General features: G+C 73.5%; 42 protein-coding genes (2 of these 42 only partly in view). 28 read left to right on the plus strand and 14 right to left on the minus strand.

The genetic code is table 11. The annotated features are described in order from the left end of the window. The 3 genes from IE94_RS0101680 to IE94_RS0101690 all read left to right on the plus strand — a co-directional run. Positions 1-202 carry the 3' portion of a sigma-70 family RNA polymerase sigma factor gene (locus tag IE94_RS0101680; protein WP_030145523.1) on the plus strand. The gene continues 386 nt to the left of window position 1, outside the view, so the window shows 202 of its 588 coding nt (coding positions 387-588); its start codon lies off the left edge, out of view; its stop codon occupies positions 200-202. Between the two features lie 148 nt (positions 203-350). Further along, positions 351-1856, plus strand: coding sequence for an IMP dehydrogenase (guaB, locus tag IE94_RS0101685; protein ID WP_030145524.1), 1506 nt, complete (start codon positions 351-353; stop codon positions 1854-1856). A 124-nt stretch (positions 1857-1980) separates the two neighbouring features. Beyond that, entirely contained in the window at positions 1981-3105 is a 1125-nt protein-coding gene (locus IE94_RS0101690) for a GuaB3 family IMP dehydrogenase-related protein (RefSeq protein WP_030145525.1), read from the plus strand. Positions 3106-3507: 402 nt separating this feature from the next. On the opposite strand, the gene IE94_RS0101695 is transcribed toward IE94_RS0101690, so the two are convergent. Further along, entirely contained in the window at positions 3508-4716 is a 1209-nt protein-coding gene (locus tag IE94_RS0101695) for a nucleotide sugar dehydrogenase (protein WP_030145526.1), read from the minus strand. Between the two features lie 302 nt (positions 4717-5018). Between IE94_RS0101695 and IE94_RS0101700 the strand changes: the two genes are divergently transcribed. The 8 genes from IE94_RS0101700 to IE94_RS0101735 all read left to right on the plus strand — a co-directional run bounded on the left by IE94_RS0101700 (position 5019) and on the right by IE94_RS0101735 (position 20857). Further along, positions 5019-6725, plus strand: coding sequence for a glycerol-3-phosphate dehydrogenase/oxidase (locus tag IE94_RS0101700; protein WP_030145527.1), 1707 nt, complete (start codon positions 5019-5021; stop codon positions 6723-6725). Positions 6726-6825: 100 nt separating this feature from the next. After that, positions 6826-8925 carry a serine/threonine-protein kinase gene (locus IE94_RS0101705; RefSeq protein WP_030145528.1) on the plus strand — a complete coding sequence of 700 codons (2100 nt, stop codon included), beginning with the start codon at positions 6826-6828 and terminating at the stop codon, positions 8923-8925. Positions 8926-9098: 173 nt separating this feature from the next. Then, positions 9099-12098 (plus strand): protein kinase, encoded by a 3000-nt coding sequence (locus IE94_RS0101710; protein ID WP_030145529.1) that lies wholly within the window; start codon positions 9099-9101, stop codon positions 12096-12098. Between the two features lie 145 nt (positions 12099-12243). Continuing rightward, the gene (locus IE94_RS0101715) at positions 12244-14085 is read left to right on the plus strand and encodes a serine/threonine-protein kinase (protein WP_030145530.1); all 1842 of its coding nucleotides are present in this window, start codon (positions 12244-12246) and stop codon (positions 14083-14085) included. Positions 14086-14178: 93 nt separating this feature from the next. Next, the gene (locus IE94_RS0101720; protein WP_037921620.1) at positions 14179-15330 is read left to right on the plus strand and encodes a serine/threonine-protein kinase; all 1152 of its coding nucleotides are present in this window, start codon (positions 14179-14181) and stop codon (positions 15328-15330) included. Positions 15331-15422: 92 nt separating this feature from the next. Then, a complete protein-coding gene (locus IE94_RS0101725) occupies positions 15423-17213 on the plus strand; it encodes a serine/threonine-protein kinase (protein WP_030145532.1) in 1791 nt (596 codons plus the stop codon). Between the two features lie 162 nt (positions 17214-17375). Beyond that, positions 17376-18989 carry a succinic semialdehyde dehydrogenase gene (locus IE94_RS0101730; protein ID WP_030145533.1) on the plus strand — a complete coding sequence of 538 codons (1614 nt, stop codon included), beginning with the start codon at positions 17376-17378 and terminating at the stop codon, positions 18987-18989. A gap of 38 nt (positions 18990-19027) precedes the next feature. Continuing rightward, on the plus strand, positions 19028-20857 hold the full coding sequence (locus IE94_RS0101735; protein WP_030145534.1) for a GMC oxidoreductase: 1830 nt from the start codon (positions 19028-19030) through the stop codon (positions 20855-20857). A gap of 86 nt (positions 20858-20943) precedes the next feature. On the opposite strand, the gene IE94_RS40815 is transcribed toward IE94_RS0101735, so the two are convergent. Continuing rightward, positions 20944-21603, minus strand: coding sequence for an LAETG motif-containing sortase-dependent surface protein (locus IE94_RS40815; protein WP_037921444.1), 660 nt, complete (start codon positions 21601-21603; stop codon positions 20944-20946). On the opposite strand from IE94_RS40815, the gene IE94_RS40820 reads away from it, so the two are divergent. Then, entirely contained in the window at positions 21590-21988 is a 399-nt protein-coding gene (locus IE94_RS40820) for a hypothetical protein (protein ID WP_245235147.1), read from the plus strand. The two genes, IE94_RS40815 and IE94_RS40820, sit on opposite strands and share 14 nt — an antisense overlap. Before the next feature lie 340 nt (positions 21989-22328). On the opposite strand, the gene IE94_RS0101745 is transcribed toward IE94_RS40820, so the two are convergent. Beyond that, complete coding sequence (locus IE94_RS0101745; RefSeq protein ID WP_030145536.1) at positions 22329-22616, minus strand: chorismate mutase; 288 nt, start codon at positions 22614-22616, stop codon at positions 22329-22331. A 357-nt stretch (positions 22617-22973) separates the two neighbouring features. Here IE94_RS0101745 and guaA point away from each other — a divergent pair, with 357 nt between their 5' ends. Then, on the plus strand, positions 22974-24554 hold the full coding sequence (gene guaA, locus IE94_RS0101750; protein WP_030145537.1) for a glutamine-hydrolyzing GMP synthase: 1581 nt from the start codon (positions 22974-22976) through the stop codon (positions 24552-24554). A 24-nt stretch (positions 24555-24578) separates the two neighbouring features. Here guaA and IE94_RS0101755 read toward each other — a convergent pair whose 3' ends face one another. Further along, a complete protein-coding gene (locus tag IE94_RS0101755) occupies positions 24579-25064 on the minus strand; it encodes a pyridoxamine 5'-phosphate oxidase family protein (RefSeq protein ID WP_030145538.1) in 486 nt (161 codons plus the stop codon). 127 nt (positions 25065-25191) lie between these two features. Here IE94_RS0101755 and IE94_RS0101760 point away from each other — a divergent pair, with 127 nt between their 5' ends. From IE94_RS0101760 to IE94_RS0101770, 3 genes are all read left to right on the plus strand, one after another. Next, complete coding sequence (locus tag IE94_RS0101760; protein ID WP_030145539.1) at positions 25192-25995, plus strand: class II aldolase/adducin family protein; 804 nt, start codon at positions 25192-25194, stop codon at positions 25993-25995. 172 nt (positions 25996-26167) lie between these two features. Beyond that, on the plus strand, positions 26168-27463 hold the full coding sequence (locus IE94_RS0101765; protein WP_030145540.1) for a hypothetical protein: 1296 nt from the start codon (positions 26168-26170) through the stop codon (positions 27461-27463). Positions 27464-27603: 140 nt separating this feature from the next. Then, positions 27604-28131: a DoxX family membrane protein gene (locus IE94_RS0101770; RefSeq protein ID WP_425337947.1), complete on the plus strand. Its 528-nt coding sequence runs from the start codon at positions 27604-27606 to the stop codon at positions 28129-28131. Positions 28132-28164: 33 nt separating this feature from the next. On the opposite strand, the gene IE94_RS0101775 is transcribed toward IE94_RS0101770, so the two are convergent. Then, positions 28165-28398 (minus strand): hypothetical protein, encoded by a 234-nt coding sequence (locus tag IE94_RS0101775; RefSeq protein ID WP_030145542.1) that lies wholly within the window; start codon positions 28396-28398, stop codon positions 28165-28167. After that, on the minus strand, positions 28385-29767 hold the full coding sequence (locus IE94_RS0101780) for a PspC domain-containing protein (protein WP_030145543.1): 1383 nt from the start codon (positions 29765-29767) through the stop codon (positions 28385-28387). The genes IE94_RS0101775 and IE94_RS0101780 overlap by 14 nt, the downstream gene beginning before the upstream one ends. A gap of 180 nt (positions 29768-29947) precedes the next feature. Here IE94_RS0101780 and IE94_RS0101785 point away from each other — a divergent pair, with 180 nt between their 5' ends. Together IE94_RS0101785 and IE94_RS0101790 are read left to right on the plus strand one after the other, a co-directional pair. Further along, positions 29948-31240, plus strand: coding sequence for an ATP-binding protein (locus IE94_RS0101785; protein WP_030145544.1), 1293 nt, complete (start codon positions 29948-29950; stop codon positions 31238-31240). Then, positions 31237-31983 carry a LuxR C-terminal-related transcriptional regulator gene (locus IE94_RS0101790; RefSeq protein WP_030145545.1) on the plus strand — a complete coding sequence of 249 codons (747 nt, stop codon included), beginning with the start codon at positions 31237-31239 and terminating at the stop codon, positions 31981-31983. Before IE94_RS0101785 ends, IE94_RS0101790 begins: the two co-directional genes overlap by 4 nt. A 21-nt stretch (positions 31984-32004) precedes the next feature. Here IE94_RS0101790 and IE94_RS0101795 read toward each other — a convergent pair whose 3' ends face one another. Beyond that, on the minus strand, positions 32005-33045 hold the full coding sequence (locus IE94_RS0101795) for a C40 family peptidase (protein WP_030145546.1): 1041 nt from the start codon (positions 33043-33045) through the stop codon (positions 32005-32007). A gap of 358 nt (positions 33046-33403) precedes the next feature. On the opposite strand from IE94_RS0101795, the gene IE94_RS0101800 reads away from it, so the two are divergent. After that, complete coding sequence (locus IE94_RS0101800) at positions 33404-33757, plus strand: hypothetical protein (RefSeq protein ID WP_030145547.1); 354 nt, start codon at positions 33404-33406, stop codon at positions 33755-33757. Here IE94_RS0101800 and IE94_RS0101805 read toward each other — a convergent pair. Then, positions 33735-34748: a tellurite resistance/C4-dicarboxylate transporter family protein gene (locus IE94_RS0101805; protein ID WP_030145548.1), complete on the minus strand. Its 1014-nt coding sequence runs from the start codon at positions 34746-34748 to the stop codon at positions 33735-33737. The two genes, IE94_RS0101800 and IE94_RS0101805, sit on opposite strands and share 23 nt — an antisense overlap. 27 nt (positions 34749-34775) lie before the next feature. Beyond that, entirely contained in the window at positions 34776-35978 is a 1203-nt protein-coding gene (locus IE94_RS0101810) for a C40 family peptidase (RefSeq protein WP_030145549.1), read from the minus strand. Between the two features lie 468 nt (positions 35979-36446). Between IE94_RS0101810 and pcrA the strand changes: the two genes are divergently transcribed. Further along, entirely contained in the window at positions 36447-38963 is a 2517-nt protein-coding gene (gene pcrA / locus IE94_RS0101815) for a DNA helicase PcrA (RefSeq protein ID WP_030145550.1), read from the plus strand. A gap of 93 nt (positions 38964-39056) precedes the next feature. Here the strand turns inward: pcrA and IE94_RS0101820 are convergent, their stop codons facing one another. Then, positions 39057-40715 (minus strand): M23 family metallopeptidase, encoded by a 1659-nt coding sequence (locus IE94_RS0101820; RefSeq protein WP_030145551.1) that lies wholly within the window; start codon positions 40713-40715, stop codon positions 39057-39059. A 196-nt stretch (positions 40716-40911) separates the two neighbouring features. Further along, on the minus strand, positions 40912-41898 hold the full coding sequence (locus IE94_RS0101825; protein ID WP_030145552.1) for an esterase/lipase family protein: 987 nt from the start codon (positions 41896-41898) through the stop codon (positions 40912-40914). Between the two features lie 449 nt (positions 41899-42347). On the opposite strand from IE94_RS0101825, the gene icmB reads away from it, so the two are divergent. Then, on the plus strand, positions 42348-42764 hold the full coding sequence (gene icmB, locus IE94_RS0101830) for a coenzyme B12-dependent isobutyryl CoA mutase small subunit (RefSeq protein WP_003974171.1): 417 nt from the start codon (positions 42348-42350) through the stop codon (positions 42762-42764). Positions 42765-43330: 566 nt separating this feature from the next. Here icmB and IE94_RS0101835 read toward each other — a convergent pair. Continuing rightward, positions 43331-45196: a DUF5691 domain-containing protein gene (locus tag IE94_RS0101835; RefSeq protein ID WP_425337948.1), complete on the minus strand. Its 1866-nt coding sequence runs from the start codon at positions 45194-45196 to the stop codon at positions 43331-43333. 47 nt (positions 45197-45243) lie between these two features. Further along, the gene (locus IE94_RS0101840) at positions 45244-46323 is read right to left on the minus strand and encodes a hypothetical protein (protein WP_245235149.1); all 1080 of its coding nucleotides are present in this window, start codon (positions 46321-46323) and stop codon (positions 45244-45246) included. A 212-nt stretch (positions 46324-46535) separates the two neighbouring features. On the opposite strand from IE94_RS0101840, the gene IE94_RS0101845 reads away from it, so the two are divergent. From IE94_RS0101845 to sucD, 6 genes are all read left to right on the plus strand, one after another. Further along, positions 46536-47657, plus strand: coding sequence for an ATP-binding protein (locus IE94_RS0101845; protein ID WP_030145555.1), 1122 nt, complete (start codon positions 46536-46538; stop codon positions 47655-47657). Between the two features lie 144 nt (positions 47658-47801). Beyond that, complete coding sequence (locus tag IE94_RS0101850; protein WP_030145556.1) at positions 47802-50246, plus strand: DUF5682 family protein; 2445 nt, start codon at positions 47802-47804, stop codon at positions 50244-50246. An 80-nt stretch (positions 50247-50326) separates the two neighbouring features. Continuing rightward, positions 50327-51535, plus strand: coding sequence for a VWA domain-containing protein (locus IE94_RS0101855; RefSeq protein ID WP_425337950.1), 1209 nt, complete (start codon positions 50327-50329; stop codon positions 51533-51535). 170 nt (positions 51536-51705) lie between these two features. Further along, positions 51706-52707 carry a hypothetical protein gene (locus tag IE94_RS0101860; protein ID WP_030145558.1) on the plus strand — a complete coding sequence of 334 codons (1002 nt, stop codon included), beginning with the start codon at positions 51706-51708 and terminating at the stop codon, positions 52705-52707. 895 nt (positions 52708-53602) lie between these two features. Next, positions 53603-54787 (plus strand): ADP-forming succinate--CoA ligase subunit beta, encoded by a 1185-nt coding sequence (gene sucC, locus IE94_RS0101865; RefSeq protein ID WP_030145559.1) that lies wholly within the window; start codon positions 53603-53605, stop codon positions 54785-54787. A 28-nt stretch (positions 54788-54815) separates the two neighbouring features. Then, positions 54816-55700 (plus strand): succinate--CoA ligase subunit alpha, encoded by an 885-nt coding sequence (sucD, locus tag IE94_RS0101870; RefSeq protein ID WP_030145560.1) that lies wholly within the window; start codon positions 54816-54818, stop codon positions 55698-55700. Positions 55701-55799: 99 nt separating this feature from the next. Here sucD and IE94_RS0101875 read toward each other — a convergent pair whose 3' ends face one another. After that, on the minus strand, positions 55800-56966 hold the full coding sequence (locus IE94_RS0101875) for a helix-turn-helix domain-containing protein (RefSeq protein ID WP_030145561.1): 1167 nt from the start codon (positions 56964-56966) through the stop codon (positions 55800-55802). 96 nt (positions 56967-57062) lie between these two features. Between IE94_RS0101875 and IE94_RS0101880 the strand changes: the two genes are divergently transcribed. Beyond that, positions 57063-57671, plus strand: partial view of a cell division protein PerM gene (locus tag IE94_RS0101880; protein WP_030145562.1) — the 5' portion only. Its footprint extends 1044 nt past the window's final position; 609 of the gene's 1653 nt are visible here — the first part of the coding sequence; its start codon is at positions 57063-57065; its stop codon lies off the right edge, out of view.

Here is a 57671-nt window from a genome sequence, read left to right on the forward strand (position 1 = left end):
GGCGCTGCTCAACAGCGACGCCGCCTGGGCCAAGAAACTGCTGGCCAACCTGCCGGAGAACCAGCGCGAGCTGCTCCTGCTGCGCATCGCGGTCGGGCTCACTGCCGAGGAGACCGGACAGATGTTGGGAATGTCACCAGGGGCGGTCCGGGTCGCCCAGCACCGGGCGCTGAGCCGGCTGCGGGCGCTGGCGGAGCAGTAGTCCGGGCGGTTCGCGCGGTCCTCCGCGCGGCGACCCGGCTCGTACGAAAGCACGAAGGCCGCCCGCTTCCTTGATCGTGGAATGACCCACGTCCACTTCCCGTTAGCATGGACATCCGCACCGATCAAGGCCATTTGGGGAAGGTGTCATGACTGCCAACGTCGACGGAGTGCCCGAGAAATTCGCGACACTCGGGCTGACCTACGACGACGTGCTGCTGCTGCCGGGCGCCTCCGCGGTGCTCCCGAACGCGGTCGACACCTCGTCCCGCATCTCCCGCAACGTGCGGGTCAACATCCCGCTGCTCTCCGCGGCCATGGACAAGGTGACCGAGTCCCGGATGGCCATCGCCATGGCCCGCCAGGGCGGCGTCGGCGTCCTGCACCGCAACCTGTCCATCGAGGACCAGGCCAACCAGGTCGACCTGGTGAAGCGCTCCGAGTCGGGCATGGTGGCCCACCCCATCACCATCCACCCGGACGCCACCCTCGGCGAGGCCGACGCCCTGTGCGCCAAGTTCCGCATCAGCGGCGTCCCGGTCACCGACGGCGCGGGCAAGCTGCTCGGCATCGTCACCAACCGCGACATGGCCTTCGAGACCGACCGCACCCGGCAGGTGCGCGAGGTCATGACGCCGATGCCGCTGGTCACTGGCCAGGTCGGCATCTCGGGCGTGGACGCCATGGAACTGCTGCGCCGCCACAAGATCGAGAAGCTTCCGCTGGTCGACGGCGACGGCGTCCTCAAGGGCCTGATCACGGTCAAGGACTTCGTCAAGGCCGAGCAGTACCCGCACGCCGCCAAGGACGCGGAGGGCCGCCTGCTCGTCGGTGCCGCCGTGGGCGCGAGCCCCGAGGCGCTCGACCGCGCCCAGGCCCTGGCCGAGGCCGGGGTGGACTTCCTCGTCGTCGACACCTCGCACGGCCACAACAGCAACGCGCTGAGCTGGATGTCGAAGATCAAGTCGAGCGTCGGCGTCGACGTGGTCGGCGGCAACGTCGCCACCCGCGACGGCGCCCAGGCCCTGATCGACGCGGGCGTCGACGGCATCAAGGTGGGTGTCGGCCCCGGCTCCATCTGCACCACCCGCGTGGTCGCCGGTATCGGCGTCCCCCAGGTCACCGCCATCTACGAGGCCTCCCTCGCCGCCCGCGCCGCCGGGGTGCCGCTGATCGGCGACGGCGGCCTGCAGTACTCCGGCGACATCGGCAAGGCGCTGGCCGCCGGGGCCGACACGGTGATGCTGGGCAGCCTCCTCGCGGGCTGCGAGGAGTCGCCGGGCGAGCTGCAGTTCATCAACGGCAAGCAGTTCAAGTCCTACCGCGGCATGGGCTCGCTGGGCGCCATGCAGTCCCGCGGCCAGGGCCGGTCGTACTCGAAGGACCGGTACTTCCAGGCCGAGGTCGCCTCCGACGACAAGCTCGTGCCCGAGGGCATCGAGGGCCAGGTGCCCTACCGGGGTCCGCTCGCCAACGTCCTGCACCAGCTCGTCGGCGGTCTGCGTCAGACCATGGGCTACGTGGGCGCCGCCACCATCGAGGAGATGGAGTCCAAGGGCCGCTTCGTCCGGATCACCTCCGCGGGCCTCAAGGAGAGCCACCCGCACGACATCCAGATGACGGTCGAGGCGCCGAACTACAGCCGCAGCAAGTAAGCCAAGCAGGCAGCAGCCTCCCGAGGGCGGCTCCGGACCATCCGGGGCCGCCCTCTGCGGTGCCCCGGCGAGCCCGTCGGGGATACTGGAAGGCGCTGCAACGCATCAGGGAAAGGCCACAGACGTGACTGAGATCGAGATCGGGCGCGGCAAGCGCGGCCGCCGGGCGTACGCCTTCGACGACATCGCCGTCGTCCCCAGCCGCCGTACGCGGGACCCGAAGGAGGTCTCGATCGCCTGGCAGATCGACGCCTACCGCTTCGAGCTGCCGTTCCTGGCCGCTCCCATGGACTCGGTCGTCTCCCCGGCCACCGCCATCCGCATCGGCGAGCTGGGCGGCCTCGGCGTCCTCAACCTGGAAGGGCTCTGGACCCGGCACGAGGACCCCGAGCCGCTGCTCGACGAGATCGCGGAGCTGGACACCGACAACGCGACCCGCCGCCTCCAAGAGATCTACGCCGCTCCCATCAAGGAGGAGCTGATCGGGCAGCGCATCAAGGAGGTGCGCGACTCGGGTGTGGTCACCGCCGCCGCGCTCTCCCCGCAGCGCACCGCCCAGTTCTCCAAGGCCGTCGTGGACGCGGGTGTCGACATCTTCGTCATCCGCGGCACCACCGTCTCCGCGGAGCACGTCTCCGGCTCGCACGAGCCGCTGAACCTGAAGCAGTTCATCTACGAACTCGACGTCCCGGTGATCGTCGGCGGTTGCGCCACCTACACCGCCGCCCTGCACCTGATGCGCACCGGCGCCGCGGGCGTCCTCGTCGGCTTCGGCGGCGGCGCCGCCCACACCACGCGCAACGTGCTGGGCATCCAGGTGCCCATGGCCACCGCGGTCGCGGACGTGGCGGCGGCCCGCCGGGACTACATGGACGAGTCCGGCGGCCGGTACGTCCACGTCATCGCCGACGGCGGCGTCGGCTGGTCCGGCGACCTGCCCAAGGCGATCGCCTGCGGCGCCGACTCGGTGATGATGGGCTCCCCGCTGGCCCGCGCGACCGACGCGCCGGGCAAGGGCAACCACTGGGGCATGGAGGCCGTCAACGAGGAGCTGCCGCGCGGCAAGAAGGTCGACCTCGGCACGGTCGGCACCATCGAGGAGATCCTCACCGGCCCGTCCCGCACCCCGGACGGCTCGATGAACTTCTTCGGCGCCCTGCGCCGCGCCATGGCCACCACCGGCTACAGCGAGCTGAAGGAGTTCCAGCGCGTCGAGGTCACGGTCGCGGACTCGCAGCACCGGCGGTAGTCGCCACGGCATGTGAAGGGGCCGGTCACCTGAGGGGTGACCGGCCTCTTTCGCGTGCTCGGGGGCTCTTGAGGGGGCGTGTGACGCGGCGCGGGGGCGTGCGGTGGTGTTCCGGGATATGGGCGGCATCGTGGAAGGGGGCGCGCCATGGGCCGTCACTGCAAGCCCACCCGCTGGGACCGGATCCGTCTGCGGATGGTGAAGTTCCGGAGGAGGTGGATCCTGCGGATTTACGGGAAGTGAGCGGCCACCCCTAGGAGAAATAGGGGTGGACACTCCGTTCACTTCTTTGGAGCCTGCCGCAGGCCCACTGCGGTGGGCTCCACCTGCTCCCCACCGTACCGGCGCAGCCGCCCTCTCACCACCAGCTCTGTGGCACGGCCACCCCCGTGCGCCCCCGTCTCACAACCGGTGCGCCGCCCCCGTGGGTGTGGCGCCCCGCGTGTCCAGGAGGAGCTGGGCCTTGACCGACAGGCCCTGGAGGTCGTACGTGCGGTGCTGTTGGAGGAGGATCGTGAGGTCGGCGTCGGCGGCGGCCTCGTAGAGGGAGTCGGCGCGCGGGACGGGGCGGTCGGCGACGTTCCAGGACGGGATGTGCGGGTCGTGGTAGCTCACGGCGGCGCCCATGGACATCAGACGGGTCGCGATCTCCTCGGCCGGGGTGGCCTGCTGGTCGGCGAGGTCGGCCTTGTAGGTGACGCCGAGGAGGAGGACCCGGGCGCCGCGCGCGGACTTGCCGTTCTCGTTGAGGAGGGCGGCGGCGCGCTGGACGACGTAGCGGGGCATCTGGGCGTTGACCTGCTGGGCCAGCTCGACCATGCGCAGGCTGTGCGGGGCCCGGCCGGTCAGGTCCTGGGCGACGGAGTGGCCGCCGACGCCGGGGCCCGGGCGGAAGGCCTGGAAGCCGAAGGGCTTGGTCTCCGCGCAGCGCAGGACGTCCCACAGGTCGACGCCGAGGTCGTCGCAGAGGACGGCCATCTCGTTGACCAGGGCGATGTTCACGTGGCGGAAGTTGGTCTCCAGAAGCTGGACCGTCTCCGCCTCCCGCGGCCCCCGCGCGCGGACCACCTTGTCGGTGAGGCGGCTGTAGAACGCGGCGGCCGACTCGGTGCAGGCGGGGGTGAGGCCGCCGATGACCTTCGGCGTGTTGGCCGGGGTGAAGTCGCGGTTGCCGGGGTCGGCGCGGCTGGGGGAGTAGGCGAGGTGGAAGTCGCGGCCGGCGCGCAGTCCGGAGCCCTGCTCCAGGAGCGGGCGCAGGAACTCCTCCGTCGTCCCGGGCTGCACGGGCGACTCCAGGATGACGGTGGTGTGCGGGCGCATGTGGGCGGCGAGGGTGCGGGCCGCGGCCTCCACCTGGGTGAGGTCCAGGCCGCCGTCCGCGCCCGGCGGGGTGGGCGCGCAGATGACGGCGGTGCGGACCCGGCCCAGCTCGGCCGGTCCGGTCGGGGTGCGGAAGCCCGTGGCGAGCATCCGGCGCACCTCGGCGGGCGTGAGCGGGTCGGCCTCGGGGCCGGTGCGGTAGCCGAGGGTGGGGATGCCGGCGGCGACGGCGGCCTGGGCCAGCGGCAGGCCGTACGGGCCGAGTCCGATGACGGCGAGATCTGCGGGCATGGCGTGGGCCGTCCTTCCCAGTAGCCGAAGCGGGACAGGTGCGCAAGCCCGGTGGACAGGACGGGCGAGCACAACGTCAGACTAGGAGTAAATATGACCGATTTGCGGTATTGATCTGCGGAGTTTCGGCGAGTGTCGACGGGGCGGCGCGGGCCGGCGCGGGCCCGTGGGCAAGTTGTCCACAGGTGGGGGCCCGCGGCTGCCGATGTCGGGCAGGTCGGTCAGAATCCGGGCATGGTGGGTACCAGGAACCGGGCTCGCCCGACGGGTGCGGCCGGCGCGACCGACAGCGGGAGGCAGCAGTGAGGACAGCGACCCTTGGGCCGGCGCAGCGCGCCGAGTCGCTCGCGGCCATGGCCGAGCGCGAGCTCGACGTACTGGTGGTGGGCGCCGGCGTGGTCGGTGCGGGCACCGCACTCGACGCCGTGACGCGCGGCCTGTCCGTCGGCCTGGTCGAGGCCCGGGACTGGGCCTCGGGCACCTCCAGCAGGTCCAGCAAGCTGATCCACGGCGGCCTGCGCTATCTGGAGATGCTCGACTTCGTGCTCGTGCGGGAGGCGCTGAAGGAGCGCGGACTGCTGCTCGAACGGCTCGCGCCGCACCTGGTGAAGCCCGTGCCGTTCCTGTACCCGCTCCAGCACAAGGGGTGGGAGCGGCTGTACGCGGGCTCGGGCGTCGCGCTGTACGACGCCATGTCCATGGCCCGCGGTCACGGCCGGGGCCTGCCGCTGCACCGGCACCTGACCCGCCGTCACGCGCTGCGCGTGGCGCCCGCCCTGAAGAAGGACGCGCTGGTCGGCGCGTTGCAGTACTACGACGCCCAGATGGACGACGCCCGCTTCGTGGCCACCCTGGTGCGCACCGCCGCGGCCTACGGCGCCAAGGTCGCCAACCGGACCCGGGTCACCTCCTTCCTGCGCGAGGGGGAACGGGTGGTCGGCGCGCGGGTGCGGGACGTCGAGGCGGGCGGCGAGTACGAGGTCCGCGCCAAACAGGTGGTGAACGCGACCGGGGTGTGGACCGACGACACCCAGGCGATGGTGGGCGAGCGCGGCCAGTTCCACGTCCGGGCCTCCAAGGGCATCCACCTGGTCGTGCCCAAGGACCGCATCCACTCCAGCACCGGTCTGATCCTGCGCACCGAGAAGTCCGTGCTGTTCGTCATCCCCTGGGGCCGGCACTGGATCATCGGCACCACCGACACCGACTGGGACCTGGACAAGGCCCACCCGGCCGCGTCCAGCGCCGACATCGACTACCTGCTGGAACACGTCAACTCCGTGCTGTCGGTGCCGCTCACGCGTGACGACGTCGAGGGGGTGTACGCCGGTCTGCGCCCGCTGCTGGCCGGCGAGTCGGACGCCACCAGCAAGCTGTCGCGCGAGCACACCGTCGCCCACCCGGTGCCCGGCCTGGTGGTCGTGGCGGGCGGCAAGTACACGACGTACCGGGTGATGGCCAAGGACGCCGTGGACGAGGCGGTGCACGGGCTCGACCTGCGGGTCGCCGACTGCGTCACCGAGGAGACCCCGCTGCTCGGTGCCGAGGGCTACCACGCGCTGTGGAACGCGCGGGCCAGGATCGCCGCGCGCACCGGACTGCACGTCGTACGCGTCGAGCACCTGCTCAACCGGTACGGCGCGTTGACGGAGGAACTGCTCGAACTCGTCGCCGCCGACCCCTCCCTGGGCGAGCCGCTCACCGGCGCCGACGACTACCTGCGCGCCGAAGTCGTCTACGCCGCCTCGCACGAGGGCGCGCGGCACCTGGACGACGTACTGACCCGGCGCACCCGCATCTCCATCGAGACCTTCGACCGCGGGACACGCTGCGCCCGCGAGGCCGCCGAGCTGATGGCGCCCGTGCTGGGCTGGGACGAGGGCCAGGTCGAGCGGGAGATCGAGCACTACGAGAAGCGGGTCGAGGCCGAGCGGGAGTCCCAGCGCCAGCCGGACGACCTGACGGCCGACGCGGCCCGGCTGGGGGCGCCGGACATCGCGGCGAGGTGAGCAGGGCGGGCGGGAGCCCCGCGGGCACCCTGGGGCGTGGAGCACTTGTCGGGTGAGGGACAATGAAGGCTCTGTCAGGGCGGGTTGCATGAGGGGACGCATGTCGGAGGCGGAGCGGGCGGGGACATCCCGTACGGACAAGAGCGCACGTCTCCTCGCCGGGCGGTACCGGCTGGGAGACGTGCTCGGCCGCGGCGGCATGGGGACGGTGTGGCGCGCCGAGGACGAGACCCTCGGACGCACGGTCGCCGTCAAGGAGCTGCGGTTCCCGGGGAACATCGACGAGGAGGAGAAGCGGCGACTGATCACGCGCACACTGCGCGAGGCCAAGGCGATCGCGCGGATCCGCAACAACAGCGCCGTCACGGTGTACGACGTGGTCGAGGAGGACGACCGGCCGTGGATCGTGATGGAACTCGTCGAGGGCAAGTCGCTCGCCGAGGCCATCCGTGAGGACGGCCTGCTGGAGCCCAGGCGCGCCGCCGAGGTCGGCCTCGCCGTCCTGGACGTGCTGCGCTCCGCGCACCGCGAGGGCATCCTGCACCGCGACGTGAAGCCGTCGAACGTACTGATCGCCGAGGACGGCCGGGTCGTACTCACCGACTTCGGCATCGCCCAGGTCGAGGGCGACCCCTCCATCACCTCCACCGGCATGCTCGTCGGCGCCCCCTCCTACATCTCCCCCGAGCGCGCCCGCGGCCACAAGCCCGGCCCGGCCGCCGACCTGTGGTCGCTGGGCGGGCTCCTGTACGCGGCCGTCGAGGGCACCCCGCCCTACGACCGGGGCTCGGCGATCGCGACGCTCACCGCGGTGATGACGGAGAACCTGGAGGAGCCGAAGAACGCGGGCCCGCTCCGCGACGTCATCTACGGGCTGCTCACCAAGGACCCCGCCCAGCGGCTCGACGACGCGGGCGCCCGCGCGATGCTCAACAAGGTCATCCACGCCCCGGTGCAGGGCGGCGGGACCGAACCGGTCGACGCCACCAAGGTGGTGCCGCTGCCCCCGCAGCCGGAGGGCCGCAGGCGTCGCGGCGGTGCCCAGGGAGCAGGCGGCAGGCTGGGCGAGGAGGCCGGGGAGAAGCTTCGCGGAGCGCTGCGTTCCGTGCGCAAGGCGGCCGTCGGGGCCGGTGCGGCAGGAGCCGGGGCGGCCTCGCGGACCAAGCCGGGCGACGACGGCCCGACGGCGGCCACGACCGGGGGCGCCACCGCCGCCCACGGATCCGCCGGTACGGTCCCCGCCCCGCCGGCGCCGAGGGCCGGATCGGCATCAGGACCGGGCGCGGGTACGCGTCCCGGCGCCGTCGGCGGTGGCCCCGCCGGGGCGGCCGGGCCGGGTGCCGGTGCGCCGAACGCGGCCGGTGGCGCGCGGAGTTCCGGCTGGCCGGTCGTCCCGCCGCCGGACCTGCCCGCCCGGCCCGTGCCCCGGGCACCGCTCACCGACGTGGTGCCGCGGCGGACGCTGATCATCATCGCGGTGGTCGTGGCGCTGGCCGTGCTCGGCACCGTACTGGCGCTCACGCTCGGCGGTGGCGACGACGACAAGGGCGCCGAGGGCGGCAGCGGCGGCAAGCCCGTGGCCTCCGCCGGTGCGAGCGGCGACACCGAGCGGGACGGGCAGAGCGGCACCGGCACCGACGGGTCCGCCGCCGATCCGGCGACGAGCGGGGACGCGACCGGCGCCCCGGACGCCGGGGCGAGCGCGTCCGGCGAGACCGACGGCGAGTCGGACGACGCGTCGGACGAGGCCGAGGCGTCCGAGGACGAGGACGTGGCCACCACCCACCAGGGCGGCCAGGGCTACCGCATCGGACTGCCCGACGGCTGGAAGTTCACCACCACGGGCTCCGCCGGCGACCGGTTCACCGGGCCCCGCGGGCAGAAGCTGCTGGTCGCCTGGACCTCCACGCCCAAGGGCGACCCCGTCGCGGACTGGAAGAACCAGGAGCGGTACATGGTCCGCTCGAACTACCAGAAGATCCGCATAGAGAAGGTGGGCTACCGGGGCTGGAACGCGGCCGACTGGGAGTTCACCTACACCGAGGGCGGCACCAAGTACCGCACGGTGGACCGGGGATTCGTCGTCAACGACCACCAGGGCTACGCGCTCATGTACACCGCGAAGGCCGCCGACTGGGGCGACGACCTGCGCCGGGACACCTGGCGGACCCTGGCGAAGACCTTCGAACCCAAGGCCTGAGCGGAGGGGGACGGGACCCGGGGCGCCGGGTCCCGGGTTTGACCCGGCCGATATCTGGCATCAGCTCATTGCGGGTTGCCTCCGGCACGTATCGTGAGTGGTTGCGGACCGTACGCAGCCGGAACGGTCCGCCGGACGAACGGAATTGACCGACGGCTGCCGGGGGTGGCGACGTGGACGACTACGCGGGACGGGTGCTCGCCGACCGCTACCGCCTGCCCATGCCGCCGTCCGAGGAGTACGAACTCACCGAGACCCGGGCCTTCGACACCTACAGCGGGCAGGAAGTCCTGGTGCGCCAGGTCCCGTTGCCGGAGGTCGTCGAGGCCGAGGTGCTCGACGCGGACGGCCTGCCCGACGGGTTCACTGCCCGGGACGGCGGTGCGCGGCAACCCGGCAGGAGGTCACCGGTCGCGGGCGGCGGCCCCAGGCGGCCGGCCGATCCGGTGGTGCGGCGTGCCGTCGAGGCCGCGCAGGCCGCGGCGGCGGTGCCCGACCATCCGCGTCTGGACCAGGTCTTCGACGTCTTCGCCGAGGGCGGTTCGCTGTGGATCGTCAGCGAGTTGGTGGCCGCGAGGCCGCTGGCCGCGCTGCTCGCCGAGCAGACCCTGACGCCGTACCGGGCGGCCGAGGTGGCCTCCGACGTCCTGCTGGCCCTGCGGGTGCTGCACTCGTACGGCTGGGTGCACCGCAACATCACCGCGCGGACCGTGCTCGTCTGCGACGACGGGCGGGTCATGCTGACCGGCCTGGCGGTCGGGGCGGCGGAGGAGGCGCTGTGCGGGTACGACCCGGTGCCCCCGCCGCGCGACGAGGAGCCGGGCCCCGCCGTCGACCCGAACGGAACCTTCGGTCCCGGTGGCGGCGCCCCCCGGACCGGTGTCTTCGGCCCCGGTGGCGCCGACCCCGAGGCCGCCCGGCGGGCCGCCATCGAGGCGCGCGGGGTCGGCGGGCTTCCGGTGCCCGGGGCCCCGGGACCGGGCGGAGCCCCCGCCGGGCTCGTGCCCGCGCCGCTCGACGCCGCCGGCGAGGCCCGTGCCGCGCGGGCCGGTGCGATCGCCGCCTACCGCGCGGGGGCCAGGGCCGCCGCCCGCGTCCAGGAGGCCCAGAACGGCCGCGTGGCCCTTCCGGGGGCCCGCCCCGCGCCCGACGCCGCCCCGGGAGCCGCCGGCGCGGCGGGCGGACGCCCGGGTTTCGCCGCCGGTCCCGGCTCCCCGTACGACGACGCCGACGGCCCGGGCCGCTCCGCGCACGGCAACGGACCCGAGGGGCCCGGTGGGGTGAGGCCCGCTCACGGTGCGGAGGCGGGCCTGCCGGAGCAGGGTGCCGGGCCCCGGCCGGGGAGCGGGCGGTCGGGTTTCGCCGCCGGTCCCGGCCGGGACGTGTACCCCGTCGGCCCCGGTGCCGGGTTCGACCCGAGGGGTGAGGCGGCGGGCCGCGCCGCAGGACCGGGGCGGGCTCCGGGACCCGGTGACCCCGATGCCGCCTCCCGCGCCCCCCAGGGCGACGAGGGGGTCGGTGCCCCCGCCTCGTCCGGTGCCGCCGTCCCGCCGGGGCAGATCGCCGACCCCTACGGCGTGCGCACCACCTCCTGGCACGGCGCCACGCCCCCCGCCCCCGGCGACCCGGCGTCACCCACGGCCCCCCGTACCGGCGACCCGGCGTTTCCCTTCCCCCGCCCGGCCGGCGGACCGGCGCCCGGGCGGGCCCTGCCCGCCGCACGGCAGGAGGGCCCGGAGGGTCCCGGCGCCGCATGGCGGGAGACCGGCCCCGGCACAGTCGCCGGACGGCGGGAGGCCGCCCCAGAGGCTGCCGCCGGGCCGTGGGAGGCCGCCTCCGGGGCCGCGGCGCCGGAGGGCCGGGCCGGGTCCGGCACCGGCTGGGACGAACCGGTCGCCCGGGGACCCGCGCCCCGCGGTCCGGCCACCGCGCTCGCCGCCGAGCGGGCCCGGCAGACGCGGATGGCCGTGGTCGGGCCGGTGACCGAGCGCTGGGCGCCGGAGCAGGCCGGTCCGGTGCACGAGAACTGGCAGCTGGCCGCGCCCATCGGCCCCGCCACCGACCTGTGGGCCCTGGGCGCGCTGCTCTTCCGCGCCGTACAGGGGCACGCGCCCTACCCCGAGGAGTCGACCGCCGAGCTGGTGCAGATCGTGTGCGCGGAGCCGCCGGCCTTCGCCGAGGAGTGCGGACCGCTGCGGCCGGTCGTGGAGTCGCTGCTGCGTCAGGACCCCACCGAGCGCATCGAGTTCGAGGAGCTGAGCGGCTGGCTGCGTTCCCTCGTGCGGTCCGCGCCCGAGCCGGAGGCGGGCCTGCACGTCATCTCGGCGCCGCCCGTCGAGACCGGCCGGCTGCCGATCGTGCGCCGCCGCGGCGAACTGGTGCGCAGGCGGCGGGCCGGTCTGCCCGCGTACCACGGACGGCACAAGCGGGGCAGGCCGGAGGCCGAACGCTCACCGCGCAGCCTCGGCCGGACCCTGCTCCTGCTGATACTGCTGGCGATGGCGGGCGCCGTCGCGTACGCCATGTTCTTCATGCCGAAGAGCGACACCAACGGCACGGGCCCCGCCGACCGGACCGGCGCCGCCGGCGGGGCGAGCCAGGCACCGCCCGCGAAGTCACCGGACGTCAGCAGCGAGCCCCGGCCGGACCAGACCTCCCCGAAGCCCGACCCCGGCACCTCGCGGACGGCGGGCGGCGCCACCGAGACGCAGTCCGACGTCGCCGACGGATTCACCCTGCGCAAGGACCCGGAGGGCTTCCGCGTCGCCGTCGCCGACGGCTGGGCCCGCACGCCCCGCAACGGCAGCGGCCAGGTCGTCTACGCCAAGGGCGACTTCGAGCTGATCGTCGTGCCGGGCCGCGACCGCGCCTCCGAGTTCGGCGACGACCCCATGGTCTACCAGCGCGATGGCGAACCCGAGTTGGCCTCCTACCGCGCCTCCAGCTGGGCCACCTCCAGCGGTCTGAAGACCATCGAGGTCGGCGGACGGACCATGGCGGAGGGGCAGTTCACCTGGACCGCCGCCGACGGGGGCGAGCTGTACGTGCGCAACGTCGCCGTCCTGATCGACGGGCGCTACCACGTGGTGCAGGCCCGCGGCCCGGAGGCGGAGCGTGACGAGGTGACCCGGCTGTTCGAACAGGCCTCGGCGACCTACCAGTACACCCGCTGACGGCAGTTCGGCCCGATGGTTGCCTCCCGTCACGGAAAGCGACAACCGTCACAGAGCGGTTTCCATACCGCCCCACCCGTTCCCCGGACGGGAGCCGGTCCCTAGTGTGGCCCTGACAAGACCATTGCGGGGCAACGTGAATCAGATGCAGGGCCGGCTCGTCGCGGGACGCTACCGGCTCGGGGAAGCCATCGGCAGCGGCGGCATGGGCCGGGTGTGGCGCGCACACGACGAGGTGCTGCACCGGGCCGTCGCCATCAAGGAGTTGACCGCCGCGCTCTACGTCTCCGAGAGCGACCAGGCCATCCTCCTGGCGCGCACGCGGGGCGAGGCGCGCGCGGCGGCGCGGATCAACCACTCGGCCGTCGTCACCGTGCACGACGTACTCGAACACGACGGCCGGCCGTGGATCGTCATGGAGTTGGTGGAAGGCCGCTCGCTGGCCGACGCCGTCAAGGGCGAGGAGCGGGTCGACCCGCGGGAGGCGGCCCGGATCGGCCTGTGGGTGCTGCGTGCCCTGTGCGCCGCCCACGCCGCCGGGGTCCTGCACCGCGACGTCAAACCGGGCAACGTCCTGCTCGCCGACGACGGCCGGGTGCTGCTCACCGACTTCGGCATCGCGCAGATCGAGGGCGACTCCACCATCACCCGGACCGGAGAGGTCGTCGGCTCCGTCGACTACCTCGCGCCCGAGCGCGTCCGCGGCCACGACCCCGGCCCGTCCTCCGACCTGTGGGCGCTCGGCGCGACGCTGTACACGGCGGTGGAGGGCAGGTCGCCGTTCCGCCGCACCTCCCCGCTCACCACCATGCAGGCGGTCGTCGAGGAGGAGGCCACCGAGCCCCGGTACGCCGGTGCGCTCGCGCCGGTCATCAACGCCCTGCTGCGCAAGGACCCGGCCGAGCGTCCCGACGCGACCCAGGCCGAGCACCTGCTCGCCCAGGCGGCCGAGGGCCGACGCCCGGACGCCGCCCAGGCCTACGTGCCGACCACCCGGTACGCGGGGCCCCCGCCGGGGGCGGGCGACACGGCCCACCAGCCGGTACCGGGGGCACCGGGGGTGCCCGGGCCGCCGGGAGGGCCGGGGATGCCGGGCGCTCCGGTGCGCGCGGGCGGGACCGGCGCCACGCCGTACCCGCCGGCGACCGGCCCGATGACCGGCCCGATGACCGGCCCGATGACCGGCCCGATGACCGGCCTGGCGACCGGCCCGGCGACCGGACCCACGGCGGTGGGCCCCGCACCGGCCGGGCACACCGCGCCGGGTCACCCGCAGGCCACCGCTCCGGGCGGCGCCGCTCCCGGACGCGCCCGGCGGGTCCGTATGCGCACGCTCGCCCTGGTCGTCGCCGTCGCCGCGCTCATCGGCGCGGGCACCGCCGTGCTGCTGCAACAGCGCGACGAGGGCGGCTCGTCGGCCGGCCCTGACCCCACCACCGGGCCGACCGCCTCCGCCCCCGCCTCCCCCTCCGCGTCCGCCACGACCGGCAAGGACCCCGGCGGCTCCGTCCCGGCCGGCTGGACACGCCGTGACGACCCGCTGGGTTTCAGCCTCTACCTGCCCGAGGACTGGCAGCGGACGGACTTCGACGGCGACAGCGGCGAACTGCGGCAGATCGACTACACCCCCGACGGCGGCAACCACGTCCTGCGCATCTCCGTCGACAGCGCGCCCGACTACAACGACCCGTACGCGCACCAGCAGGACCTGGACGCGCAACTGCTCCAGCGGCTCGTCGACTACCAGCGCGTCAAGATCGAACGCGTGGGCTACCGCGACCGCGACAGCGCCCGGTGGGAGTACACCTGGACCGCGCTGGCGAAGGACACCGGGTTCCCCGGCCCGCGCCGCGCCGTGTCGCAGATGTACATGTCCCGCGACGGCGCCGAGTACGCCCTCAACATGACGGGTCCGGCGAGCGACTGGGCGGCCACGGAACGGCGGTTCAAGGCGGTGCTCCAGGGCTGGCAGGAGAGGACCGGCTGAGCCGCGCCCTGGGCGCCACGCCGCTCGCCCGTCCGTCGGTTGTCGGCCACCCGTGTGACAGCGGCCCGGAGGGGGCGCGTCCGGTGGGGCATGATGGGACGCATGGTGACCGAGGGGGCGGGCGGGCGTGTCATCGCGGGCCGTTACCGGCTCCATGAGCGGCTCGGCCGCGGCGGCATGGGCATCGTGTGGCGGGCCACCGACCAACTCCTCGCCCGCGAAGTGGCCGTGAAGGCGCTGCCCCTCGACGAGAGCCTCTCCGCGGCCGAGGCCCGGCGGCGTCGCGAACGCATCTTGCGCGAGGCCCGCGCGGTCGCGCAGTTGCGGCACCCGCACGTCATCGTCGTGCACGACGTGGTCGAGGACGACGCCCGCGCCTACATGGTCATGGAACTGGTCGACGGCGGTTCTCTCGCCGACCGCGTCCTCAGCCACGGGCCCGTCGACGCCGCCGAGGCCGCCCGTATCGGCATCGCCCTGCTCGACGCCCTGGACACGGCGCACGCGGCGGGGATCCTGCACCGGGACGTGAAACCGTCGAACGTGCTGATCGCCGAGGACGGCCGGGTCGTCCTCACCGACTTCGGGGTGGCGCAGGTCGCGGGCGCCACCACGCTCACCGAGAGCGGGTCCTTCGTCGGTTCCCCCGAGTACACCGCTCCGGAGCGGATGTCCGGTGCCGGGACCGGGCCCGAGTCCGACCTGTGGTCGCTGGGGGTGCTGCTGTGCGCGGTCCTCAGCGGCGCGTCTCCCTTCCACCGCGACTCGCTGGGCGGCGTCCTGCACGCCGTGGTCACCGAGGAGATCCGACCGCCCGCGCAGGCCGCACCGCTCCTCCCGGTCGTACGGGGCCTGCTGGAGCGCGACCCCCGACGGCGGCTGGACGCGGCCTCGGCGCAGCGGATGCTGCGGGCCTTCCTCAGTACGGGCCGTACGCCCGCGACGGCGGCCCAGGCCGCGACCGGCGGGTCCCCGCGCGCGCGGCGGAGCCCGAGGCGGAGCGCGCTCCTGGCGGTGCTGCTGGTCGTCGCGGCGGCGGGCGCGGGCGTCTCGGCCGCCGCGCTGTTCGCCGACGAAGGCGACGACGGGGGCGGTACGCCGACGAGTTCGGTGCCCGCCACGCCGACGCCCACCCCGGCGCCGCCGAGGACGACGGCGCCGACGCCCACCCCGGCGCCGCCGACGACGACGGAGCCGGCGGAGCCCGCGTCCCCCACCGCGTCCGGTTCGGGCACCGGTACCTGAACGGGAGACAAGGGGCAGCCCGCGTCACAGGTCTGTGACCGGCGCGCACCGGCGGTGGAAAGGGGCGCACCCGGCGCGGTATGGATGGACCCATGAGCAGCGACGGGGGGCCCCGCAACGGGGCGGACGAGCCGACCAGTTTTGACCTGCAACCACCGGGCCCGCCCGTCGCCGTGCCGCATCCCGGCAATCCTTACGCGGCACCCACGCAGGCCGTACCCACGCAGGCCGTACCCACGCAGGCCGTACCCACGCAGGCCGTACCCACGCAGGCCGTACCACCGCGGTCGCAGCCTCCGGCCTCCGCGCCTGCGTCGACCTCGCCTGCGTCGACCTCGTCTCCGTCGTCCACCCCCTCGGCCTCCGCGCCCGAGCCGGGCGCCGGGCGGCTCATCGCCGGCCGCTACCGGCTGATCGCCAGACTCGGGCACGGCGGCATGGGCACGGTGTGGCGCGCCAAGGACGAGACCGTCGACCGCGAGGTCGCCGTCAAGGAACCCCGCGTCCCCGACCACCTTCCCGAACGCGAACGGGCCAACGCCTTCGAACGGATGCGCCGTGAGGCGCGCGCCGCCGCCCGGCTCGACCACCCCGCCGTGGTCGACGTGCACGACGTGGCGGTCGTGGACGAGCAGCCGTGGATCGTGATGGAACTCGTGCACGGGCGCTCGCTCGGCGACGCCCTCCAGGAGGGCACACTGAGCGCGCGCGAGGCCGCCCGGATCGGCCTGGAGGTGCTCGGCGCGCTGGAGGCCGCACACGCCGCGGGTGTCCTGCACCGGGACGTGAAGCCGGACAACGTCCTGCTCGGCCGGCACGACCGGGTCGTCCTCACCGACTTCGGCATCGCCCGGATCGAGGGCGAGACCAGCCTGACCGACACCGGCGGCTTCGTCGGCTCGCCCGAGTACGTCGCCCCGGAGCGGGTGCTGGGCCGGCGCCCCGGCCCGGCGAGCGACCTGTGGTCGCTCGGCGTGGTGCTGTACGCGGCGACGGAGGGCGTCTCGCCGTTCCGCCGCAGCAACACCCCCGCCACACTGCAGTCGGTGCTCAACGCCACGCCCGCACCGCCCGCCTCCGCACCGGGCCCGCTGGCCGAGGCGATCACGGGGCTGCTGGACAAGGACCCCGCGCGCCGCCCGGACGCCGCCCGGGTCCGCGCCCTGCTGGACGCCGCCGCGAACCCGCCCGCGCCCACCCGGGTGGTCCGGCTCGACGGGCCCGAGGGGGCGGGCGGGCCGGCGCCCGCGTCCCGCTGGAGCGTCCGGCTGGGCCGCAACGCGTGGATCACCCTCGGCGCGGTGCTCGTCGCGGCGGCGGTCGCGTCGTACCTCGTGGTCGCCGAGCCCTTCGCGGGCCCCCTGCCCCAGGGCTGGAAGCAGCACGACCTCGCCGGGAAGACGGGCATGAGCGTCGGTGTGCCCGCCGAGTTCGTGCAGGCGAAGCACCCGGACGACTGGGACGGCACCAACGAGACGTTCGCCGACCCGAGCGGCGCGGTCACCGTCTCGGTGGACCGGGACATCAAGGCCGACGACAAGACCGACGAGATCCCGGACACCGCAGGCGCCAACGCCTGGGCGGACTGGGAGATGCTCAAGGACGGCGAGTACTCCTGGAACTTCGCCGCCGATCCCGCGCCCGCGGGCGAGCCGAGCGAGACCGAGTACAAGGGCGGGAAGGCCGCCGAGAACACCATCGCGTACACGACCGCGGACACGCAGAACCCCCGCGCGCGCGAATTCCACATCCTGTACTACCGGGCCGGCAACGGCGACCTGTGCAAGGTGTCGATCGACTACCCGCGCGAGGGCTACTTCGCCGACGAGGGCCGGGAGATCGCCCGCACCGTGATCGCCAACTGGGAGGTGGCCGGCCCCTGAGCCGGGAAAAGGAGGGACCGCGTCCCGACCTCCCGCACAACGCCCTGATCAGCGGGTTTGTTGCCAGCGATCACTGGCGGCATGTGAGCACTCGGTGAATCACCGTGAATCCCCATTACCGACGGGTACACAAAGCCCGCGCGGCGTCATACCCTGCGGCTCATGACGGACGCGCAGGCCACGGAACTCACCGGCACGAACCCCCTCGCCCCCACCCCGGAGGGCGCCCGCACCGCTGCCGACGTGGTCACGCCCGAGCTGGTCGCCCAGCTCACCAAGGGCGTGGCCGGGTCCGGCCGCACCGCCAACCACACCCCGTTCACCGGCGAGAAGCTGGCCGACCTGCCCGAGTCGACGCCCGAGGACGTGGCCGGCGCCTTCGAGCGGGCCCGCGCCGCCCAGGCCGTGTGGGCGCGGACCCCCGTACGGCAGCGCGCGGCGGTCCTGCTCCGCTTCCACGACCTGGTCCTGGAACGCCAGGCCGAGGTCCTCGACCTCATCCAGCTGGAGACCGGCAAGGCTCGCCTGCACGCCCACGAGGAGGTCCAGGCCGTCGCCGTCGCCGCCCGGCACTACGGCCGCAAGGCCCCCGCGTACCTGCGGCCCAAGCGGCACACCGGCGCCGTACCGACCCTGACGAAGGTCACCGAGCTGCGCCACCCGCGCGGTGTCGTCGGCCAGATCGCCCCCTGGAACTACCCGCTGGAGCTCTCGGTCGGCGACGCGCTCCCCGCCTTCGCCGCGGGCAACGCCGTCGTCATGAAGCCCGACACCGAGACCTGTCTGACCGCCCTGTGGGCCCGCGACCTGCTCATCGAGGCCGGTCTGCCCGCCGAGGTCTTCCAGGTCGTCCTCGGCGAGGGCCCCGTGGTCGGCCCCGAGGTCGTCAAGCACGCCGACTACGTCTCCTTCACCGGTTCCACCCGCACCGGCCGCGAGGTCGCCCGGGGCGCCGCGGCCCGCCTGGTCGGCGTCTCCCTGGAACTCGGCGGCAAGAACGCCATGCTGGTCCTCCAGGACGCCGACATCGAGAAGGCCGCGGCGGGCGCCGTACGCGCCTGCTTCTCCTCGGCCGGCCAGCTGTGCATCTCCATCGAGCGGCTCTACGTCCACGAGTCGGTCGCCGACGCCTTCCTGGAGCGCTTCGCCGCCCGCACCCGGGCCATGCGGCTCGGCACCTCCCTGTCCTACGGCGCCGACATGGGCTCGCTGGTGGGGGAGCGGCAGCTGGAGACCGTGCGCGCGCACGTGGCGGACGCCGTGGAGCGGGGCGCGAAACTCGTCGCGGGCGGCGTCGCCCGACCGGACATCGGCCCGTACTTCTACGAGCCGACGATCCTCGACGGCGTCGTGGCCCCCATGACCGTGTGCACCGAGGAGACCTTCGGCCCGGTCGTCTCCGTCTACCGCTTCACGACCGAGGACGAGGCCGTCGAACAGGCCAACTCCACGCCGTACGGCCTGAACTCCTCGGTCTGGACGAAGGACGCCCGGCGCGGCCGCGACGTCGCCGCCCGGCTGCGCACCGGCACCGTCAACATCAACGAGGGGTACGCGCCCGCCTACGGCAGCGTCCAGTCCCCGATGGGCGGCATGAAGGACTCCGGCCTCGGCCGCCGGCACGGCTCCGAGGGCATCCTCAAGTACACCGAGGCCCAGACCGTCGCCCACCAGCGCCTGCTGCCGATGGCGCCCTCGCTCGGCATGGACGACGAGAAGTACGCGGCGTTCATGAGCCGGAGCCTGCGGCTGATGAAGGCGTTCCGCTTGCGCTGATCCACCCCACCACCGCCCGTTCTCAACGAGGAGAGCACGTGTCGCAGGAGAACTCTGTCCAGACCCGGGACGAGAACGGGTACGACTACGACGTCCTCGTCGTGGGATCCGGCTTCGGCGGCTCCGTCTCCGCCCTCCGCCTCACCGAGAAGGGCTACCGCGTAGGCGTCCTGGAGGCCGGCCGCCGCTTCACCCGGGAGTCGCTGCCGAAGAACTCCTGGGACCTGAAGAACTACCTGTGGGCGCCCCGGCTCGGCATGTTCGGCATCCAGCGCATCCATCTGCTCGGGAATGTCATGGTCCTGGCAGGAGCCGGGGTCGGCGGCGGCTCCCTCAACTACGCCAACACCCTCTACGTGCCGCCGAAGCCCTTCTTCGACGACCCCCAGTGGCGCGGCATCACCGACTGGCACGAGGAACTGTCCCCGTACTACGACCAGGCCAAGCGCATGCTCGGCGTGCGTCTCAACCCGACGATGACCCCCTCCGACGTGCACCTGAAGGCGGCCGCCGAGCGGATGGGCTGCGGCGACACCTTCCACATGGCGCCGGTCGGCGTCTTCTTCGGCGACGGCGAGGACGCCGACGGCAAGGCGAAGGCGGGGCCGGGCGAGCGGGTGCCCGACCCGTACTTCGGCGGCGCGGGCCCCGACCGCAGGGCCTGCAACGAGTGCGGCGAGTGCATGACCGGCTGCCGGCACGGCGCGAAGAACACCCTCAACGAGAACTACCTGTACCTCGCCGAGAAGGCCGGCGCCGTCGTGCACCCGATGACCACGGCCGTCTCCGTCACGGACGACTCGCGCGGCGGATTCGCGGTCGCCACGCTCCCCACCGACCGCAAGAAGCGCGGGAGGAGCAGCGCGGGCCGCACCTTCACCGCCCGCCGCGTGGTCATAGCCGCCGGCACCTACGGCACCCAGACCCTGCTGCACCGCATGAAGGCGAGCGGCCAGCTCCCCCACCTGTCCGACCGGCTCGGCGAGCTGACCCGCACCAACTCCGAGGCACTGGTCGGCGCCCAGACCGACGACCGGCGCTACCGCAGCGCCACCGGCGAGGCGCGGGCCGACTTCACCCGCGGCGTCGCCATCACGTCCTCCATCCACCCGGACCCCAGCACCCACATCGAGCCGGTGCGCTACGGCAAGGGCTCCAACTCCATGGGCGGCCTGTCCATCCTCCAGGTCCCCTACGCCGGGCGGACCGCCTCGGGCACCTCCCGCGTCCTGGGCTTCCTGGGGCACGCCGCCAAGCACCCGCTGCTGGTGCTGCGTTCCCTGTCCAACCGCAAGTGGTCCGAGCGGACCATCATCGGCCTGGTCATGCAGTCCCTGGACAACTCCCTGACCACGCACCTGAAACCGACCGGCGTCGGCAAGGGCCTGCTCACCGCGCGCCAGGGCCACGGCGCGCCCAACCCCAAGCAGATCGAGGCCGCGACCGAGGGCGCCCGCGCACTCGCCGCCGAGATCAACGGCTTCGCCGGCTCCAACGTCGGGGAGTTGATGGGCACCCCGCTCACCGCCCACTTCCTCGGCGGCTGCCCGATCGGCGCCACCCGCGAAAGCGGGGTCATCGACCCGTACCACCGCCTCTACGGCCACCCCGGCATCTCGGTCGTGGACGGCGCCGCCGTCTCGGCCAACCTCGGTGTCAATCCGTCCCTGACCATCACGGCGCAGGCCGAGCGCGCGATGTCGTACTGGCCGAACAAGGGCGAGAGCGACCCGCGCCCCGCGCAGGGCACCCCCTACCGGCGCGTGGCCGCCGTGGCGCCCCGGTCGCCGGCCGTCCCGGAGAAGGCCTTCGGCGCGCTGCGCCTGCCGTTCCTCGACCTGCCGACGGTGCCGCCGAAGAAGGACTAGAGAACCGAAAAGGTGAGCGGGACCCGCACCCCCCTCCGAGTGCGGGTCCCGCTCACCCAGCCTGTGTCACGCGGCTCTTGCGAGCGTCAGGCGCCCGAACCGGCCCTGCGCCGCCGCACCGCGAACACCGCGCCGCCGCCCACGACCACGGCGAGCCCGCCGACGAGGCCGATCATCGGCAGCGCCGAGCTGCTGCCGGTCGCGGCGAGGCTCCCGGTCACCTCCGGGGTGTCGGCGCCCGGCTTCTCGGCGGCGACGGGCGCCTTGCCGCCCTCCTGCGGCTCGGTGCCCTCGGTGTCGGTGCCGGGTGCCACGATCCGGAACTGGTAGGCGACGTCGCCGAAGCCGGTGCACTCGCCGTCCGCGTCGCCGTAGATCGTCGCGCCGAGCGTGAAGCCCGCGCCGACCGGCGCACCGGCCCGTACGTCGATCCGCATCGGGATGTCGACCTCGTAGTCGGGCGCCAGCTCCTCGGTGTAGCCGACGTAGCCGACCGCGTAGCCGAATTCGTCGAGGTCCTCCCAGGACTTGTCCTGGGCGTTCCAGGCCTGGAGGGCGACCTTCCCGCTTTCGAACAGCTCCTCGCCGTCGCGGTCGGCGGAGGCGCCGGCCAGGTACTCGAGGTTCTGCAGCGTGGAGCCGGAGTTGTTCGCCACGTTCAGCGAGAACTCGTGCCAGCCGCTGCCCGCCGCGATCTCGCCGGGCAGGCCCTCGATGCCGACGTCGACCTTGGTGTCCTCGCACACGGACGGCTCCGGGTCCGGGGCCCCGGTCTCCTCCGGCGCGGAGGTGCTCGGCGACGGGGACGCGGGGGCGGACGTGGTCGGCTGCGAGGCGCCGGGGGCGGGGGTGCCCTCGCCCGTCGTGCTCGGGGAGACCGGGGAGACCGGGGAAGCCGGGGAGGACGGGGAGGCGGAGGAACTCGAGGCCGGGCTCGTCGAGTCGCTCGGGGCGGGCGAGGTCACGCTCGTCGACTCACCCTGGGACGGTGAGCTGTCCGAGGAGGCGGACGGGGACGGGGACGTACTGCCGGTCGCGGAGGCGGCCGGGGCCGCGAGCAGGGCGACGGGGGAGATCACTGCCGTGGCGGCGGCTGCGGCCAGGGCGCGACGAAGCTTCATGCCCGTTTGATCACTGGAACCTGTGAATGGTTGTCTCCGTATTCACAGAATCCTTATGTGTCCTAAGTCACTACCCGTTCCGTCGGCCGGCCCCGGGCGTCCCCGGAGCCGGTCCCTTGGGTGACCGGGCTGCTGTCCCCTGCCGTCCGGTCACTTCCTGGAGCGAGGTCCCACGACGCACGGCATGATCCGTACGCCTCATCGCTCCAGCGAGCCACGCGTGGTTCTTTCGGGCCCGCCCCTGGCTGACACGGACACCGGGACCAACGAAGCCGCTCGCGAACCGGTCACGCTCCGTACGGGTGAGAAGGGGCCCGAACTCAGATGCGACCCCGGCCACGCCGCGTACCTCAGACGCGACCGCGGCACAGCTCCAGCATCGTCATCGCCAGCGCCGTGCCCGGCTTGCCCAGCGCCTGCCGGTAGTGGTCGAGCACCTCCATCTCCCGGGAGAGGTTCACCCGCCGGCCGCCGGAGGTGATCCGCGCCTCCTGGATGACCGCGGAGACGGCCATCCGTTCCTGGATCAGCCCGATGATCCGGTCGTCCAGGGCGTCGATGCGCTCCCGGGCGCCGGTGATCACGTCGGCGGCCTCGGGGGTGTGGGCGCCGGTCTTGTCTGCTGCGGTGACGGTCATGCGGGTGTCTCCTCGCCGGAAGGGGGGCGGCACCGGGACCGGCACGGTCCGCGAACGCCAGGCGCCCCGGACCTTGTCGGCCCGGGGCGCCTGGGAAGTCGCTTGTCAGTTGCTCAAGCAGCACGACCATGGCAGCCGGTGGGCCGGTTGCCATAGGTAAACAGGAACGCCTGGTGCTTGAGCATGGGCCCCAGTATGCCCCGGCGACGGTCGGTGTCCAAGCCGGTTCGCATGGTGAGACGCGGGACGGGGCCGGGGGAGGGGCGAGGGCGGCGGCCGACGGCGGGGCCGGGCCACCTGCCCAGCTCGGTAGAATCGGGAGTACAAGCCCCCCGCCCGACCGCCGGAAGGCACCCCGTGTCATCAGCGACTCCCGCTGCCGCCGCCCCCGACACCGTCCTGGTCGTCGACTTCGGCGCGCAGTACGCCCAGCTCATCGCCCGTCGTGTCCGCGAGGCGCGGGTCTACAGCGAGATCGTGCCGAGCTCCATGCCGGTCGAGGAGATTCTCGCCAAGAACCCGGCGGCCATCATCCTCTCGGGCGGACCCTCCTCGGTGTACGAGCCGGGCGCCCCGACCCTCGACCGCGCCCTGTTCGAGGCCGGCGTCCCCGTCTTCGGCATGTGCTACGGCTTCCAGCTGATGGCGCAGACCCTCGGCGGCACCGTCGACAACTCCGGCGCCCGTGAGTACGGCCGCACCGACCTCGTGGTCTCCAAGCCGTCCTCCACCCTCTTCGAGGGAACCCCGGCCGAGCAGGCCGTGTGGATGTCGCACGGCGACGCCTGCTCCGCCGCCCCCGAGGGCTTCACCGTCACCGGCTCCACGGACGTCGTCCCGGTCGCCGCCTTCGAGAACGACGAGAAGAAGCTCTACGGCGTCCAATACCACCCCGAGGTCATGCACTCCACGCACGGGCAGCAGGTGCTGGAGCACTTCCTGTACCGGGGCGCCGGCCTGAGCCCCGACTGGACCACGGGCAACGTGATCGAGGAGCAGGTCGCCGCCATCCGCGAGCAGGTCGGCGACAAGCGCGCCATCTGCGGCCTGTCCGGCGGCGTGGACTCCGCGGTCGCCGCCGCCCTCGTCCAGAAGGCCATCGGCTCCCAGCTGACCTGCGTCTACGTCGACCACGGCCTGATGCGCAAGGGCGAGACCGAGCAGGTCGAGAAGGACTTCGTCGCCGCGACCGGCGTGCAGCTGAAGGTCGTGGACGCCGAGGAGCGGTTCCTCAAGGCGCTCGCCGGGGTGTCCGACCCCGAGGAGAAGCGGAAGATCATCGGCCGCGAGTTCATCCGGGTCTTCGAGCAGGCGCAGCTGGAGATCATGCGGGAGGCCGGCCCCGAGGTCGCCTTCCTCGTGCAGGGCACGCTCTACCCGGACGTCGTCGAGTCCGGCGGCGGCACAGGCACCGCCAACATCAAGTCCCACCACAACGTGGGCGGGCTCCCCGACGACATCGAGTTCGAGCTGGTCGAGCCGCTGCGCCAGCTGTTCAAGGACGAGGTCCGGATGGTCGGCCAGGAGCTGGGCCTGCCGGAGGAGATCGTCCAGCGCCAGCCCTTCCCCGGCCCCGGCCTCGGCATCCGCATCGTCGGCGAGGTCACCAAGGAGCGGCTCGACCTGCTGCGCGAGGCCGACGCCATCGCCCGCGAGGAGCTGACCGCGGCCGGCCTCGACCGCGACATCTGGCAGTGCCCCGTGGTGCTGCTCGCGGACGTCCGCTCCGTCGGCGTCCAGGGCGACGGCCGCACCTACGGCCACCCGGTCGTCCTGCGGCCGGTCTCCTCCGAGGACGCCATGACCGCCGACTGGTCCCGGCTGCCGTACGACGTGCTCGCCAGGATCTCGACCCGGATCACCAACGAGGTCAAGGACGTCAACCGCGTGGTCCTCGACGTGACGTCGAAGCCGCCGGGCACCATCGAGTGGGAGTGACCCCGGAGCCCCACAGGGCGCTCCCTACGTGCGCCTGACCGTGCGCACGGGGCGACCGGGCTGCCAGATCTCGACGACGAGGTACGTGTCGTCCTCGACGCGGGTCCGCACGACCTCCGTCAGCTCGGTACGGAAGAGGTGGAACGGCTCCGGCGGTTCCACCTCTTCCACGTACCCGGCCCTGGTCGCGGGATCCTCGACCTCGACCGCCCGACCGGCGATCCGCACGTCCCCGCCGCCCATGCCGGTGCCGTCCCCCGGATTCGCCTGGAGCGCGAAGCGGGGATCGCGGCGCAGGTCGAGCGCCTTCGCCGAGCGCGGCATCATGCCGAGCCACAGCTCGCCGCCCAGGAAACGCACCTCCAGGCCGGTGGTGCGGGGCGGGCCGTCCTTGCGCAGGGTGGCGAGGACATGGTGCGGGTACGCGCCGAAGCGCGCCTCGACGGTGTCGGCCAGGGCGGGTTCGGCGGCGGCGAAACCGGCCCAGTTCACAGCGGTGCCCGAAGTCATACGCCGAGTGTGAACGCGAAAACCGACACCCTCTGTCGCGTATTGGCCCCGGAATCTGTCCTCCCGGCCGCACCGCCGGTAACTTCCGGCCCGTAAGGCACATCCGGCGCCGAAGGACAGAGAACACATGCACGGGACGCCCGGGGCCGCCGAGCCCCCGCCGCTGCCCACCGACCGGCTGCGGTTCGCCATGCCGCCCAGGCACGACTCGGTCGAGGACGAACGCCGGCACCGCAAGGAACGGCTCGCCGGCGCGCTGCGCCTCTTCGGGCGGCACGGCTTCGAGGACGGGGTCTCCGGGCACATCACCGCCCGCGACCCCGAGTACACCGACTGCTTCTGGGTCAACCCGTTCGGCGTGCCCTTCGCCCACATCACGGTGAGCGACCTGGTGCTGGCCAACTCCGAGGGCCAGGTGGTGGAGGGCGGCCACCACGTGAACCAGGCCGCCTTCACCGTGCACTCCCAGGTCCACGCGGCCCGCCCGGACGCCGTCGCGGTCGCCCACTGCCACTCGGTGCACGGGCGCGCGCTGTCGGCCCTCGGCGAGCTGCTCGAACCGATCACGCAGGAGAGCTGCGCCTTCTACGAGGACCACGCCCTGTACGACTCCTACTCCGGCGTCGCCGTCGACGCCGAGGAGGGGCGGCGCATCGCGGAGGTGCTCGGCTCCGGCAAGGCGCTCGTGCTGCGCAACCACGGGCTGCTGACGGTCGGCGACTCGGTGGACGCGGCGGCCTGGTGGTTCCTGTCCCTGGAGCGGTCCTGCCAGGTGCAGCTGCTGGCGAAGGCGGCGGGACGTCCGGTGCGGATCGACCACCGGCAGGCCGTGGCGACCCGGGAACAGCTCGGCGGCGACCTGGTGGCGTGGATCAACTACCAGCCCTTGTGGCAGGAGGTGACCCGCCGCGAACCCGACCTGCTCGACTGACCGCGCCCGGTGCGGCTCGGGACGCCCCGGGGCGGCGTCAACACGGCGCTGCGCGCATCACCCGCGCTGAGCGGACGTAAGCCGGGGCGGCGCGCGGACGCGGGCCGCGGTACGGCACAATTCGCTGTCGTTCCAGGGGACTTACCGGGTTGCGGGAAGGCGGGCGTCGGGCGTGGCGGTGCAGGAGGCGAGACGCGGGAGCGGCTCGGACAGGGACGCGTACGAGACGGCGCACGGTGGTGGCTGCACCTGCGGGGACTGTCCGCACGGCGCCCGGGAGGGGCACCGCAGGGCGGTCGCCGCGTTCCTGCTGCGGCGGGACGAGTTCGCGGCCGGGCAGGGGCTGCCGGCCGCGGTGGCCCACTCGGCCTCCGCCTCCCGCCAGTGGGTCTCGGAGGAGCTGACCCAGTCGGCGGAAGCCGTCGCCGAACGCGGCCGCGCCGAGGGCGACGCATGGCTCGCGGCGCTGGGCCGGCGCACGACGGCCGTGGTGTGGGCGGCGGTCGTCCTGCTGCTGCTCGGGCAGTCGCTCACCGCGGTCGGCGCGGGCTGGTCGGCGGCGCGCACCGCCGGACTCGCGGCGGCGCTGGTGGTGGCCGGCGCGCTGACGGCGGCGTCCTGGTTCCACCGCGACCGGGGCGGGGCGCTGGCGCCGGTCATCGGCGAGGACAACCGCCTGTCCACCTCCCGCGCCGTGGCGGCGGCCTGGGTCCTCTTCATCGCCTACGCCGTGCTCGTGCTCGCCGGACAGCTGGCCGTCGCCTCGGGGCACGACCGGCGGGACGCGCTGATCTCCGGTCTCGAACTCGGGCGCGGCACCGGCGCGGTGACCGTGCTCGCGGTGGTCTGCGGGATCGCGGTCCTGGTGCGGCGGGTGGTCGGACTGCGCGTACTGGGACAGCGGTTGCAGAAGGTGCGGGCCGACCGGCCGCGCGCCTGCGACCTGCTGACGGACGACGCGGGCCGCGGTACCTTCGCCGACATCCAGTACGTGGTGATCAGCACCGTGGCCCTGGTGTTCGCTGCGGTACGGCTGGCCCGGCGCCCGGAGCAACTGCCCGACCTGCCCTGGGGGCTGGCGGTGGTGGTGCTGGTCTCGGCGGCGACCTACGTGGCCGGCAAGTACGCCGAGGGCGGGCGGCCGGTGATCCTCTCCGTGGTCCGGGCACGGGAGGCCGGTGACCTGGACGCGCCCATCCGCACGGGCGACGACATCGAGATCCGCGGTGCGGGCTTCGTGCCGCCCGGCGCCCAGCGGGCGGACCGGCTGTCCCGGATGGTGGTCCGCATCGGCGCGGTCAATGTCCACGTCCCCCTGGTGCCGGTGACGGGCGGCTTCAGCAACCCCACGGACGACCTGCTGACGGTCCCCGTCCCGGCGGACGTGGAACCGGGCCGGGTCGACGTCCAGGTGGTCACGGGCGCGGGCGTGGAGACCAACCGGTACGCGATCGACGTGACGGACTGACGCCTCCCGCCCGCCCCGGCGGGCGGTCTGCGGCTTCCGGCGGCGAGAAACCGGTTGCCGGGGGGTTGAGCAGGGCCCGGCCGTCCTACGTATGGTCTGTGGGGGGTCCGGGCATGCGCGGCGAGAGGCGGCTGGCAGTGATGACGCACGGAATGCGGACGGATGTCGACATCTCACCGGGGAGCGGAGGGGACTGGCGCGACAGCGCCGCCCGGTACGCCCTGCTTCCGCTACGGATCTTCCTCGGGGTCACCTTCGTCTACGCCGGTCTGGACAAGCTCACCGACAGCGCCTTCATGAAGGACGCGGGCGCCGGTTCCATCGGGGACATGATGCGTACCGTCCGCGACTCCTCGGCCGTCCCGGCCCTGGTCGACCTCGCCCTGAAGAACCCGCCCGGATTCGGCTACGCCATCGCCCTGGGCGAGCTGGCCGTCGGCATCGGCACCCTGCTCGGGCTGCTCACCCGCCTGGCGGCGCTGGGCGGTGCGCTGATCTCGCTCAGCCTGTGGCTGACCGTCAGCTGGGCCTCCGACCCCTACTACTACGGCAACGACCTCGCCTACCTCATGGCCTGGCTCCCCCTCGTCCTCGCGGGCGCCCCGCTGCTGTCCCTGGACGCCGTACTGCGCACCCGGCGCAGGCGACGGACGGGCGGGTACCGGTAGGCCCCGTCGTCACCGTCCCGCGCGGCGGCGCCGTCAGCGGGGGAGGTCCGCCCGGGGTGCGTCCGGCGTCGCCGCGCGGCGTCGGTGCGCGGCCCGGGCCACGACGCCGACCGCGCCCGCGATGCCGAGCCCGCCGGAGACGAGCGGGATCACCGCGAACCACGGGGCCTGCCAGGCGCCGCCCGCGTCACCGGCGTAGACGACGCCGGCCAGTATCAGGAAGACGCCGGCCACCAGCCGCCCCGGCTGGAACCTATGACGCAGCACGGGACACCTCCGCCTGACCGACGCCGACCTGGAGGTCGAGGTCGAGGACGCCGCCGTCCTCGCCGCCCTTCGCGGGGGACAGGATGATCTCCTTGTGCTTGCCGGGTGCCACGTCCACGTCCTTCTCGTCGTCGCCGGGCAGCTGGATGTCGCCCACGCCCACCTCGACGTCCAGCCGCACGGTCACGTCCTGCGGCACGACGACCCGTATGCGGCCCACGCCCACGTCGGCCCGGGTGGTCACCGTCTGCCCCTCGGCCAGGTCGAGGCGGGACAGGTCGAGGGTGCCGCTGCCCGCGCCGATGTCGTACTGCTCGCGCACGTCGGCCGCCGCCACGGGCTGCCAGGTGGTCCGGACCCACTCGGTCCCGACCTTCTCCGGAACGGCGGCCGATCCGGCCAGCAGGCCCGCCGTGACCACGGCCAGGAAGATCGAGCCGGCCCCCGTGCGCCCGAGGAGGGAACTGACCGCGATACCGAGGCCGAAGACGATGAGCGCACCCGCCAGACCGGTCTGCAAGCTGGTGCCCAGCGCATGGTCGTCCCAGGTCAGCCGGGTCCCGAGGAAGCCGGCCAGCAGGGCGAGCAGGAACACCCAGCCGCCGATGCCCCGGGGGCCGCGCGGTGGCGGGGACCAGGGGACCCGGTCGCCCGCCGCACCGCGGTCGCGACGCCCCGGGATGCCGCGGCCGATGTTGACGGCCGCCGCGATGTCGCGTTCCGCAGGGTCCGGCGGCCCCCACATGTAGCCCGTCCCGCCGTCATGGGTGCCGTCCTTGACGATGGGGTCGCGCCACCAGGAGGGCCAGGTGTACATGATCGGCGGCGCCTTGGCCTCCGGCGGGGCGTCGGCGACGGCCTGGGCCGAGAGCGGGTCCGGTTCCGGCGTCCTGCGGTGCCGCGACCAGTACCCGGCGCCCGCGAGGAGCAGGGAGAGGACGACGGCGAAGGTCAGCACGCCGCCGTTGTGCAGCATGGTGAGGAAGATCCCGCAGCCGACCAGGGCGAAGAGCACGGCCGCCAGGGCCTGGCCGTCGACCCGGCCGGTCAGCAGCTTGCGCACCTCGTTCTCCTCCTCGTCGTCGTAGGGGACGAAGAGCCAGGCGAAGCCGTAGAAGAGGAGGCCGATGCCGCCGGTCGCGGAGAGCACCGCGAGCGTGATCCGGAAGATCACCGGATCCAGGTCGCACGGCCGGCCGAGGCCGGCGCACACCCCGGCGAGCGCCTTGTGCCGCCGGTCGCGCCGGAACCGGTGCGGCGGCCCGGGGGCGTCCGTGCCCCCGGCGGCTCCCGCGTCGCCGGGGGCACCCGGGGCACCCGGGACGCCCGGGGCGGACGCACCGGCCGCGGGGCGCTCGTGATCTGTCATGGGTCCATGGTGACGGGCGCGGTGCCGTGACGGCAGCCGGTTCGACCCTGGTCGGACCCTGATATCGGCCCTGACTCCGGGCCCGGGCAGCGTTCGAGACCCGCCCGGCCCGAAGATCAGGGGTGATTGGGGGAACGACCCTGATGCTGCGACTCCCGCACCCGTGTGACCATCGGTGCCATGCCGGAAGCCGCAGCAGCACCCGTCGTCGAACCGCGGCCGCCGCGCAAGCTCTACCGCAGCAGCGACGGACGCTGGCTCGGTGGAGTGGCGCGGGGGCTCGCCGGGCATCTCGGGCTGCCCGTCATCTGGGTGCGGTTCGCCTTCGTCGGCCTGTTCATGGCCGACGGCCTGGGCGCGCTGCTGTACGCGGCCTTCTGGTTCTTCGTGCCGCTGGGCGTCGGGGGAGTGGAGGCGCAGAAGCCGCCGTCCCTCGTCACCTCCGAGACGGGGCCGGACGGCCGCCGCAGACTCGTGACCCGCAGGCCGGACAAGGGGCAACTGGTCGCCCTGCTTCTCATGGTCGTCGTGGCCCTGGTCTTCGTGGGCAACGTCGACCTCGGCGGCGGCGCCAAGGCCTACCTGTGGCCGACCGTGCTCGTCGGCGCCGGCGTCGCCCTCGTCTGGCGCCAGGCGGACAACGCGCGCCGGGCCCGCTGGGCCGAGGTGGGACGCCACCGCCGCACGGTCACCCTGCTGCGCTCGGTGGCCGGCGTCCTGCTGGTGACGGCCGGGGTCACCGGCATCTTCGTCCTCCAGGGTTCCGCCGCCCACCTCGGCTCCGTCCTCCAGGCGGCCCTCGCCGTCCTCGTCGGCATCACCCTCCTCGCCGGCCCCTACCTGGTGCGGATGACGCAGGACCTCTCCGAGGAGCGGCTGATGCGCATCCGCGCGCAGGAGCGCGCCGAGGTCGCCGCCCACGTGCACGACTCGGTGCTGCACACCCTGACCCTGATCCAGCGCAACGCGGAGAGCGCGGGCGAGGTGCGCCGCCTGGCCCGGGCCCAGGAGCGGGACCTGCGCGCCTGGCTCTACAAACCCGAGGGCAACGGCAAGGACGAGGACGACGAGCCCACCACCCTCGCCGAGGCCGTGAAGCGCAACGCGGCGGAGGTCGAGGACAAGCACGGTGTTCCCCTGGAGGTGGTCGTCGTCGGCGACTGCCCCCTCGACGAGCGCGTCGGCGCACAGATGCAGGCCGCGCGCGAAGCGATGGTGAACGCGGCCAAGTACGGTGGCGAGGGCGGCGCCGTACAGGTCTACGCCGAAGTCGAGGGCAGGACGGTCTTCGTGTCCGTCCGGGACCGCGGCCCCGGCTTCGACCTCGACTCGATACCCGCCGACCGCATGGGCGTCAGAGAATCGATCATCGGCCGCATGGAGCGCAACGGCGGCACGGCGCGGCTGCGCGCGGTGCCGGACGGCGGCACGGAGGTCGAACTGGAAATGGAGAGGGCGGAGAAGACGTCATGAGCGACCCGACCGAGGGGAACGGAACGGCGGGAGCGGGCGAGGCGGCCGAGCCCGCACGGCCGGCGAGCGGTGGCGCGGGGGAGCGCCACGTGCGTGTGGTGCTCGTCGACGACCACCGTATGTTCCGCACCGGCGTTCAGGCCGAGATCGGCCAGACCGCCGAGACCGGGGTCGAGGTCGTCGGCGAGGCCGCCGACGTGGACCAGGCCGTCACGGTCATCACCGCGACCCGCCCCGAGGTCGTGCTCCTCGACGTCCACCTCCCCGGCGGCGGCGGCGTCGAGGTGCTGCGCCGCTGCGCGCCCCTGATGGGCGACGCCGAGCGGCCCGTGCGCTTCCTCGCCCTGTCCGTCTCGGACGCGGCGGAGGACGTGATCGGGGTGATCCGCGGCGGCGCCCGGGGCTATGTCACCAAGACCATCACCGGTACCGACCTGGTCGACTCCGTCTTCCGCGTCCAGGAGGGGGACGCGGTCTTCTCCCCGCGCCTGGCCGGCTTCGTCCTCGACGCCTTCGCCTCCACCGACGCCCCGCCGGTCGACGAGGACCTCGACCGGCTCACCCAGCGCGAGCGCGAGGTGCTGCGCCTGATCGCCCGCGGCTACGCGTACAAGGAGATCGCCAAGCAGCTGTACATCTCGGTGAAGACGGTCGAGTCGCACGTCTCGGCGGTCCTGCGCAAGCTCCAGCTGTCCAACCGGCACGAGCTGACCCGGTGGGCGACGGCACGACGGCTGGTGTGAGGCTCCGCGCGGGACGGTGTCTCACACCACCCGCGTCGCCCCCGCGAACGGCATCTCGTCGACCGGGGCGACGCGCACCGGCGCCGACGGGTTCGGGGCGTGGATCATCTGCCCGTTGCCGACGTAGAGGCCGACGTGACTGATGCCCGAGTAGAAGAAGACCAGGTCCCCCGGTTGCAGTTGGGACCGTGGGACGCGGCGGCCCGCGCCGATCTGGGCGTAGGTCGTACGGGGCAGGGAGATCCCGGCCGCGCGGTAGGCGGCCTGGATGAGGCCCGAGCAGTCGAAGGCGTTCGGGCCGGTCGCGCCCCACACGTAAGGACTGCCGAGCTTCTGGTAGGCGTAGGCGACGGCCGCCGCCGCGCGGGAGTTGGGGGCCTGGGCCGAGGCGGACGGGCTCTCCCGGGGACCCGGCGCCGAGCGAGAGGTCCGGTCGCCGACGTCGGCGCGTTCCTCGGCGGTCAGCCGGGACAGCAGGCGGCGGGCCGACTCCAGCTTGCCGGTGACGGTCTCGCGGTGACGTTTCAGCTCGGCCCGGCGCGACGTCAGCGAGGACACCTCGACGCGGGCGGCGCCGCGCAGTCGCTCGATCTCCCGGAGCTCCTGGCGTACGCGGCCGACCTCGGCCTGCTGCCGGCTGCCCGCGCGCTCGACGAACGCGGCGCCGTCGAGATACCGGTCGGGGTCGGACGAGAGCGCCAGTTGCAGCGCCGGGTCCAGGCCGCCGCTGCGGTACTGCGCCGCCGCGACCGAACCCAGCGCCTGACGCGCCGAGTTCAGCCGGTCCTCCTTGCGGGCGGCCTCGTCCCGCAGTTCCTCCAGGCGCCGTTCGGCGGCGTCCGCCTTCTCCTTCGCGCCGTTGTACTTCTCGGTGGCCACCTCTGCCTCCTGGTAGAGCTTGTCCACCTTGGCCCTGACCTGCGCCGCCGTCGGCTGCGGATCGGCGTGTCCGGTCCCGCCCAGGCCCGTCGCGGTGGCCGCCCCCGCGAGGGTGATCGTGGCCGCCGCACGGGCCCTGCTTCCGCCCGTCGCGCGCTGTCGCGGCCTGCGGTGCGTTCCCACCTGCGATCCACGTCCTTCCGTACGACTCGACTCCGGCCCGCGCCGGGTCGGCTCCGGTCCGCTCCGGTTGCCTGGGCCAGGACGCTAGGCGGGTCGGTAACGGTCCGGTGACGGGATGCACGGAAGTGGCGGTACCGGACCGCACGGCGACCGTAAGTGACCGTCGGCCGCACCAAGGCCCGTCGCCTTCACGCAGGGTGATGACCGATATGCCGGACCGGAGGCGGGTGAGGGACGTGAGCTGTTATGAGGTCGCCGATGCGGGCCGATGCGGGCCGATGCGGGCCGATGCGGGCCGGTGCGGGCCGAAGCGGGCCGGTGTCCGGGTGCGTCGGGCGCCTCATTAGGCTCCGGCCTCATGGACGTACTCATCCACCTCTTCGTCGGCCTGCACATCATCGGGATCGCCGCGCTTCTGGGCGGCTTCCTGACCCAGATGAAGGCGATGGCCCAGGGCGCGGCCCGCTTCACCCCCGCGATGCTGCACGGCGCGCTGACGATGCTGGTCACCGGCGCCGTCCTGGTCGGCCTCAACCAGGCCCAGGACTACTCCGTCGACAACGTCAAGATCGGCGTGAAGCTCGCCGTACTCATCGTGATCCTCGGCCTGGTCTACGTGAAGCGCGACGACGAGAAGGTGGAGAAGCCGCTGTTCGGCCTGGTGGGCGCGCTGACCCTGGTGAACGTGTTCATCGCGGTGCTGTGGACCTGACCGCCGCCCCCGAGCCCTCCGCGGACCGCAGCGCGGCCCGCGCCTGGACGACCGCCCCCGCCGCGACCGCCAGCCACCCGCCCACCGCGATCCACAGCAGCGCCCGGCCGGGCGCGTCCAGCCACGGGACGTCGACGACGACGGCCACGGACAGCGTCGCCGCCGCCGTCATGCCGAGCGGGAAGACGGTCGACCAGCGGCGCACGTCGTAGCGCAGCCGGGGCCAGGCGATCTCGGCGGCCAGCAGCACGGCGTACCAGGCCAGGTCGAGCGTGAGCAGCAGGACGGTCACGTCGTGCAGGACGGCCTGGTCGTCCGCGTTCCACAGGTACATGCCGGTCCCGGCCGCCGCGAGGAGTTTGGCGCCGGCGAGGGCCGAGATCGCGAGCGCGCCGCCCGCCACCCAGTGGTCCCCGCCGCCCCGGGCCACCTGCCGCAGATCGAAGCGGAAGAGCGCGATCAGATAGAGCACGATCCCCAGCCAGAACGGCACCAGCGCCGCGTGTGCCAGCCAGGGCGTCGAGGTGGCCGCGGCCAGCGTGGCGGCGAGCACGGCGAGCCCCTCCGTGGCCACGCAGCTCAGGAAGACGGCCCCGGGCATCCGCCGCCCCCAGTGCTGCACCACCAGGTACAGCAGCCACGGCCACAGCAGCGCCGCCAGCGTCAGCAGCACCGCCGCCAGCAGCGACCAGCCGAGCAGCGAGAAACGGGTGCCGAGCACGGTCGTCGCGGCGACGGCGGTGAGCGCCCCCGGCGTCCCGGCCCGCTTCACCCACTGCGCCCGGTCGGCCAGCAGCAGGTAGACGAAGTTCGCGGCCAGTATCAGCCAGGCGGCGCAGGCCAGGAGCAGGGCGATCCGGGACAGGACCTCGCGGCCCGTCAGATGCAGGGCGACCGACACGATGCCGGTCGCCATCACCGCGGCCCCGGCCGCCGGTGGACGCTGCGCCCACCAGGCGCGCAGCGCGGAGGGATGGGTGGCCGATGACATGCGCCCGATGCTAAAGACCCGCGCCGATCAGGCCGGGCGCACCACGCTGTAGATCGACGACTCTCCGTCGTAGAAGATCGACTCCTCGCGGACGTACGCGCCCGGCTTCGGGGCGTGGATCATCATGCCGTCGCCGATGTACAGGCCGACGTGGCTGATGTCGTTGTAGAAGAAGACCAGGTCACCGGGTTGTGCCTGGGAGACGGAGACGGTCGTGCCGGCGTTGACCTGGTCGTAGGTGACGCGCGGCAGCGTCACGCCCGCGGCCTTCCAGGCGGCCTGGGTCAGACCCGAGCAGTCGTAGGAGTCGGGGCCCGTGGCGCCCCACACGTACGGCTTGCCGATCTGGGCCCGGGCGAAGGAGATCGCCTTGTCGGCCTTGGTGCCGTTCGAGGTGTCCGACGTCGACGAGTCCGAGGACCCGGTGGTGCCGGAGGTCCCCGAGGACCCGCTCGCGGCACCGCTCTCCTGCTGCTGGGCGGCCTCCTCCTGCCGCTTGCGCTCCGCCTCCTGCTCCGCCTCCTGCTCCGCCTGCTGCTTCGCCAGCTCGGCGGCCTTGCGGGCGGCCTCCTGCTGCTTCTTCTTCTCGATCGCCGCGAGCCGGGCCTTCTCCTCGGCGGTCAGCTCCGACAACAGCTCCCGCGCGGTGGCCAGCTTCTTCTGGACGGTCGACTTGGCCGTCTTGAGGTCGTTCTGCGAGTCGGTGAGCGTCTCGAGGCTCTCGGTGGCCTCCCGGCGCTTCTCCATCGTCTCGGACTGCTGGGTGACGTAGTCGTCGACGGCACTCTTCTGACGGCCGGTGAGCCGGTCCATCAGCTGGTTCTGGTCGAAGTAGTCCTGCGGCGAGTCCGCGAGCAGCAGGGTCGCGGTCTCCGGAACGGCGGCGCCCGTGCGGTACTGGGCGGAGGCGAAGGAACCCAGCTCCTCGCGCGCGTCGTTGAGCTTCTGGGTGCGCCGGGCGACGTCGTCGAGGAGGGTGTCGACCGCCTTGCGCTGCTTGGTCGTCTTCTCCTTGGCCGCGTTGTACTTCTCGGTCGCCGACCCCGCCTGGCGGTAGAGGTCGTCGACCTTCTTCTCGACCTCTTCGAGGGTCGGCCGGTCGTCCGAGGGCGTGGCATTCGCCGTCTGGGACAGCAGGGCGACGGAGGTGAGGGCCGCGGTGGCGAGGGCCGGGGTGCGTATGCCCGCGACACGGGGACCGCTGGGGCGCGACTTGCGGTGCGACGCCAAGGAGGCGACTCCTTCCAGTGCTCCGCCTACCGGGTGAGCGGTGGGGTCCCCCGGGCCGTTCAGGCGTGGGGAGGGTTCGGGCGGTGTGGCATGGAAGGGTTGCCCTACGGCGGCCCGTCCTCGCGTCGAGGGCGGTGCGGCCGATTCACCCCAAGGTCTCGGTGGGTCCCCGGCTCCGGTGCCGTGCGGGCAGGCCGGACTCGGCGGAGGCCGCGCGGCCCGGCGAGGTTCGCCGGAAGGGGTCGAGCGGCCTGCCCCGCACCGTAGCCAACTCGTGTGGCCGCTGTGAAGGTTGGTGGGTGATATGCCCGATACATTTTCGTGACCTTTCGCGGGAGTGCCCCGGGGCCGCGGCAGGCGTCACTCTTCGTGTTCCGGCCGGTCGCGGGGCGTGCCCGGCTCCGGGACGCCGGGCATTTTCCGGGGTGGCACCGGGTTGTCGGTGGGGCGCCCTAGACTCGGAGAGCGATGAGCAGCCTCTTTGACGACAGCTTCCTGGCGAGCCTCCAGACCCCCCGGGGTCACGAGGAGGAACCCCCGCCGCCGCCCGAGGACGATCACGGACCGGAGCCGGTTCCGCACGATCTGTTCGGCGGGAAGTTCGACGCGCCCCCGGACCGGGACACCCACTACCGGGACGGCGCCCCGCGCCCCGCCCTGGACGCCGCCGCGCTCCTGGAGGGGCTGAACGAGAACCAGAGGGCCGCCGTCGTCCACTCCGGCTCCCCGCTGCTCATCGTGGCCGGCGCCGGTTCCGGCAAGACCCGTGTGCTCACCCACCGCATCGCCCACCTGCTGGCCGAGCGGAACGTGCACCCCGGGCAGATCCTCGCGATCACCTTCACCAACAAGGCCGCGGGCGAGATGAAGGAGCGCGTGGAGCAGCTCGTCGGCCCGCGCGCCCACGCGATGTGGGTGATGACCTTCCACAGCGCGTGCGTCCGCATCCTGCGCCGCGAGTCGAAGAGGCTCGGCTTCACCTCGTCGTTCTCGATCTACGACGCCGCCGACTCCAAGCGGCTCATGGCGCTGGTCTGCCGCGACCTGGACCTGGACCCCAAGCGCTTCCCGCCGAAGTCGTTCAGCGCGAAGATCAGCAACCTGAAGAACGAGCTGATCGACGAGGAGGACTTCGCCGCCCAGGCCGCTGGGGGCACCTCCCAGACGGAGTCCGGGGGAGGGTTTGAGAAGACCCTCGCCCAGGCCTACGCCATGTACCAGTCGCGGCTGCGCGAGGCCAACGCCCTCGACTTCGACGATCTGATCATGACGACGGTCAATCTGCTGCGCGCCTTCCCGGACGTCGCCGAGCACTACCGCCGCCGCTTCCGGCACGTCCTGGTCGACGAGTACCAGGACACCAACCACGCCCAGTACGCCCTGGTGCGCGAGCTGGTCGGCGTGCCCTCGGAGCACCCCGTCGACGTGCCGCCGGAGGCCGTGGTGCCGCCCGCCGAGCTCTGCGTGGTGGGCGACGCCGACCAGTCGATCTACGCCTTCCGCGGCGCCACCATCCGCAACATCCTCCAGTTCGAGGAGGACTACCCGGACGCGACGACGATCCTGCTGGAGCAGAACTACCGCTCCACCCAGACCATCCTCAGCGCCGCCAACGCGGTCATCGAGCGCAACGAGTCCCGCCGCCCCAAGAACCTGTGGACCAACCAGGGCAGCGGCGCGCAGATCACCGGGTACGTCGCCGACACCGAGCACGACGAGGCGCAGTTCGTCGCCGACGAGATAGACCGCCTCACCGACGCGGGCGAGGCCAAGGCCGGGGACGTCGCCGTCTTCTACCGGACCAACGCCCAGTCCCGTGTCTTCGAAGAGGTCTTCATCCGCACCGGCCTGCCCTACAAGGTCGTCGGCGGCGTCCGCTTCTACGAGCGCAAGGAGGTCCGGGACGTCCTGGCCTACCTGCGGGTGCTGGCCAACCCGGAGGACTCGGTGCCGCTGCGCCGGATCCTCAACGTCCCCAAGCGCGGCATCGGCGACCGCGCGGAGGCCATGATCGACGCGCTCGCCCAGCGCGAGAGGATCAGCTTCCCGCAGGCGCTGCGGCGCGTCGACGAGGCGTACGGCATGGCCGCGCGCTCGGCGAACGCCGTCAAGCGGTTCAACACGCTCATGGAGGACCTGCGCACCATCGTCGAGTCCGGTGCCGGACCGGCGACCGTCCTGGAGGCCATCCTCGAACGCACCGGGTACCTGGCCGAGTTGCAGGCCTCCACCGACCCGCAGGACGAGACCCGCATCGAGAACCTCCAGGAACTGGCCGCCGTCGCCCTGGAGTTCGAGCAGGAGCGGGCCGAGGGCGAGGAGGCCGGGACCCTGGCCGACTTCCTGGAGAAGGTCGCGCTCGTCGCCGACTCCGACCAGATCCCGGACGAGGAGGACGGCGACGGCGTCGTCACCCTGATGACCCTGCACACCGCGAAGGGCCTGGAGTTCCCGGTCGTCTTCCTCACCGGCATGGAGGACGGCGTGTTCCCGCACATGCGCGCCCTCGGCCAGGCCAAGGAGCTGGAGGAGGAGCGGCGCCTCGCCTACGTCGGCATCACGCGCGCCCGGGAGCGCCTCTACCTGACCCGGTCGACGCTGCGCAGCGCCTGGGGCCAGCCGTCGTACAACCCGCCCTCCCGGTTCCTGGAGGAGATCCCGGCCCCCCACCTGGAGTGGAAGCGGACCGGGGCGAACGGGCCCGCGCCCTCCGCCGCGGTCTCGGGCGTGGCGGCGTCGCTGTCGTCCTCGCGTTCCCGCTCCTCGGCTTCGGGCGCGTCCGGCTTCGCCACCCGCCGGTCGGCCGGTGCCGAGCAGCCGACGGTCTCGCTGGCGGTCGGCGACCGCGTCACGCACGACCAGTTCGGGCTCGGCACGGTGGTCGGAATCAAGGGCACCGGGTCGAACGCCGAGGCGACGATCGACTTCGGGGACACCAAGCCGAAGCGGCTGCTGCTGCGGTACGCGCCGGTGGAGAAGCTCTGAGGGGGCGATGCGGGGCGGTGCGGCGAGGCCCCGGGCGTCTGCTCGGGCCGGGCCCCACCGCCCGGGCCGTCTGCTGAGACGTTACGGCGGCGGTCAGGTCGGGTTGATGCCGTGGCTGCGCAGCCACGGCAGCGGGTCGATCGACGAACCGCCCGCGGGGCGCACCTCGAAGTGCAGGTGCGGACCGGTCGAGTTGCCCGAGTTGCCGGAGAACGCGATCGCGTCGCCCGCCTTGACGGTCGTACCGGAGGGGACCTGGTAGCTGGAGAGGTGGCAGTACCACGTCTCCGTGCCGTCCTTCGCGGTCACGATCATCATGTTCCCGTACGCGCTGTTGTACTGCGTCCGCACGGTGCCGTCGGTCGCCGCCATCACCTTCGTCCCGTACGACACGGGGAAGTCGATGCCGGTGTGGACGGACATCCAGTTGATGCCGGCCTGCCCGTAGTAGGCGCTGAGGCCGTGCTGTTCCACCGGGAGCGCGAACTTGGGGCGCAGTCGCTCCTTGCGAGCCGCCTCCTCCGCCGCGCGCCTCTTCTCCAAGGCCTGCTCGGCCTTGAGGTCGATGCGCTCCTGGGTCCGGCTGGCCCGGTCGGCGAAGTCGTCGGCTCCGGCGGCCAGGCTGGTGAGCTGGGTGTCCAGCTTGTTGTTGGCGGCGGCCGGTTTCACCGGTGCGGCCTTCGCGTTGCCCGGGTCCGGTGCCGACGCCGCGGTGTCCGTACCCTCGTCGCCGGTCAGGCTGCCGACGGAGGCGGCCGCGATACCGGCGACGCTCATCACGCAGGCCGACGGCACGGCGATGGTCAGCAGCGCGGAGCGCTTGGCGGGCTGTCGGCGACGGGAACGCGCCCCGGCGCGGGAGCCGGTGCGCGAGGCGGTGCGGGCGGCGGGGACCCGCGCGGCCGGGGCGACCTCTTCCTGGTCGTCCAGCAGCGCGGTCACGGTGGGGAGTTCGCCGGTGGCGGCCAACTCGCCGTCGTACGGGTCGGCTTCGGCGCTCTCGGTGACGGGCGTGGCGTGCGGTGTGTCGGACGGCGCGGTGTCGTCCGGGGCGGGGTGCTCGGCCGGCCGGGCCGGATCGTCGAGCGCGCCGGTGACCGTGGGGGCCGCGTTCCACTGCGTCGCGTCGTAGGCGCCGGTGTCGGCCGGGCCGCCCGCGAACGCGCCGGTGTAGAAGGTGCCGGTCGCGAAGGTGCTCGTGTCGTGAGCGCCCGTGTCGAACGCCCCGGTGTCCGAGGTGCCGGTTTCGAAGGGCTGCGTGCCCCAGGCCCACTGCTGGGTCGTGTCGGCCGTGGAACCGGACGGGTCCGGATGGCTCCAGGCGCCGGTGTCCCACTGTCCGGTGGCATCGGCGCCCGTGTCCTGCGGCGCTACGGAGTCGTGCTGCTGGTATCCGGCCGTCCACGTCGTCGTGTCGTAGGCGCCGGTGTCGTAGGCGGTGTGGTGCTGGGCCGCGTACGCGTCGTAGTACGGGGACTGCTCGCCGCCGGGGGACCACTGCGTGGTGTCGTACGAACCCGTCGCCTCGGGGCCCGCGGTGTAGTGGCCCGGCATGCTGCCGAAGAGGGGGTCCGCGTCGAAGGCCGAGGTGTCGGCGGTGCCGGTGGAAAAACCGGTGGAGGCGTAGCCGCCGAACGTGGTGAGGTCGCCGTACTGGGCCTCCCCCGTGCCGTACGACGCGTACTGCGCCGAAGCGGCGTCGGAAGCCGGAGCCGGGGTGGTTCTTGTCCCCGACGGGTGACGGTCGTTCACCAACTTCTCTTTCGCCTCGACAACAGGGGCTGCCAGAGCAGTGCGGTGACTGTACCCGGCGGTATACGGGCACGACAATCTTCGTCAGGTTTCGCGTGCGAAGGAAACGGGCAATCGGCCGTGTTTTGGGGGACGGCGGGCACGAGTTTGGCTTTGTGTTCGAGAATTGTTCGAGTCCGAACGGGTTGCTTCGGTCTCAGGCCACGGTCAGCCCGCCGGATCGTTTGCCCGTTTCCGTACCCGTTTCCCCGCCTGTTTCCGGTCCGGTGGTGTCGAGTGCCTGCCGTATACCCGTGGCCACCGTGGGGTGCACGGGCAGCGCGAGGTGGCCGATGCCGCTCACCCGTACGTTCTGCACGCTCAGGTCGGGGTGGTCGAGGCAGGCCGTCTCCAGCGGGTCCATCACGCGGTCCAGGTCGCTCCAGAAGCTGACGAACCGCGTACGGCAGCCGGGCGCCGGGCGGGTCAGCTCCTCGATCACCGCCGAGCCGGGGCGCATCTGGCGCACGATCGGGTGCGCGTTCGCCAGCGGCACCACCTTGGTGCCGGCGTGCGGGGTACCGAGCGTCACCAGGGTGCGGACGCGCAGGTCGCCGCCGAGGCGCTGTACGTAGTAGCGCGCGATCAGCCCACCGAGGCTGTGCCCGACGACGTCGACCCGCTCGCTGCCCGTCCGCTCGCAGATCTCCTCGATGTGCCGGCCGAGCAACTCGGCCGCGGTGCGGATGTCGCAGGTCAGGGGGGAATAGTTCAGCGACTCGATCTCGTGCCTGCCGTGCTGGGCCAGGCTGCGGCGCAGCAGCAGGAAGACCGAGCGGTTGTCGATGAAGCCGTGCAGCAGCACGACCGGGGGGCTGACCGGGGCCGGGAGCCTGGGGGGCGGCGGGGACGGCTGCGGATCCTGCGCGTCCGCCGGCCTCAGCGCCTGTACCGGGCGCCGCTCCTGGATGATCCCCGACGGGTAGAGGAGCAGGTGTCCGGCGAGGATCGCGGCCTCCAGGGCGCTTGCCTTCAGGAGGGTCAGCGAGAGACCGGTCAGTCGGCCCGGAAGACCCGCCAGGTCCGGCAGTCCCGGGACCGCGGGGAGTCCTGGAAGCCCCGGCAGTCCCGGCAGTCCGGGCAGTCCGGGCAGGAGACGCTGGAAGAGCGGGAGAAGGGGCAGTGCTGCCGTGGTGACCTTCATGGGCCGACCTCCTGTCGGCACGCGCGGGGACGCCTCTGTCCCTCGTGTGCCCTCGTGGAGCGCCGTGACACCAGCGATTGGTGCTGTTTACGAGGTTTACGTGGTTCATGCTTGCCCATGTGCAGGCATGCCGTATCAGGGCTCTGTGGGTCGTTTGAGGCCTGTGGTGTCGGTGCAACGGCGAAAAGGGTCCGTGCCGACCTTCGCTGCCCTCGCTGCGGCTCTCCGTGCGCGTGTTGTCGCCGCGCCCTGGAGCGGTGCGCGGCGAACGTGTCCCACCGTGTGATTTCCCCCTCTGTATCCACCGCGAAACTGCCGGTTGCGGGAAGCTGGCGATAACGTTCGTTCACTTCCCCCGGACGCTGTGGTGCGGGGATCCGTGCCGCGAGGACGCGAAGTGTGCGGTACTTGTCGGTACGGATGGATGTAGTCGCTTCATGGAGGCAGTGATGGGTGTGGCAGCCGGTCCGATCCGCGTGGTGGTGGCCAAGCCGGGGCTCGACGGCCACGATCGCGGGGCCAAGGTGATCGCGCGGGCCCTGCGCGACGCCGGTATGGAAGTCATCTACACCGGGCTCCACCAGACGCCCGAGCAGATTGTCGACACCGCGATCCAGGAGGACGCCGACGCGATCGGGCTGTCGATCCTCTCCGGTGCGCACAACACGCTCTTCGCCGCGGTGATCGAGCTGCTCCGGGAGCGGGACGCCGCGGACATCCTGGTCTTCGGCGGCGGGATCATCCCCGAGGCGGACATCGCCCCGCTGAAGGAGAAGGGCGTCGCGGAGATCTTCACGCCCGGCGCGACCACGGCGTCCATCGTGGACTGGGTCCGGGCGAACGTGCGGGAGCCCGCGGGGGCGTAGGCCCGGGGCGTCTGTCCGTCCCCTCCCGGGGCGTCCGGCCTGGGAGGTCCAGGCCCTGGTCCCGGCCGTCTGGCTCTGGGTGCCCTGCCCTGCCCTGCCCTGCGCTGCCCGGCCCCGGTCTTGGCCGTTCCGGCGTCGGTCGGTTGGCTTCGGTTGCCCGGCTCCGGCTCCGGCTCCGGCTGTGCGGCCCGGTTGCCCGGTTGGTTGCCGGTGCCGGTTGCCCGTCCGGCTCCGGCTGTCCAGCCTCGGTCGTCCGGGTCCGGCTGTGCGGTCCTGGCCGTCCGGCCCAGCCTTGGCCGCACGGTCCTGGTCGTCCAGTTCCGGTCTGCCCGCCGTCCCTCCTCGGTCGTCCGGTCCTGGCTGTCCGGTCCCGGTTGAGCGGCGGTCCATCCCGGCGGTCCATCCCGGCGGTCCATCCCGGCCGCCCGGCCCAGGTTGTCCGGTCCCGTCGTCCTGCCTTGACGCTCCGCCCGTTCTTCCGGCGTGGGCCACGCACCGGCGTTCGCCCGGGGCCCCTCGTGCCGCAGGGGGCGCGGGCGGTCGGCACGACGGTCACGGGGTGTGCCTCATGGCGCCGCCCGAAGTTCTTCGGCCATCGCCGCCCGCAGACGCAGGGTCGTGACGAGCCGCTGGAACGCCTCCGCCCAGTACCCCCCGGCCCCCGGCGACGCGTCCTCCGGCTCGTCCGGTATCGCCAGCAGGCCGTCGAGGCGGCCCGCCTCCGAGGGATCCAGACAGCGTTCGGCCAGGCCCATGACGCCGCTGAAACTCCACGGGTAACTCCCGGCGTCCCGGGCGATGTTGAGCGCGTCGACCACCGCGCGGCCGAGCGGCGTGGCCCACGGCACCCCGCACATGCCGAGCAGCTGGAACGCCTCGGACAGCCCGTGCGTTGCGATGAACCCGGCGACCCACTCGGCGCGTTCACCGGCGCCCAGCGTGCCGAGCAGCTTGGCCCGCTCGGCCAGGGACACCGCGCCCGGACCGCCGGCCTCGGGCGCCGTGGGCGCGCCCAGCAGCGCCCTCGCCCATCCGCCGTCGCGCTGCCGTACCGCCGCGCGGCACCACGCGGCGTGCAGCTCGCTCTGCCAGCCGTCCGACACCGGCAGGGCGACGATCTCCTCGGGCGTACGCCCGGCGAGCCGGTCCGGCCAGGTGGCCAGCGGTGCCGCCTCCACCAACTGGCCGAACCACCACGACCGTTCCCCTCGCCCCATGGGCGGCTTGGCCATCACGCCGTCCCGTTCCATGCCCGCGTCGCACTCGTGGGGTGCCTCGACGGTGATCGCCGGTGGGGTGAGGGTGCGGTCGAGGGACACACACGTCGCGGCCCGCGCCGCCATCCGCGCGGCCAGTGCCGAGTGCGGCAGCGCCGACAGCAACTCCGCCGCTGTGGCCCGTACGTTGCGGCTGCGATCGGCCAGCGCCTGCTCCAGGAACGGCTCGTCCGCCGCCGTCAGCCCCGTCCGCAGCGAGTCGAGGAACATCAGCCGGTCCTCGGCACGTTCCGTCGCCCAGGTCGACGCCAGCAACTCGCGGGCGCCGGCCGGGTCGCGGGCGCGCAGGGAGGCCAGGAGAGCGACGCGTTCGGCGAACAGGCCCTCGTCCCAGAGCCTGCGCGCCCGCTCCGCGGCACCGGCACCGGCACCCGACGGTGCGGTCTCTCCGCCGGGGGTCGCGCGCAGGGCGAACCGCCAGTCCGGGTTCAGCCGGGCCAGCCACAGGGCCCGGGGCCCCGCGAAGGCCAGCGCCGCCGGTCGCAGGTCCGTACGTCCCCGCGCCGCGTCCAGCAGCGCCGGAAGCGCCTGGGGCGGGGGCGCGAAACCGCGGGCGTTCGCCGTCGCCAGCCACTGGGGCAGCAGCTCCATCAGATCGGGCGCGCTGCCTCTGCGGCCGCCGCCCGCCGTGCCGGGGCGGTCCGTGAGCAGCGACGTGAGCCGACGGGCGGCCGCGTCCGGCAGCGGCGGGCGGGGGTCCTCGGGCGCGGAGTCGGGCCGCCGGGCCGCGCGAGCCGGTCGCAGACCCGCGCGGCGGCGCACCGTCTCCGCCGCTGCCGCGTCCAGCAAGGCGGCCGCGGCCCCCGGCCCGCGCGCAGCGCCCGGTGGCGTACGCCGGTCCGTACCCAGCAGCGCCGAGGTGACCAGCCCCTCCCAGACACCGGCCCCGGAAGCCGCGGGTCCGACGGGCACTGGAGGAGACGGATCGGAAGCGGAAGCGGGTACGAGGGGAGCCCCGGCTCCCAAGGCCGGTGCCGGAACGGCTCCGGGTGTGGGCCGGGTGCCGGTGGTGGTGGTCGTCCGCCCACCGGCCGACCTGGCCGCGGGAGCAAGGGGCGGCCGCGGCCCAGCGGTTGGTGTCAGTGACGGTGACGGTGGCGGTGACGGTGGCGGCGTCGGTGTCGGTGTCGGTGCGGTCGTGGGCGTCCTGGTCATCTCGTTGCCCTCCTCGTCGCCTTCCGGTTCCGGTCCCATGGGGCGGGTCAGCACAGCGGCACCGCCGGACCCGGTCCGGCCGGCCAGGCCGTCAGCGGCGTGAAGCCGCGGTGGCCGCACTCGCCGAAGACCGTGACGGGCGCGCCGCCCGACAGCGCGACCAGCCGCCACAGACCCGGTTGGCTGCCGGTGGTCCGCGCGAGCGGCAGCGCCGAGTCCTCGTCCGCGTCCGCCAGTTGCCAGCCGACGCCGTCCGGCACGGGGACGACCCGCTCCAGGGTCACCGGCACCGAGTCCAGCCACGGATCGTCGCGAAGCGCCTCGCCGTACCGGACGGCAGCCCGCGAGGTCGTCACCCCCCTCGGGCGGGTCCGCGTGGGCCCGGGCGGTGCGAACCTCCGGCCGAGGGCCACCCGCCGCCGGCCCGCGTCCGGGTACGCGGAGACCTCCGCCTCCAGGGCCAGCCCCACCGGCAGCGCCAGCTCAGGGGGCCGGCCCGCGGCGCCGTAAGAGAGGAGCAGCACCGTGCGTGCCGTCTCCGCGCCGTACAACCAGACGCGACGGGTCGTCAGCCGGGCGTCCGCGGTGTCGTGCTGGGCGAGGACCAGCCAGCGGTCCCGCACCATCGGGCCGTCCGCGGAGGCGGGCAGACCCACGCGGGAACGGACCGTCGCCGCCAGGTCGGCCGGCAGCCGCTCGCGGTGCAGCCAGCCCCGGGCGAGCAGATGGAGCAGGGCGCACTCCTCCAGCAGCCGCACCGGCCAGCCGGGACCCGAGGAGGGTATGGCGCCCAACTCCCGCACCCGCGAGGCCAGTCCGGGCGCCTGGGCGTCGACCATGCGTGCCGCCGTCTCCTCCCACAGCCCGTGTCCCGACTGCTCCGCGCCGGCCAGACCGGCGCGCAGAAGGTCCGCGAGCCGCTGCTCCAGCTCCGTCGCGCCCGCGGTGATCCGCTCGGCCCGCCGCTCTGCCCGGCGCCGTGCCGCCTCGGGATCACCGGACGTGGCCGCTGAGGCGGACGGATCCGTGGCCGCGGGGGCGGACGGATCCGCGGCCCCCTCGGCCGAGGGCTCGCCCCGTCCGGCGACCGCGCACCGCGCCCGGTCCGACGCCTCCCCCTGCGTCATCACGCCCTCCCCGCCCGGCTCTCGCACCGCCCCCACCGTCCCCTCGTCGCAACTCCCCACCCCGGACCCGTGCCGAGTCATGCCATCGAAGGTAGGTCCCCCCACTGACAATGGCCCGAGCGGCAGTATTTGTGCAGGTCAGAGCGATTGTCAGTGGCGTGGTGCACCGTGGATGGCAGATCGGACCGGCCTAGCTGGAGGGGGAATCGGCCATGCCCGCATTCGTGGACCGGACGTCCGGGGCACCGGAGCCGCGGCAGGTGCTGCGGCCCCACGCCGAGCACGCGTTCGCGGCCGAACTGGCCGCGCTGGCCGCACAGGACGACCGGCCGCGTCCGGCCCGCTGGAAGCTGTCGCCGTGGGCCGTCGCCACCTATCTGCTCGGCGGCACCCTGCCCGACGGCACGGTGATCACCCCGAAGTACGTGGGCCCGCGCCGCATCGTCGAGGTCGCCGTCACCACGCTCGCCACCGACCGTGCCCTGCTCCTGCTCGGCGTGCCCGGTACGGCCAAGACCTGGGTCTCCGAGCACCTCGCCGCGGCCGTCAGCGGCGACTCGACCCTGCTCGTGCAGGGGACGGCCGGCACCCCCGAGGAAGCGATCCGCTACGGCTGGAACTACGCGGAGCTCCTCGCCCACGGCCCCAGCCGTGACGCCCTGGTGCCCAGCCCCGTGCTGCGGGCGATGGCGGAGGGCACGACCGTCCGGGTCGAGGAGCTGACCCGCATTCCGGCCGACGTGCAGGACACCCTGATCACGATCCTGTCGGAGAAGACCCTGCCGATACCGGAGCTGGGCCAGGAGGTGCAGGCGGTGCGCGGCTTCAACCTGATCGCCACGGCCAACGACCGCGACCGCGGGGTCAACGACCTGTCCAGCGCCCTTCGCCGCCGTTTCAACACGGTGGTGCTGCCGCTGCCGGAGACTGCCGAGGCCGAGGTCGACATCGTCACGCGCCGGGTCGACCAGATCGGCCGCTCCCTCGACCTGCCGTCGGCGCCCGAGGGCACCGACGAGATCCGGCGTGTCGTCACCGTCTTCCGCGAGCTGCGGGACGGCCTGACGAGCGACGGTCGTACGAAGGTGAAGTCGCCCAGCGGCACCCTGTCCACGGCCGAGGCCATCTCCGTCGTCACCGGCGGCCTCGCCCTCTCCGCCCACTTCGGCGACGGGGTGCTGCGGCCCGATGACATCGCCGCGGGCGTCCTCGGCGCGGTCGTCCGTGACCCCGCCGCGGACCGCGTCGTCTGGCAGGAGTACCTGGAGACGGTCGTACGCGAGCGGGAGGGCTGGCAGGACTTCTACCGGGCCTGCCGGGAGGTGACCGTGTGAACGGCGCGGGGGCGCGCACGAGTCGAGGAAGGGCGGGTACCGGGTACGGCGGCGACGAGTGCGAAGGGCGAAGGACGACGGGCGAAGGGCGACGGGCGACGACGGGGATGCGACTTCGACCGGATCGCGGGCGAGGGGGACGGTGTGACGGGCACTGACCGGGCCGGGAGCGGCGGAGCCGGCGGGCCGCGCGGTGCGGGGGAGCCAGGTGGCCGGCCGCTGCTGCTCGGCGTACGCCACCACGGGCCGGGGTCGGCCCGGGCGGTGCGGGCCGCGCTGGACGCGGTGCGGCCGGGGGTGGTGCTGGTCGAGGGGCCGCCGGAGGCCGACGCCCTGATCCCGCTGGCCGCCGACGAGGACATGCGGCCGCCGGTCGCGCTCCTCGCCCACGCCGTGGACGAGCCCGGGCGCTCGGCGTTCTGGCCGATGGCCGAGTTCTCCCCGGAGTGGGTGGCCCTCCGCTGGGCCCTGGAGCACGACGTCCCGGCCCGCTTCATCGACCTCCCGGCCACGCACACGCTGGCATGGCGGGCGGCGGACGACCAGGAGGACGACCAGGACCCGGGCGGTCGGCCGGGCGCCGCGTCCCCCGACGTGCGGGGTGATCCGCTCGCCGCCCTCGCCGCGGCCGCCGGACACGACGACCCCGAGCGCTGGTGGGAGGACGTGATCGAGCACCGGGGCCCGGGGGAGGGGGACGTGCTCGCGCCGTTCACGGCGGTGGAGGAGGCCATGACGGCGCTGCGCGAGACCGACGACGGCGCGGATGACGGCGAGGTGGGCGGTCAGGAGGGCGGCGAGGAGAGCGGCGTGCGGGGTGCCGCCGACGCGCGGGACCTCGTGCGGGAGGCCCATATGCGGCTCCAGATCCGCGCGGCGCAGCGGGAGTTCGCCCAGGGGGTGGCCGTGGTCTGCGGGGCGTGGCACGTGCCCGCGCTGCGGCGCAGGCCGGCCGTCGCCGCCGACCGGGCCCTGGTGAAGGGGTTGCCCAGGACCAAGGTGGACATGACCTGGGTGCCCTGGACCCATCGCAGACTGTCCCGGGCGGATGGCTACGGGGCGGGCATCGAGTCGCCGGGCTGGTACGGGCACCTGTTCGCCGCGGCCGACCGGCCCGTCGAGCGATGGCTGACCAAGGTGGCCGGACTGCTGCGGGAAGAAGACAGGATCGTCTCCCCGGCACACGTCATCGAGGCGGCGCGGCTGGCCGAAACGCTCGCGGTGATCCGTGGACGCCCGCTGCCCGGGCTGAGCGAGACGACGGAGGCCGTGCGGGCGGTGATGTGCGACGGCTCGGACGTGCCGCTGGCGCTGGTGCACGACCGCCTGGTGGTCGGTGACGTGCTGGGGGAGGTGCCGGCGGGGGCGCCCGCGGTGCCGTTGCAGCGGGACCTGGCCCGGATCCAGCGCCGCCTTCGGCTCAGGCCGGAGCCGGCCGAACGGGAGCTGGAGCTGGACCTGCGCAAGGAGACCGACGCCGGGCGCAGCAGACTGCTGCACCGGCTGCGGCTGCTCGGCGTCTGCTGGGGAGCGCCGGTCGCCTCGCGCAGCACGGGCACGTTCCGGGAGACGTGGCGGCTGCGCTGGGAGCCGGAGCTGTCGGTGCGGGTCGCCGAGGCCGGGGTGTGGGGCACGACCGTGCTGTCCGCCGCGACCGCCCGGGCCGAGGCGGACGCCGTCACCGCGCGGGGCCTCGCCGAGGTCACCGCGCTCGCCGAACGCTGCCTGCTGGCCGAACTGCCGGACGCGCTCTCGCCGGTGATGCGGATCCTCGCCGACCGGGCCGCCCTCGACACGGACGTCGGCCACCTCGCCCAGGCGCTACCCGCTCTGGTCCGTTCGTTGCGCTACGGCGATGTCCGCGGCACGGACACCGGCGCCTTGGCCGAGGTCGCCGCGGGGCTCGCCGAGCGCGTCTTCGTCGGCCTGCCCGCGGCCTGCACCGCACTGGACGCCGAAGCGGCCGAGGAGATGCGCGGGCACGTGGACGCCGTGCACACAGCCGTGGGCCTGCTCGGCGACGCCCCCGCGCCGGGCCACGGCGACCTGGGGTCCCGCTGGCGGGCCGTGCTGAGGACCCTCTCCGCGCGGGACGCCGTGCCGGGCATCGTCCGCGGGCGTGCCGTACGGCTCCTGCTGGACGACGGCGGGCTGGCGCCGGACGAGGCCGCGCGGCTCATGGGCCGGATGCTGTCCCCGGGGACGCCACCGTCGGACGCGGCGGCCTGGATCGAGGGCTTCGTCGGCGGCGGCTCCGGCGGCGGCATGCTCCTCCTGCACGACGACCGGCTGCTGGCCCTGGTCGACGCCTGGCTGACCGGCGTACCGGCGGACGCCTTCACGGACGTACTGCCCCTGCTGCGCCGCACCTTCTCCGCCTTCGAGCCGGGAGTGCGCCGCAGCCTCGGCGAGCTGGTCAGGCGCGGACCGGAGGCACGGGGGAGCGTGACGACGACCGGCGCCGGCATACCGGGCTTCGCGACCGCCCTCGACACCGAGCGGGCCGACGCGGTGCTGCCGGTGATCCGACTGCTGCTGGGCCGCGATTCGGCACCGGACGACAACGACCTGGTGGGGGCGGACACATGACTGGAACCGTGACAGGACCCACGGCGGGACGGACGACCGGATCCGTGACAGGACACCTGCCGGGACACCTGCCGGGGCACCTGACCGGACACCGGGGCGGGCCCACGGAGGGAGACCTGGCGGCGACGGGGCCGGAGGGGGCGGACGCCGCACAGGAGCGGCTGCGACGGTGGCGTCTCGTACTCGGCGGCGACTCGGCCGACGGCACGGGCCACGCGCTCCGCGGACGGGACGCCGCGATGGACGGAGCACTCACCTCCCTCTACGGAAAGGGGGACACCCCACGGCCGGGCCGGGACCGTGCGGCGGGGCTCGGGGCGTCCGCACCGGCCGTGGCCCGCTGGTTGGGGGACATCCGGACCTACTTCCCCTCCTCCGTCGTCCAGGTCATGCAGCGGGACGCCATCGACCGGCTCGGGCTCGCCACCCTCCTGCTGGAGCCGGAGATGCTGGAGGCCGTGGAGGCCGACGTGCACCTCGTCGGCACCCTGCTGTCCCTGAACAAGGCGATGCCGGAGACGACGAAGGAGACGGCGCGGGCCGTCGTGCGCAAGGTCGTCGACGACCTGGAGAAGCGACTCGCCACCCGTGCCCGTGCCACCCTGACCGGCGCGCTGGACCGAGGCGCCCGCACCGGCCGGCCCCGCCACCACGACATCGACTGGAACCGCACGATCGCGGCCAACCTCAAGCACTACCTCCCGGAGCACCGCACGATCGTGCCGGAGCGGCTCGTCGGGTACGGGCGGGCGTCCCGTTCGGTGAAGAAGGAGGTCGTCCTCTGCGTCGACCAGTCCGGGTCGATGGCGGCGTCCGTCGTGTACGCCTCCGTGTTCGGCGCGGTGCTGGCGTCCATGCGCTCGGTGGACACCCGGTTCGTCGTCTTCGACACCTCGGTCGTCGACCTGACCGACCAGCTCGACGACCCGGTCGACGTGCTCTTCGGCACGCGACTCGGCGGCGGCACGGACATCAACCGCGCGCTGGCGTACTGCCAGTCGCGGATCACCCGGCCCGCGGAGACGGTGGTCGTGCTGATCAGCGACCTGTACGAGGGCGGCATACGCGACGAGATGCTCAAGCGGGTCGCGTCGATGCAGGCGGCCGGGGTGCGCTTCGTGACGCTGCTGGCCCTGTCCGACGAGGGGACGCCCGCCTACGACCGGGAACACGCGGCGGCCCTCGCGGCGCTCGACGCACCGGCCTTCGCCTGCACCCCCGACCTCTTCCCGGAGGTGATGGCGGCGGCGATCGAGAGGCGGCCCCTGCCGATACCGGACGCCGGGTGACGACTTGTCGATCCGGGGGTGACCCGTTTCCCACGGGCAAAACGGATATGACGGCCCATCGGCGCCGCCGGGCTTGCGCAACCTCCGGACCTCCGTGCGAGTATCGCGCGGCGCGTCGATGCGTTGTTCGACGCGCGCCCGTTCCGCCGCACGGGAGGAAGCTCCCCCTCTTGATCTGGTCAGCAGTCCTGCCCGGTGCCGCTCTGCGCGTCCTGCGCACAGCGGCCGGGCGGCGTGCGCTGCACGTGGCTCTGCTGGTGGGCGGGTTGTTCGTACTCGGGCTGCTCTGTGGCGGGCGGGCGCAGGCGGCCGACGAGGAGCCGGGGACTCCGCAGGGCGCGCTCGGCCGGGTCCTCGACGTCTCCGCGCGGGCCCGGAGCCCGCTGGACGCCGGATCCGTCCAGGACGCCGAAGCGGTGTCGGGGGCGGGCTCCCGTGCGTTGCTCCCGGACCTCCGTCCCGTCACCGAGGAGGCCGCCCGGACCGTCGAGGACCAGGTCGTGCGACCGGTCGGTGACGTGCTGGAAACGATGACCGAGGCAGTCGTCCTCCCCGATCCGTCCGGCCCGGCGGACCCGGCGGACCCGGCGGGCCCGGCGGGCCCGGCGGACCAGACGGACGTGACGGAGCCGTCGGACCCGGTCGACGTGCCGGACCTCACCGAAGTACTGGACCTCACCGAAGTGCCGGGCCTCACGGGGACGACCGACCCGAGCGACCTTTCCGGTCGTTCACGGTCGGCCGTCCCCAACCCGCGGGTCGAGCCCGCGCGGACGGTGGCGGACGCCTCCGATACCGCGGACCCGTCCGATACCGGCGGAGTCCGAGCCGCCGAGGACCGAGCCACCGAGGGCGCCGGAAGCCCGGCTCGCGCCGTCGGGTACGGGCCGGAGTCCGGAGACGGACCGGCGCCCGCCGTGCACACCCGCGGTCACCGGAGCGGCACCGCGCACCCCGGATACGCTCCCGCCCACCCCGCGCCCACCGGCGATCCCGACGGAACGCTCGGCACCGCGTCCGGCGCCGACCAGGGCACGCCGCGCCACGGGGAGACCCGCGCGGTCGCCCCGCAGCACCGGCTCACGTTCCGGCTCGTCCCCGGCGCGTCCGAGCGGGCCGACGCGGCCGGGCTCCGGGAGTCGTACCGGGACGTCCCCGTCTCCCCCGCGTAGAACGGCCGGCTTCCCTGCGGCGCACCGCCCCCCACGCCACAGCTGTCGACACCGGCCCCAACTGTCACCAAACAACCGCAGCCACCGCAGCTACCGCAGCCGCCGAAACAGCCGCCACAGCCGCAACCGCCACAGCCGTCTGCGCCGGACCGAGCCGAGCCGGGCCGACCGGGCGACCGGGTCGACCGGGCGACCGGGCGGACCGGGCGACCGGGTCGAGATGCCCGCTGCTCGCCGTCCCGACGCCCCGCGTCCTGGCGGACCCCCACGATCAGGCACCCACGATCAGGCACCCACGATCAGGCACCCACGATCAGGCACCCACGATCGGGCACCCCGCCCCGGCGCGCCGGACACCCCGGCCGGTATCCGGGCCAGGCACCGGGCACCGGGCACCAGGTACCCGCAGCCCGTGGCCCGGTTCCCGCGGCAGGCACGGACCCCGCGGGGTGGCAGGCCCCGGACGGCCGAAAGCCGTCGGCCTCCGTCCGGCCGAAACCCCGCGGTCCGGGCGGGCCGGTCCCCATTGGGGTGGGGATCGGTCCGCCCGCCCCCGGCGCACCGCACCCGTGCGGCCGCCGGGGAGCCCCACGGGCCTCACCGGGTCAACCCCAGCCCGGTGAGGCCCTTCACCCGGTGAGCGGCGCACCCCGCCCACGGTTCACATCCGGCACCGGGTGCCAGTGAGCGCGGCATCATGTGACAGGCATCACCGCTCAGGTGTGACCCACGATTTAGAGACCCCCCGCAAGCGGCGATAACCTGCGAGACGGACATGCCGCGCGCTCGGACACCGTGTGCGCCCCCCTTGTGACTCACAGCGGACGTCACGTTGCCCTCGCGGCACGCCCACGCATCCAACGAACCGCGAGATCACTGATAGGGACGGAAGCGCGTGGACCTGTTCGAGTACCAGGCGAGGGACCTCTTCGCCAAGCACGATGTACCGGTGCTGGCCGGTGAAGTCATCGACACGCCTGAGGCGGCGCGCGAGATCACCGAGCGTCTGGGCGGCAAGTCCGTCGTCAAGGCCCAGGTGAAGGTCGGTGGCCGCGGCAAGGCCGGTGGCGTGAAGCTGGCGGCCTCGGCGGACGAGGCCGTCGCCCGCGCGACGGACATCCTCGGCATGGACATCAAGGGCCACACGGTCCACAAGGTGATGATCGCCGAGACCGCCCCCGAGATCGTCGAGGAGTACTACGTCTCCTTCCTCCTCGACCGTGCCAACCGCACCTTCCTCTCCATCGCCTCCGTCGAGGGCGGCATGGAGATCGAGGAGGTGGCGGCCACCCGCCCGGAGGCCGTCGCCAAGACCCCGATCGACGCGATCGACGGCGTGACGCCCGAGAAGGCGCGCGAGATCGTCGAGGCCGCGAAGTTCCCGGCCGAGGTCGCCGACAAGGTCGCCGACATCCTGGTCAAGCTGTGGGACACCTTCATCAAGGAGGACGCCCTCCTGGTCGAGGTCAACCCGCTGGCCAAGGTCGTCTCCGGCGACGTCATCGCCCTCGACGGCAAGGTGTCGCTGGACGACAACGCCGAGTTCCGTCACCCCGACTTCGAGGCGCTCCACGACAAGGCCGCGGCCAACCCGCTGGAGGCCGCCGCCAAGGAGAAGAACCTCAACTACGTCAAGCTCGACGGCGAGGTCGGCATCATCGGCAACGGCGCGGGTCTCGTCATGAGCACCCTGGACGTCGTCGCCTACGCCGGTGAGGCGCACGGCAACGTCAAGCCCGCCAACTTCCTGGACATCGGTGGCGGCGCCTCCGCCCAGGTCATGGCGAACGGCCTGGAGATCATCCTCGGCGACCCGGACGTCCGCTCCGTGTTCGTCAACGTCTTCGGCGGCATCACCGCCTGCGACGAGGTCGCCAACGGCATCGTCCAGGCGCTGAAGCTCCTGGAGGACCGCGGCGAGAAGGTCGAGAAGCCGCTCGTCGTCCGCCTCGACGGCAACAACGCCGAGCTGGGCCGCAAGATCCTCACCGACGCCAACCACCCGCTGGTCCAGCGCGTCGACACCATGGACGGCGCGGCCGACAAGGCCGCCGAGCTGGCTCACGCCGCCGCCAAGTAAGCACTCAGGACGAGGACACCAACACACCATGGCTATCTGGCTCAACAAGGACAGCAAGGTCATCGTCCAGGGCATGACCGGTGCCACCGGCATGAAGCACACCAAGCTCATGCTGGGTGACGGCACCGAGGTCGTGGGCGGCGTGAACCCGCGCAAGGCGGGCACCACCGTGGACTTCGACGGCACCGAGGTACCGGTCTTCGGCACCGTCAAGGAGGCCATCGAGAAGACCGGCGCCAACGTCTCCGTCATCTTCGTGCCGGAGAAGTTCACCAAGGACGCCGTCGTCGAGGCCATCGACGCCGAGATCCCGCTGGCCGTCGTCATCACCGAGGGCATCGCCGTGCACGACTCGGCCGCCTTCTGGTCGTACGCCGGCAAGAAGGGCAACAAGACCCGGATCATCGGCCCGAACTGCCCCGGCATCATCACCCCGGGCCAGTCCAACGTCGGCATCATCCCGGGCGACATCACCAAGCCGGGCCGCATCGGTCTGGTCTCGAAGTCCGGCACGCTGACGTACCAGATGATGTACGAGCTGCGTGACATCGGCTTCTCGACCGCCGTCGGCATCGGTGGCGACCCGATCATCGGCACCACGCACATCGACGCGCTCGCCGCGTTCGAGGCCGACCCCGAGACCGACCTGATCGTCATGATCGGCGAGATCGGCGGCGACGCCGAGGAGCGTGCGGCGGAGTACATCTCGAAGAACGTGACCAAGCCGGTCGTCGGCTACGTCGCGGGCTTCACCGCGCCCGAGGGCAAGACCATGGGCCACGCCGGCGCCATCGTCTCCGGTTCGTCCGGCACCGCCCAGGCGAAGAAGGAGGCCCTGGAGGCCGCCGGCGTCAAGGTCGGCAAGACGCCGACCGAGACGGCGAAGCTCGCCCGCGCCATCCTGGCCGGCTGACACCGCCTCGCACGAAGGCCCGGCGCCCGCGCCGCACCGAGTGGCCCGCCCCCTGTTTCCGGGGGGCGGGCCACTCGGCCTTCCGGGCGCCGCCCCGGCTCATTCGAGTGTCGGGCTCAGCCGCTCCGGCCCGTCCTGCAACTGGTCCCGCAGCTTCTGCCGCAGCTCCAGCTCCTCGTCCGACAGCGCCCCCGGTGCCACCCGGTGCGGCACCCCGCGCACCGCCTGCCCCGGGGACACCGGCGGTTCGTAGTGCGTGGGCGCGGTGCGCAGGGTCAGGGCCGTGGTCCCGACGAGGGCGATGGTGAACGCGATCGCGGCCCGGGTGCGCAACCGTGCCCGGCGTTCGCCGCCCCTGCGTACGGTCGGCGGCTCGGCCGCCCGCAGCCGCTCGTTCGACGCCAGCTCGGCCAGCCTCCGGTGCAGCACGTGCGGGTCGGCCAGCGCGGGCAGCCGGCCGGCGACGGCCTCGCGGGCGTACAGCAGCCGGTGCGCCGCCGCCACGGTGCTCGCCTCCGTCTCCGCCGCCGTCTCGGGCAGGTCCAGGCCCACACCGTCGTACAGCACGAGCGTGCGGCGGTGTCGCGGGGGGAGCCTGAGCAGGGTGTTCAGCAGGGTGCGGTCGCCGGGGTCGGCGGGCGGCGGCTCCGGGTGCCGGTGACGCGGGCGCAGCCGCTGCCAGGGAGAGAGCGCGTACTCGTACGCCGTCGCCCGCACCCAGCCCACCGGGTCCCGGTCGCGGGCCACCTCGGGCCAGCGCTCCCAGGCGGTTTGGAAGGCCCGCTCCACCGACTCGCGCGCCTGCTCGCGCCGGCCGGTCAGCAGGAAGGTCTGCCGTACGAGGGCGGGGGCGCTGAACGCGTAGAGCGCGTCGAAGGCCTGAGCGGGCGTCAGCGCGACGGGCTCGGGCCGGGGCTCGGGGCCAGTCTCCGGCGCCGGTTCCGGTGCGGCCTCCTCTTTGTCCTCCCGTTCCCCTTCCCGTTCCCGTTCCCGTTCCTGCTCCTGCTCCCGTTCCTGCTCCCGCTCCCCTTCCCGTTCCTGCTTCGCCTGGCGTGTCGTCTCCTCCTCGGCCAGCGTCTTCAGCAGCTTCGCGTACGCCTCCCGCTTCCGGCCTCGCGGAGTCGTACGGCCGCTCTCCCACGCACGGACCGTGCCGGGGGTGACACCCAGCCGTGTCGCGAGCTGAGTCTGTGTCAGTGCGGCGGTCTCACGCAGGCGTCGGCGTGCCTTGGGGGCTGGGAGTGGGGTTGCGGGGCGGCGTGTCACGAGGCACCCCTTCGTACGAAAAAGTACATAAACATATATTGAGCGACACAACGGGGCTTCGCCCGTTACGCCGGGAAAGCGCGTGTCGTTGGGAGCATGGCGGGCGTGATCCAGACGACCGCTCGCCCCTCCCCGCTCTCCCTGCTGCGCGCCAGGTGGCGGGACCGGTCGCCCGGGCTGGCCGCCGGCCTGCTGGGCGGCGTGGTCGCCGCGGTGCTGGGGCTGGCGGCGTGCGCCGCACTTGTGACGCTGCTGTGGATCAGTTCGCCCTACCCCGACAGCGGACCCGGGGGTGCCCTCCACGTCGCCGCCGCGCTGTGGGTGCTGGCGCACGGGGCCGAACTGGTGCGTGCCGACACGCTCTCCGGAACGCCCGCGCCCGTCGGCGTCACCCCGCTGCTCTTCCTCCTCCTGCCGGTGTGGCTGCTGCACCGCGCCGCCCGGGACGCCACGGACCCCGGGGACGGTGTGGGCGTGGCCGTGGGCTCGGCTCCCAAGGCGGGGGCCGGGGTGCGCCCCGCGTGGCTGGCGGCCGCCCCGGACGCCGGGCCGCCGCCCGTCTCCGCGCGCGTGGCCTGGACGGGGGTCGTCCTCGGCTACCTCGCCGTCGCCGGGCCCGTCGTCCTGTACGCGCAGGGCGGCGCGCTGCGGCCCTCCGTGTGGTGGGCGGCGGTGTGCCTGCCGCTGGTCGCCATGGGAGCGGCG

It is taken from the genome of Streptomyces violaceorubidus (assembly GCF_000717995.1).
Lineage (GTDB): Bacteria > Actinomycetota > Actinomycetes > Streptomycetales > Streptomycetaceae > Streptomyces > Streptomyces violaceorubidus.

What these genes read in the sequence shown, in the direction of transcription:
- IE94_RS0101800 (WP_030145547.1), top strand. Translation starts at nt 33,404, where the DNA reads ATGGACGTACTCATCCACCTCTTCGTCGGCCTGCACATCATCGGGATC.
- IE94_RS0101835 (WP_425337948.1), bottom strand. Translation starts at nt 45,196, where the DNA reads ATGACCAGGACGCCCACGACCGCACCGACACCGACACCGACGCCGCCA.
- IE94_RS0101730 (WP_030145533.1), top strand. Translation starts at nt 17,376, where the DNA reads ATGACGGACGCGCAGGCCACGGAACTCACCGGCACGAACCCCCTCGCC.
- IE94_RS0101845 (WP_030145555.1), top strand. Translation starts at nt 46,536, where the DNA reads ATGCCCGCATTCGTGGACCGGACGTCCGGGGCACCGGAGCCGCGGCAG.
- IE94_RS0101725 (WP_030145532.1), top strand. Translation starts at nt 15,423, where the DNA reads ATGAGCAGCGACGGGGGGCCCCGCAACGGGGCGGACGAGCCGACCAGT.
- IE94_RS0101705 (WP_030145528.1), top strand. Translation starts at nt 6,826, where the DNA reads ATGTCGGAGGCGGAGCGGGCGGGGACATCCCGTACGGACAAGAGCGCA.
- IE94_RS0101760 (WP_030145539.1), top strand. Translation starts at nt 25,192, where the DNA reads ATGCACGGGACGCCCGGGGCCGCCGAGCCCCCGCCGCTGCCCACCGAC.
- IE94_RS0101790 (WP_030145545.1), top strand. Translation starts at nt 31,237, where the DNA reads ATGAGCGACCCGACCGAGGGGAACGGAACGGCGGGAGCGGGCGAGGCG.
- IE94_RS0101720 (WP_037921620.1), top strand. Translation starts at nt 14,179, where the DNA reads ATGGGACGCATGGTGACCGAGGGGGCGGGCGGGCGTGTCATCGCGGGC.
- IE94_RS0101695 (WP_030145526.1), bottom strand. Translation starts at nt 4,716, where the DNA reads ATGCCCGCAGATCTCGCCGTCATCGGACTCGGCCCGTACGGCCTGCCG.
- IE94_RS0101840 (WP_245235149.1), bottom strand. Translation starts at nt 46,323, where the DNA reads ATGACGCAGGGGGAGGCGTCGGACCGGGCGCGGTGCGCGGTCGCCGGA.
- IE94_RS0101755 (WP_030145538.1), bottom strand. Translation starts at nt 25,064, where the DNA reads ATGACTTCGGGCACCGCTGTGAACTGGGCCGGTTTCGCCGCCGCCGAA.
- guaB (WP_030145524.1), top strand. Translation starts at nt 351, where the DNA reads ATGACTGCCAACGTCGACGGAGTGCCCGAGAAATTCGCGACACTCGGG.
- IE94_RS0101715 (WP_030145530.1), top strand. Translation starts at nt 12,244, where the DNA reads ATGCAGGGCCGGCTCGTCGCGGGACGCTACCGGCTCGGGGAAGCCATC.
- IE94_RS0101825 (WP_030145552.1), bottom strand. Translation starts at nt 41,898, where the DNA reads ATGAAGGTCACCACGGCAGCACTGCCCCTTCTCCCGCTCTTCCAGCGT.
- IE94_RS0101780 (WP_030145543.1), bottom strand. Translation starts at nt 29,767, where the DNA reads ATGACAGATCACGAGCGCCCCGCGGCCGGTGCGTCCGCCCCGGGCGTC.
- pcrA (WP_030145550.1), top strand. Translation starts at nt 36,447, where the DNA reads ATGAGCAGCCTCTTTGACGACAGCTTCCTGGCGAGCCTCCAGACCCCC.
- IE94_RS0101770 (WP_425337947.1), top strand. Translation starts at nt 27,604, where the DNA reads ATGACGCACGGAATGCGGACGGATGTCGACATCTCACCGGGGAGCGGA.
- IE94_RS0101805 (WP_030145548.1), bottom strand. Translation starts at nt 34,748, where the DNA reads ATGTCATCGGCCACCCATCCCTCCGCGCTGCGCGCCTGGTGGGCGCAG.
- IE94_RS0101785 (WP_030145544.1), top strand. Translation starts at nt 29,948, where the DNA reads ATGCCGGAAGCCGCAGCAGCACCCGTCGTCGAACCGCGGCCGCCGCGC.
- icmB (WP_003974171.1), top strand. Translation starts at nt 42,348, where the DNA reads ATGGGTGTGGCAGCCGGTCCGATCCGCGTGGTGGTGGCCAAGCCGGGG.
- sucD (WP_030145560.1), top strand. Translation starts at nt 54,816, where the DNA reads ATGGCTATCTGGCTCAACAAGGACAGCAAGGTCATCGTCCAGGGCATG.
- IE94_RS0101745 (WP_030145536.1), bottom strand. Translation starts at nt 22,616, where the DNA reads ATGACCGTCACCGCAGCAGACAAGACCGGCGCCCACACCCCCGAGGCC.